This window comes from Thioalkalivibrio sp. ALMg13-2, assembly GCF_000381185.1.
GTDB classification, from domain to species: Bacteria; Pseudomonadota; Gammaproteobacteria; order Ectothiorhodospirales; family Ectothiorhodospiraceae; genus Thioalkalivibrio; species Thioalkalivibrio versutus.
Map to the genome: position 1 here is coordinate 56,601 of NZ_KB906102.1, position 55,527 is coordinate 112,127.

Consider the following 55,527-nt stretch of genomic DNA (forward strand, 5'->3'; position numbering starts at 1 on the left):
CGCAGCTGGCGGAATACATGGCTACGGTCTCCCAGGGCTTCCTGCCCGTTCCGGGAGACTCCTGCCTGTGGGTGGAAGTGTCCCCGGGGATGGCGGTGCACCGCCTGACCGACGTCGCACTCAAGGCGACCAACGTGCACCTCGCGCAGCAGGTGGTGGAGCGCGAATTCGGCTCCATGGTGATCCACCACCGCGACCAGAGCGATGTGCAGGAGGCCGGCCGCGTGCTGCTGGCACGCCTGGGCGCCAGCCAGGACGATCGCCAGCCCTGCCGCATCCCGTGGCAGGAGACCATCCGCGGGATGACCCCGGATCACACCGTGCTGATCAACCGCCAGAACCGTCGCGGCAACATGATCCTGCCGGAACAGAGCATGTTCATCCTCGAGGCGGAGCCGGCGGGGTACATCATCTATGCCGCGAACCAGGCCCTGAAGGCCGCCAACGTCTCGCTGATCGACGTGCGTGCGGTGGGGGCCTTTGGCCGACTGACCCTGGCCGGCAGAGAGGGCGATGTGGACGAGGCCGCGCGCGCGGCGATCCACGCGCTGCACAACCCCGCCGGGACCTGAGATGCATCGCGCCCAGCTGCTGGACCTGCTCGCCCGACACCAGACGACCTTCATCGAGGAGGCCGGCTACGTCCGCCGCGCCCTGGAGTTCGTCAGCGAGCACCCGGACTGCTTCCACTGCGATCTCCTGCCCGCGCATGTAACCGGTTCCGCCTGGGTGGTCAGCCCCGACCGTGAGCAGGCCCTGTTGCTGCTGCACGGCAAGCACCACCGCTGGTTCCAGCCCGGCGGGCATGCCGACGGCCAGGCCGACATCCTGCAGGTGGCGCTGCGCGAGACCCACGAAGAGACTGGCCTCGCCCCCGAGCAGATCCGCCTGGTGGAAGAGGATGTCTTCGATCTCGACATCCACACCATCCCGGCCAGCCCCTATTTCCCGATGCACGAGCACATCGACGTGCGCTTCCTGCTGGAAATCGACGACCGCCTGCCGGTGCCCGGCAGCGACGAGTCGAACGACATCCTCTGGGTGCCGCTGCAGCACGTCTCGCGCTACAACAACTGCCGTTCCCTCTGGCGCATGGTGGAAAAGACCCGCCGTCTACGCACGTTCCGGCATACGCACCCGCGCTGACCCAATCCCTCGAGGCTCTTCCGGGCGGCGTTCCTGCGGGCATGACGGGACGCTATAGTCGCGGTTGGTTCCCTTGATGGATGCCCGCGTGTCGATACGATTCCTGCCGCGCCTGTGCCTGCTGCTGTCTCTGCTTCTGCTGCTTCCGCCGGCGGGTGCGGGAGAGGTTGAACCGCGCACGTTGACAGTGACCGATCCCGCAGGCGTCGACCTGGGCGTCACCGTGTACCCGGCCACTGGTGATCGGCTCTACCTGTGGCTGCTTCCGCAGGCGGGCGAACACGCCAACCATGCGCGCTTCGGGCACGAGCTGGCGGCGATGGGCGTCGAGGTCTGGCAGGTCGATCTGCTGGATGCCCATTTCCTCCCGCGCACCAATGAGAGCATGCGCAGCCTGGATGGCGTCAGTGTGGCCGCATTGCTGCGCGCGGCGCACGCGCAGACCGGCAAGCAGGTGATGCTGGTCGCCTCGGGCCGCCCGGCGATCACCGCCCTGCGCGGCCTGCGTCAGTGGCAGGCGGACGGCCCCGAAGCGGCCTACGTACTCGGTGCGGCGCTGGCCTTCCCCAACCTGATGGTCGACACGCCGGTGGCGGGTGCCCCCGCCGAGTTCGTCGATGTGGTGCGCGCCACCAGTCTGCCGGTCTTCCTGCTACAGCCCGCACAGGGTGTCTATCGCTGGCACCTGGACGACATCCTGACCGACCTGCGCCGCGGCGGCAGTGCGGTGTTCGTGCAGACGGTCCCGGATGTGCGCGATTTCTATTACCTGCGCCGCACCGATCCCGAGCCGGAGGAACAGGCCGCGGCCGAGCGCCTGCCTGCACAACTGCTGCAGGCGGGCCGGCTCCTGGCCAGCGTCCCGCGCCCGCTGGCGGCCGCGCCGCTGCCGGAGGCCACCCGTGCGATCGAAGCCGGCCGCGGGCTGGTGGAGCGCGATCGTCCACGGCCGGTCGCGGACTTCACGCTGACCGATCACCTGGGTGACGAGCAGTCGCTGTCCGATTACGACGGCCAGGTGGTGCTGCTGAATTTCTGGGCCAGCTGGTGTCCGCCCTGCGTGCACGAGATCCCGTCGATGAACCGCATGGCCGAGACGCTGGGCGAGGGCTTCGCCATCGTATCGGTCAATTATCAGGAAAGCGCCGAGCACATCACGGCCTTCATGCAAGAGGTGCAGGTGGATTTCCCGGTCCTGATGGACTTCGACGGACGGGTGGCTGCCGATTGGCGCGTTTTTGCCTTCCCCAGTTCGTTCATTCTCGATCGTGACGGCCGCGTGCGCTATTCGGTCAACAGCGCCATCGAATGGGACGACCCCGACGTCATTGCCACCGTAGAGGCCCTGATGGCGGAGCCGAAGTAGCCGGTGGGCTGGCTGGCGGAGTCACCGTTGATTCGCCACCCATCCCGTCATTGCGAGCCCAGCAATCGGGCGGGGCTGTGCTCTGGTCTGGCCGATGGGTTCGCTGCGCTCGCAATGACGAGGTAGACGGCCTCCTGGGCTAGCCGTCGGTCTCGCCCTCGACCGTGGTCAGGCCGAAGGCGTGCCACATCTGCATGCCGCCGCGGTACCACTTGATGCGCTCGGCCGGGTAACCGAGGTTGGTCAGGGTGCGGATATTGGTGGGTGACTGGCCGCACCAGGGGCCGTTGCAGAACAGCACCAGGGTCTTTGCCCGGCTGAAGTCGTAGAAGTCGCCGTCGAAGATTGCGCCGAAGTCTTCGGTCAGCACGTTGCGCACGTCGTCCGGGTCCGCGCCGGAGGCAAAGTGCAGGCGGTCCCAGGGGATGTTGACGGCGCCGGGGATGGTGCCGCGGCGGTATTCGCGCGGGGTGCGCGAATCGATGATCACCAGGTCGTCGTGCTCCGTGGTCTGCTGGAGGTAGTCGATGAACTCCAGCTCGCCCAGGGTCTCGACGCCGGGTCCAAGGCTCATCGGCTGGATACAGAACGGCGGGCAGGGCCGCGCGATCTGTGCGTAGTCGAGGTCGATGGTCGCGAAGGTGTCCTGGTCGCGGGTCACCGTTACCAGTTCGTCGCCGTGGCGCACCTCGAACTCGGCCATGTCGGTGGTGATGGCGACCTCCGTTTCCGCGAATGCCGGAACGCTCAGGAACAGGACCGCCGCTGCCAGCAGGTACGATCGCACTTTTGGTGCGGTAAAGGGTGCTTTCATGGGGGAGGCTCCGCTATGTCTCTCATACCTCGAACGTAGACTCGAACTGCGGCGATTGCGCGAAATAACGCCTGCCCGCGTGGGCATTTCCTGACCCGGTAACGTCCTGCACAAGGGGGCGCGCGATCCATCTGGTGGGGGGTGACCGATGATGTACGGACGCCTTGATATTCGGGGGGGCGTGCAGGTCTGGTAGGGTGCGCGCTCGCTCGCGCGGGGCAGGTGCGCGCAGGATTTCGTCCAGAGGAAGGAAGGTGTTTGTGTTGCGAGGATTGCGTACGTTTTGGGTGGCCGGCATTGCGCTGGTAGCCACCGGGTGTTCCATCACCCAGTCGATCGAGCCACTGGATGCGGTGGATGTCAGCCTGGTCTGCGTGCTCGACAACCCCGAGATCCACATGGCGGGATTTCAGCCCGAGATGCGCGAACTGATCGAGCAGCGAGGTATCCGCACGGACGTCTATTCCGGTTCCCGCCCTGCACGGTGTTCGCATTACCTGGAACACACCGCGAACTGGAAATGGGATCTGGCAATGTACCTCTCGTACGCCGATCTTCGCGTTTATGACGCCCAGGGCCTGGCGGGGCAGGCCACCTACGATGCCCGCAGCGGTAGCGGGCGGATGGACAAGTTCGGGCCGACCCGAGAGAAGCTTGCGCCGCTAGTGGACGAACTGTTCGCGCAAGTGAATTCCGTGGAGTTGATCCGCGGAGGTGAACAGGCGGATCAGGGACGCGATGAAGACTCCGACGGCCGTTCGGTCGAGGCGCGCCTGGAAGAGCTGGATCGCTTGCACGACCGGGGGCTGATTACCGAAGCGGCCTACGAGGAGCGCCTGCGCGCCATCCTGGCGGATCTTTAGCACGCCCCGCGCGGCGCCGCGCCCTTTCCCGACCGCTACGCGTCTTCGTCCAGCAGGTCGCGGATCTGGTCGATCACGCCGGGTTCGGTCCATTCGATGGCGCCGAACAGGTAGTAGCGCAGGCGGCCCTTGCGGTCGACGACGTAGCTGGTGGGGTAGGCCATCGCGCGCCAGTCGTCGAGGGAGTCCTGTTCCGGATCGAGGAGGATGGTGAACTCGGTCTGCACCTCGTCGTCGATGAAGCGTTGGATGGTGTCCTCGTCCTCGCCCAGGTTCACCGCCAGGATGCGAAAGCCTTCGTCGCGCAGTTCGTCCTCCAGCAGTTGCATGGACGGCATCTCGTGCACGCAGGGTGGGCACCAGCTGGCCCAGAAATTGATCAGCACCACCTCGCCGCGATAGTCCTCCAGTCGATGGATATCCCCCGCCAGGTCGGGCCGCTCCAGCGGCGGGGCCGCCACGGGTTCATCCAGGGCGTTGAGCTGTGCGTCGGTGCCGCTTGGGGTGCGTACCGTCAGGCCCGTGTCCGGTCCGGCCACGGCGGGCGTGCGTTGATGAGGCAGCCGCGTCAGCAGGTCCATGGCGAAGATAATCTCGCGGTGGAAGGTTTCGCTGGCGAGTCGCTCGGCTTCTGTCGCATCGGGGCGGAAGAAGAAGCGGTCGCGGATCCCGGGAAGCAGGCGCGCCCCCACTGCACTGCCGCCCTCGGTCAGCCCGCTGCGAATCCGCCCGAGATGCTGGCGCTGGGGCGACTGGGCCGGTTGCAGGATGTACACCGGCAGGTTGGTCAGTCGGACGATGGGTTGTAGTTCGGCCTCATCGGTATCCACGCCGGTATGCAGAAAGGGGCTGGTCATCAGCAATCCGGCCAGGTAGTCCGCCTCGGGGTGGGTTTGTTGCCACTGGTACAGGCCGGTGAGCAGCCAGGGCAGGGCACGGTCGTGCCCGAAGGCATAGACCGGTCGTCCGGTATCGGTGTGGGTTGCCTCGATCAGGTCCGTCACCGTGGCGGTGGGCATGTCGTCGAAGCTGGATGCCGCCTCGGGCAGGAAGTGGCCGGTGAACGGATCGACCAGCCAGGTCTCGACCCCGGCCGCCTGCAGCGCCAGCGCCTGTTGTCGATGGCCGTCCTGCAGGCCGTGTTCGGAGGGAAACCACAAAAGCACGGCGTCGCCATCGGCGCGATAGCGTTCCACCGGGATCTCGGCCCCGCCGGCCTCGATCGAAGCGGCGGCGTCGACTGCGCCCGTCGGGCCGTTCGCCTCCTGCGCCGGTGCGGCGAACGGCATCATCAGCAGGGCCGCGAGGGCAAACAGGCGTACGAGACTGCGGTGTGTCATGGAAACCTTGGTGAAGGGGCTCGGGAATAGACGCGCGAGAGCTTGATATTGCTCCACGGATCTCCTGCGGGGTGTCAGGACTGTGTTCGCAGTCGGGGATTCCGGTCCCTACAACGCGGGCATGCCTGCAACCGGTATGGGTTCGGCGGGGGCGATCATGATGCGGTCACGTCCGCCGTCCTTCGCGGCGTACAGGGCCTGGTCGGCGCGTCCCAGCAGCGAGTCCATGGTGTCGCCGGGGTGGAAGCTGGCGATCCCGGCCGAGCAGGTCTGGCCGTTGGGCATCGCGGTGCGCAGGCGTTCCAGCACGCGGCGGGCCTGCTGCGCATCAATGTGCGGGAATACCACCACGAATTCCTCGCCGCCAAAACGTGCCAGCAGGTCCGTGGGCCGCAGGATGGGGCGCCAGGCATCGACCATTTCCTGCAGCAGGGCATCGCCGGCTGCATGGCCGTGGGAATCGTTGAAGCGCTTGAAGTGGTCAATATCCAGGAATGCGAGGTTGAGCGGGCCCTGGGTGCGTTCGGCGCGGGCGATCTCGCGGGTTAACTGTTCTTCCAGGTGGCGCCGATTGCCGGCCCCGGTCAGCGGGTCGGTACGCGAGAGGTTCTCCAGGCGCTTGGCCTGGTGCTGGGTCTCGCGCAGCAATCCAGCCATGCGGTACAACACCAGCAGGAACAGCAGGATGGATGCGATCGCCGCAACGCGAATGATCTCCATCTCGCTGCCCGCCGTGAACAGGATCACCATCGGCACCAGGACGGACGCGGCGCCGAGCACGAGCAGACGCCGGCCGGAGAGTTCGGCGTGCGAGGTGTGCGCGCGCGGTTCGATCTTCGCGGAAGGATGCCATGCGGCCGCCATGATCAGGGAATAGGCAATCAGCCAGAAGGCATCGGTGAGTCCGCCCGCGGTGTACCAGCCGGTGGAGTTGCCGTGGGCGTAGAGCAGGTCGGCCGTCAGATAGGCGAGCATCCCCAGGAGGAGGAAGCTGTGGGCCGTGATGCCGGTTCGTTGGAGGAACACCAGGCGCAGGACCAGGGGCAGCAGGACCAGGTCCGCGACCGGATAGCCCGTGGATACCAGCAGTTGCAGCCAGGTCAGGTCGGGGTCGTAGGTGTAGGGTGCGATCAGCAGGGCCCACCCGAGCACCGCGGCCGAAATGCCCACGATCAGGGCATCCACAAACGCGCCGTCGTCGCGTGCGGTCTGGCTTCCCAGTTGCCACAACGCGATGGCAAACAGCGGGTATACCGACAGGTAGAAGATATCTGCGGCCGAGGGAAAGGGTTCCAGGCCCTGCAGGTCCAGCCAGTACCAGATGCCGTGCCCGATCGCCGCCAGCTTCAGTGCAGTGGCGATCAGGCCCCAGGCGGTCGCGCCGAATGGCCTCGGCCGGCGCAGTACGGCGATGCCGACAGCGAGGGCAGCGCTTGCGGTGCCCAGCACGTAGAGACTGCTGGCCAGCAGGCCATAGGGCAGGGCCACATAGGTTGCGGTCAGCAGGAGGCCAATGCCCAGAAGGACCTGCCAGGTATCCGGCCGAACGGCCCGGGCGCCGCGATGGTTTCCCCCGTCAGCGCAGTGCGTGTCCTCGTGCTGGATGCTGGCCCATTTCCCCATGGACAATATGGTGACAGACCGATTGCGGGTTGTCCCGTTTCGGCATGCCTCTTGAGCCGCTCAGCCGGACGCCACGGGCTACAAATAGCCGGTGACGCCCGTGTGAGGTCAGGTTACAGGCCGATCAGTTCGGCGTGGACGCCGGTGGCGGTTACCGTGTCCAGCAGCTTGCGGCTGTCCACCCGTTCCGGATCGTATTCCACCACCATCAGGTGGGGGCGTTCGTCGTGACTGGAGGCGGCCATGACGCCGGGGAGTTCACGCAGGGTGTCCTGTATGCGCTCGCGGGCCGCGTGGTCGGTGTTTTCGTCGATGTGGATGGTGACATCCGCCATGTGATTGCTCATTGGGGGTTCCTTCGGCTGCTGGGCCGTGTGCCTTTACCCTGAATATAGACACTGTACGGGGTGGCTCAAGCGGAGGCCTGGCCGGCGGCGGAACAGGGGGCTATGGTGGAGGGATGGATGCAAAAAGGAGAATCACGATGCGAGCGATCTGGCTGGGACTGGTCCTTGCCGCGGCAGGTAGTACCGCGCAGGCCGAAGAACTGACGGGCGACACGCTGCTAGAGGCCGCCAACGCCGAGATCACCAACATCGACAAGGAGGGCCTGCAGGAGTGGATCGCCAGCGAGCCGGACCATGTCGTGATCGACGTGCGCACCCGCACCGAGATCGAGCACACCGGCGGGCAGATCCGGTCCAGCGAGACGCTCAATATCCCGCGTGGCTGGATCGAGTTCGAGGTGCCCGGCGAGATCCCGGACAAGGACACCCCGATCGTCGTCTATTGCGGCCAGAACCTGCGTAGCGTGGCCGCCGCGCAGACCCTGCAGCAGATGGGCTACACCAACGTGCAGAACTACCCCGGCGGCTTCTTCGAGTGGCAGGACGCGGGCCTGCCACTGTACGTGCTGGACAAGGCACGCGACTCGTTCCTTTATGACCGGCCGCAGGAGGTGACCGATGGCGTTTGGTCCGCGATCGGCGCGACCCAGCCCTCCACCTACGAGAACTCCGGCCACAACAACAACCTGTCGTTCATCATCACCGAGGGCGGTGTGGTGGTGATGAACGCCGGCGACAACTACCTGCTGGCGAAATCACTGCATGAGGAGATCCGGAAGCTCACCGACCAGCCAGTGAAATACGTGGTGCTGGAAAACGCCCAGGGCCATGCCATGCTCGGCATGACCTACTGGCAGGAGCAGGGCGCCACGGTGATCGCCCACAAGGATGCCTGGCGCGAGATCGAGGCCAACGGCCAGGCCAGCCTGGAGGGCGCGGCCAATCGTACCCGCGACAAGGCGTTCATGACCGAGCTGGGTACGCCGGATGTGACCTTCGCCACCCGCCTCGACCTGGACATGGGTGGCGAGACCATCCAGATCCGCTACCTCGGACCGGGCCATGCACCGGGCGATATCGCCATCTGGGCGCCCGCGCGCAAGGCGCTCATTACCGGCGACCTGGCCTTTCACCAGCGCATGCTACCGATCTTCGACTACACCGATACCGCCGGCTGGATCGAGACCTGGCACGAACTGGAGGCCCTGGATGCCGACTACATCATCCCGGGCCACGGCGAGCCGGTGAATGACTTCGACGTGCTGCGCCGCTACACCCACGACTACCTCGTGCATCTGCGCGAGGAGGTCCAGCGCATCCTCGACGAGGGCGGCACGCTGAACGATGCCTACAACATCGACCAGTCCGCCTACCGCCACCTGGACACCTACGGCGAGCTGCACCGCCAGAACGCCGGCCGCGTCTTCCGCACCATGGAGTTCGAGGACTTCTGAACCGGAATCCGGGTGCGGTGACCCGGTCATTGCGAGCGCAGCGAAGCAATCTTCATCCATAACCCGGGCCGCCCATCCGCGGCCCGCCCCCCTCCAGGGTATTGATCGGGCCTGTGCAGCGCATGGGCTCGATCGTTTTTCCGCGATGTCTCGTGGCCGGCGTATGGCGTTTCGCATATGTTCGCGCTAGATTAGAACGAACGTTCGGTTCGGTTGTGGTGATGACGGAAAACCCAAAGCAATCGGTGCGCGGTGCCGCACTGCGCAAGCTCGTGCTGGATACCGCCCTGGAGCGGTTCAGTCGCGATGGCTATTTCAATACCTCCATCCATGACATCCGTCGCCAGGCCGGGGTCTCCATTGGCTCGATCTATCACCACTTCGGCAACAAGGAGGCGCTGGCCAAGGCGCTGTACGACGACCTGCTGCAGCGCATGGACGCCGGCCTGGCCGAAGTGATGGGGCGCGAGAGTGACTGCCGTGCGCGCTGCGACGGAATCATCGCGTTCCTGTTCGAGGCCGTGATCGAGGCCCCCCAGGCCATGCGTTTCGTGCTGGAGGCGCGCCACCGCGAGTTTCTCCCGGACGAGCCGCCGGTGTGTTCTTCGCAACCGTTCCAGCGGATGCGCGAGTGCATCGAGCAGGGCATTCAGAGCGGCGACGTTCGCCCGATGGAGGTGCCCGTAGCCGCCACCGCCGCGTTCGGTGGCGCAATCCGCCTGCTGCATTTACACCTCGACGGGGCTCTGGAGAGACCCCTGCCGCACTACCTGTCCGAGACCCAGGAGGCCGCCTGGCGCGCCATCGTCATGCCCCCCCCCGGACAACCCGTACCCCGCTTCCACCCCTAAGGAGAGTCCCCTATGAAAATCGTCGCTTCCTTGTTCCTGCTGTTTGCCCTGTCCCTGTCTGCCTTGAGCGTCCAGGCCGATGCTCCCACCGATGCCCGGGCCCTGGAGGGTGTTGAGCAGGGTCGGGTGGTGTTCGACCTGAATAACAATGATCCGGAGATGCTGGCGCTGTACCTGATGGTGATTCGCGAGACCTTTGAAGACCTGACCGATCAAGGTGTCGAGCCGGACATGATTCTGGCGTTTCGCGGGCGGGCCGTGACCATGGTGTCCGAGGACCGAGAACGCTTCGATCTGACCGAGTTTGACCATCTCGACGCCATCGAAGAGCACGTGGCTGCGCTGAAGGAGAAGGGTGTTCACATGGAGTCCTGTGCCGTGGCCACCCGCCTGTTCGGGGTCGAACATGGCGAGCTGCTGCCCGGCATCGAACCGGTGCGCAACACCTTCGTCTCCCTGACCGGCTATCAGGCGCAGGGCTACGCGGTCATCCCCATCTACTGAGTCCGAGTGATTCAGGCTCCGAGTCCGGGGACGAGACACCCGGACCTAAACCACGAAAGGAGGAGTATCCATGCGAAACCGAATAGTGATCCTGCTGGTGGCCCTGCTGCTGCCGCTCGGGCTGGGCTCGACGGCGGCCGCCGAGGGCCTGGACAACCGCGAGGCGACCCAGGGCATCGAGACCATGCGAGCGGTCTACGACATGCGCAAGTCCGACCCGAACGTGATGCTCGCCTATTTGCGTGGCATCGCCACCAACCACGAGAACCTGATCAAGGAGGGTGTGGAGCCCGATCTGCGCATGGTCTTCATCGCCGAGGCCGTCAAGTTCATCACCACGGACCCCGAGCCGGAGATCGCCATCGACCACGGCGACACCCTGGAAGAGATCGCCAAGGCCGTCGAACGCCTCGATGCGCTGGGCGTGAAGATGGAGGTCTGCGCCGCCGCGACCCGTGCCTACGGGGTGGACAACGACAAGGTGCTGGACGCGATCCAGCCGGTCCGCAGTGGGTTCATCGCCGTCATGGGGTACCAGAACCAGGGCTACGCACTGGTCCCCGTCTACTAGGAAAACGCTGACCAGCGTCTTCCTGGGTTCCCGCCGACCCCACACGGGTCATGTCTTGTCGCCGCAGGGATGCGGCGATTTTTTTGTCCTGCAAAGGGGCGTTGACATGGCCGCCAATCTGCGTGGATTGATCATTGCCTTCCTGGTGGATGGCGTCTCTATCCGTATGGATCGGCGCCGTTCATTCGAACTCCGCCGTTTTCTATTACCATAAAACTCCAATGTTTGGCGTTGCCCCGCAGGGAAACCTTGCAGGCGGGGTAGGGTCCGACATCCGCGTGATGCCGAAAGGCACCCTGCGTAGAGATGATTTCGCCCCGTTGGCGGCCCCGGATGATCGACCGGGGACGGTGGCGGCCCCTTCGACGAGACGAGATCAATGCCATGACCAGCGGTCGAGATCTGCTTGATGGGCTGGCCCACCTGACGGGCATACGCAATGCCCAGCGCTTGGAATATAGTCTGCTCAAGACGCTGGACGACATCTACGAAAGTGCCCGTATATGGGCGATTCAGCTCGATGCAGAAGGCCAGCCCCGCAGCCTGCATACCTTTGATCGCAAGCACGATGCCGTGATGACGGTGCCGTTCGACCCCCAGGACCAGCCGGTCCCTGATGGGTTGCTGGAGCAGGCGTTGGCAACCGGTCAGCCGGTTGCCGAGGCCGATGTGTCCGGTCGTCGGGTCTCGGTCTTTCCGATGTCCGGGCTCAACGAGTTCAGTATCTGCCTGGTGTTTTCATTCGATGACGACGATGCTGACGAGTCCCTGGATGCCCGCCTGGTCAAGAGCTTCCTTTCGGTGTATCGCAACTTCGTCAAGCTGATTGATGACGCCCAGACCGATGAGCTGACCGGTCTGCTCAACCGCAAGACGTTCGACGACAACTTTCGCGATCTCGCGACCCTGGAACGTAGTGTCCACCGGCCGGGGCTGGCGGAGGATCGTCGCCGGGAGCCCGATCCGGAAGAAACGCAGATCTGGCTGGGTGTGATCGATGTCGACGACTTCAAGAAGATCAACGACGGTTTCGGTCACGTGTATGGCGACGAGGTACTGATTCTGCTCGCGCGGCTGCTGCAGAAGAGCTTTCGCGAAAACGACCTGATCTATCGTTTTGGTGGGGAGGAGTTCGTGGTGCTGGCCGAGATCGCCGGTGCCGACCGGGCTGCCGCCACCTTCGAACGGCTGCAGCACGCGGTTGCCGATTATGTAGTGCCGCGAGTCGGCCGGGTCACAACGAGCATCGGCGTGACCCAGTTGCGCCCGTACAAGACGGCCAGCGCCGTACTGGACGAGGCCGATCAGGCCTTGTATTACGCCAAGGCAAACGGCAAGAACCGGGTCTGTATGTACGACCGCCTGGTCGCCGAAGGCATGATTAAGCCCTCCAGGATTGACGTGGGCGAGATCGAACTGTTCTGACCACGCCGCTCGGTGCAGCCCTGCAACTAGGGGCTCGGGCGGCTTGGTCGGATGGAACGGCCGCTGGCGGTACCCCCGACCCGCGAGACCCCGGTAAATACGATTCAATGGTCTCCTGCGTACGGGGGTGCCCCAGGTTTCCCTAGCCGCGGGCGAGGCGGCGGTTGAGCGCGTAGACCGACAGCGGTGCGAAGACCAGCGCGATCGCCAGCGCCCAGGCGAGCGACCACAAGGCCGGTTCAAGGGCCGGACCCTCGGCGTTCATCAGGCCGCGGGCGGCATCTGCCAGCAGCGACACCGGGTTGGCCTGCACGAAGCCCTGCAGCCACACGGGCATCGTATCCACCGGCACGAAGGCCGAGCTGACGAAGGTGACCGGGAACAGCGCGGTAAAGCCGAACAGCTGCACGTGCTCCGGGTCGCGTGCGATGACGCCGACCAGCACCATCACCCAGGAAAAGGCCACGGCAAAGGTCAGCACCAGCGCCACCATCGCCAGTAGATGGGCCCATGAAGTCTCGAGGCGAAAGCCCAGCAGGAATCCGACGAACAGCAACAGGGCAATGCACAGCAGCTGCTTGACCACGTCCGCCAGGATGCGCCCGGCCAGCGGCGCCCAGCGCGGGATGGGCAGGGCGCGAAATCGGTCGAACACGCCGCGGGTCAGGTCGGTGTTCAGGCCGTGGCCCACGTACACGGTGACGAACAGCATGTTCATTACGATCACGCCTGGCAGCACGAACGCCAGGTAGTTCTCTGGCGAGCCGGCAATTGCCCCGCCGAATACGAACAGGAACAGCACCAGAAACAGGATCGGCTGGATGCTGTAGTCGCCCAGCTCCCAGGGGTTGCGCCGCACCTGCACCAGGCTGCGCCAGGCCAGCGCCAGGGTCTGATCGAGGGCCTTCATGGCGTGGCCTCCGCGTTGCCCGGCTCTTCGCGGCTGGCCCCGCTGCGCCCGGTCAGGGACAGGAACACATCATCCAGACTGGCGCCGCGCAGCCCCAGCTCCGCGACCTCGATGCCGGCGGCGTCCAGCTCTCGCAACAATGCGGGCAGCAGGGCCGGGTCCGACACCGGTACGCTGATCGTTTCGCCCTCCACACGGGGCGGGGTGCCCACCATCGCGGCGACCCGCTCGCCGGCTGCCGCGGCCTGTTCCGCGCGGGCCACCATCAGGAACAGCGAGCGTCCGCCGACCCGGGCCTTCAGTTGTGCGGCGGTGCCTTCGGCGATCACGCGTCCGTGGTCCAGTACTACGATGGCATCGGCCAGGGCGTCGGCTTCCTCCAGGTACTGGGTGGTCAGCAGCACGGTTGTGCCGTCGGTCTGCAGTTGGCGGACACGCTCCCACAGGTCGCGGCGGGCCCGCGGGTCGAGGCCAGTGGAGGGCTCGTCGAGGAACAGGATGCGCGGGCGCCCGACTAGGCTGGCGGCCAGATCCAGCCGGCGCCGCATCCCGCCGGAGTAGGTCTGGGCCGGGCGCTGGCCGGCCTCGCGCAGGTCGAAATCCTGCAACAATTCATCGGCGCGGGCCCTGGCGTCACGGCGTTTCAGGCCCAGCAGGCGGCCGATCAGGATCAGGTTCTCGCGTCCGGTCAGCTTCTCGTCCACCGAGGCGTACTGGCCGGTCAGGCCGATGATCTCGCGCACCCGAGCGCCGTCGCGAGCCACATCGAAGCCGCCTACACGGGCGACCCCGGCGGTGGGCGTCAGCAGGGTGGCGAGCATACGCACCACGGTTGTTTTGCCGGCGCCGTTTGGCCCCAGCAGGCCCAGTACGTGGCCGGCCGGCACCCGCAGATCCACGCCGTCCACGGCCCGCGTGCCGCCAAAGTCGCGCACCAGGCCCTCCACTTCGATGGCGTTGTTCAAACTCGTCTCCCTGTTCGTTGCCCTTGCTGAGACGCCGTCTGGCTGTACCGGTTCCTCAGCGTGTCCCCCAGTCACCTTGCCGCACCTTCAACAGGTCGCGGATCTCCGTCAACAGTTTCTCTTCGTTGCTGGGTGCCGCGGGTTCTTCCGGCTTGGCCTCTTCCTTGCGCTGCAGGCGGGCGATCCCCTTGATGGCGGCGAATACCACCACGGCGATAATCAGGAAGTCCACCACGCGCTTGATGAACAGTCCGTAATTGATCGTGACCGCCGCCACGCCGTTCTCCGCCTCGCGCAGCACGATCGCGAGTTCTCCAAAGTCGACCCCGCCGATCAGCAGGCCGATGGGTGGCATCACTACATCGGAAACCAGTGAGGACACGATCTGGCCGAACGCCAGCCCGATGATGACACCCACGGCCATGTCGACCACGTTGCCGCGCGCCACAAACTGCTTGAACTCGTTCACGATGCCCATGGCCCTTCACCAGTCGATGGATGCTGCTAGATCTATAGGCCAGCGCCGGCGCGGTTGCCATGGCAGGGCGAAGGGGGGAGACCGGAGTTTGCGCGGTGGGCACGTCAGTTTGAGTGCCGCGCCGTTGCGCTTGACGCGCGTGATTGTGCCGCGCGACGCTGTAAATAGATGCATGGTCTATAAAGGTTATAGCGGAGCGTCGTGGAGCCGATCCAGAAGAGGGGGCAATGAAACGAACAGAATCGCCATATCCTTCGGCCATTGGCCGTAACCCACTGGGTGGACATTTCGCGGCCGGGTTTGCCGTGGTCCTGTTGTGGTGTTTCGCCTCAGTGGCCCAGGCATCGACGGGCCCGGATTTCAGCGAACTGTTCGGCGACAGCGACTTCATCGAGATCATCGAGCGTGACGAGGGGCTCGAGACGCGGCCGACCGGGTATGTGCACCCGGATGCCGAGCCCGATCATGTGTTCCGCATTGATCTGGACGAGGGGCAGGTGCCGATCGGGCAGGGCGTGGTCTACGACGGCTTCCTGATCGACGGGAAACTGCCCGGGCCAACCTTGCGGGTGACCGAGGGCGACATCGTGCGCATGGAGATCACTAATAGCGGCGATGTGATGCATGGCGCCTCGATCCATGCCGCCTATACCCAGACCTCGAAGCACGTCGGGCACATCCTTCCCGGGCAGACCAAGTCGATCACCTTCCGCGCGACCACACCGGGGGTCTTTATGTATCACTGTGCCCCGGGTGGTCATGCGATCCCGATGCACGTGATGTTCGGGCAGTACGGCATGATCGTTGTCGAGCCGCGCGACGAACCCTACAAGCTGGAAGCCGACCTGGGGCAGGAGCCGGACCTGAAGCTCTATATGCTGCAGCACGAGCTGTATGCCAGTGGCAAGGAGGCGGTGGAAGGCGACGCCAGTTACACCGCGTTCAACGGCCAGCTGTTTCGCTACGTGGAGAACCCGATCCCCGTCCGTCCGGGGGACTATGTGCGCATGTACTTCCTGAATGTCGGCCCCAACCTCCTGTCCACCTTCCATATTGTGGGCATCCTCTGGGACTACGTGTACTGGCAGGGGCATCCCGAGGCACTGTGGCCCGGCGGGCAGACGATAACCGCGGGCCCCTCGGACTCCTGGGTGATCGAGTTCCGAATCCCCCCGGAGGAAGGCGTCTACACGATGCTGGATCATGGCGTCGGGGCCACCAGTCGGGGTGCCATCGGGCTGCTGGACGCCCGAGCGGACGCGGAGACCTCCTCCGAGATCCTGGCCGAAGGCCCCTCGCACGAGCCGGCAGAGCGTGCGGAGCGGATCGGTGAAGCCCGGCGTGTCCTCGCGCCGTTCGGCATTCCCGACGCCGACACCAACCCGGTACCCGCCCGGGCGGATCGTCCGGTCCGGTTCGGGGCGGATGTGGACGAGGTCGTGATCGAGATGAAGGGCAATTCCTTCTACCCGAAGGTGGTCGAGGTGGCGCCGGGCACCAAGATCACCTGGGTGAACGAGGATGTCTTCACTTATGGTCTTGGGGAGACCTCGGGTGCGCACAATGCCGTCGCCATGCGCGGCCCGCAATCGTTCGCTACGGCGATGCTGGGCCACGCCGAGAGCGACAGCGTCACGCTGACCGAGCCGGGCACGTATGACTACATCTGTGCCCCGCACCCGTACATGGAAGGCCGCATCATCGTGCGCGATCCTGGGTAGGTCAGCGCTGAGTCAGGCCATCCTGGCCCTCTCGGAGCACGGGGGCTGCAGCGTGCAGTAACAAAATGCCAGCCCATCAGTGTTTCCTGAACACTCGGCAGGTCGGCTGGACGCGGCCCGATCGCGATCGAGCCGCGTGTGACGGGTTGGTGGCGAGGATCAGGCTCCGTGGGCGCTGCGGGAGTCGTCCGGCGCCTGGTCGCGGTCCTGCATGCCGTAGTCGCGCACGACCTCGGCCACGCGCAGGCGGTAGTTGGCGAAGATGCCGCCGCGCCCGGCCGCTTGCACCTGGCGGTGCTCCTCCAGGTTGCGCCATTCCCGAACGGCGGCTTCATCCCGCCAGAAAGACAGTGACAGCACCTTGCCCGGCTGGCTCAGGCTTTCGAAACGCTCGATGGAGAGGAATCCGTCGACGTCCTTCAGGTGCTCGCGCAGACTCGCGGCCGCATCCAGGTAGTCCTGCTTGCGTTCCGCATGCGGTTCCACTTCGAAGATTACGGCGATCATGGCGGGCTTTGGTATGGGGATGAAGGGCCGATTAGACCACGCGAGCGTCGGTTCTGGGGAAGGCATTCAAGGGACGAGTGGCCAGTCCGATTCATCGAGGCACACCTGGGGCCGTCATCCCGGACGCCGCGCAGCGGCGATCCTGGATCTCCGGCGCTGGGGGAGTCGCTGACGTAGGAGATCCCGGCTCTGCGCTTCGCTCCGGCCGGGATGACGAGCGGGGGCAGCAGGCGGTTGGGTCGTGGCCCGTGATGATTGGGCGTCAGGCCGTCCTGGCCGCGCTTGCGTTGGAGATTTCGCGCCGGATCAGGTGGTCGACGTAGAGAAAGCCGAAGGGCACCACCCCAAGGAACAGGACCAGCAGCCATTTCCAGACTGGCCACCCGCTCAGGTGGCTGGCGATCAACGACGTCGCGCCATAGACGATGAACAGGATGCCGTGCACCCAGCCCACGTAGGTCACCGCCAGTGGCATATCCGCGTAGGTGCGTAGCGGCATGGCGACAAAGAGCAGGGTGACGAGGGAAATGCCCTCGACAATGCTGATCAGGCGGAAGAATTTCATAGGGCTGGCCCGGCGGCATGGGAATCGGCGCGGAGGGTAGCACACGGGGCCCGAACGCCTGATAACCTTCCGGTACGAGAAGCCTTTGCTCCGGTAACCAGGAACCCGCATGAGCACCAAGCCGCACTGGGAAGACGTCTACCAGACCTGCGCCACCGATGCCGTGGGGTGGTATCAGGCGGAGGCGCGGACGTCGCGAGCCCTGATTCGGGCGGTGGCGTCGGCCCCCGATGCCGCGATTGTCGATATCGGTGGCGGTGCCTCGGTCCTGGTGGACGAACTGCTGGCTGAAGGCTATCGCAACCTGACGGTGCTGGATCTGTCCGGGGCGGCGCTCGAGAAGGCGCGCGAGCGGGTCGGGGGACGCGCCGCAGCGGTCGCATGGCAGGAAGCGGACGTACTGGAACACGCATTCCCGGAGGCCGCGTTGGATGTCTGGCATGACCGCGCGGTGTTTCACTTCCTGACCGATCCGGATCAACGCGCCCAATACGCGAGGCAGATGCAGCATGCCCTTCGCCCGGGGGGGCATATCGTAATCGGGACCTTTGCGCTGGATGGCCCGGAAAAATGTTCCGGCCTGCCGGTGCAACGGCATTCCCCGGAGACCCTGCAGGGCGCGTTCGGCCCGGATTTCGCGCTGGTGAAGTCGCAGCGGGAGGTCCACGTGACCCCGGGCGAGACCGAGCAGTCGTTCAACTGGTGCGTGTTCCGCAAGAACGACTGATCCCGAGTGCTCCACGTTCAGCGGTGCCGACGCGGCGATCAGCGGCGTTTGACCTCCGCGGCATGGGCCTTGGCCCGGGAGCGGATCTCCTCGAAAAACAGTGCCTCCCAGCGGGTGTTGCGTTCGTCCCTCGACAGGGCGTTGTCCTGCGCCTCGCGCTTGAGGCGCTCATCCGCTCCCGTCTCCGCAGCGTCCAGGATCTGCTTGAAGCTCTCCTGTGCCGCGGCCGCCTTCGGGTCGATCCCTTGGCGTTGCAGGACATCGGCCAGCAGTGCCCCGCCTTTCTTCCACTTCGACCAAAGCCTCATAAGTGGCCCCCTGGGGTTCGTTTGGAACGGCCCGGTCCCATGCGTGACGGGCTCGGAGCCTGGGCTCCGCCAGACAACAAACAGTGTACCCGGGCCCGCCTGCGATGGAATCCGGCCGTCCAAACGGAAAAGGCCCTCCGAAGAGGGCCCCGTCAGCATCGAAAGCGGGCGATCAGTTCGAGAAGAAGCGCACGTTCGGATCGGCCATATAGGCACCGACTTCTTCCGGGTCGGCCGGGGTGATGCCGTCAAGCAGGTCGGCCTCGGTGTAGTCCGTGTTCGGCAGGAAGATGGCGCAGGTCTCAACGGTGGCGCCGTTGTTGAGCAGGTTCATCATCAGCTGCTGCGCGTTCCGGTCGGCCGGCTGCATGGTGGCGCCCTCAAAATCTTCGGTCGCCATCGTAGCGGCGGGGCCGCACAGCAGGACGCGGATCTCCTGACCCTGACGCATGCTCTGGTTGGCCAACACCATGGACATGAACTGGGTGTGGTCGTCGGCCGAGGTGACGCTGACGAACAGCTTGGAGGGCTCATCCGCCTGCGCAACTGTGCCGGCACCGGCGAGGGCGAGAAGGGCGGAAGCGGCTAGAGTCTTGATGGCTCGCATGGAAGCTCCTGATCGGTTCTTAAAGTGGAATGCCAGAATATAATCGTATGCTGATACTAAATGCAAAAGAATGCGTCTAGATCGCGTTTGCCGGGCCACCCCGCATGGGTCCACCTTCGTCGGGTGGAGGCATCGCGGGCAACTTAAATCTGGGAGTGCGTTCGGCGGCTGGAGTTCCTGGTGCCCTGTGACGAGCCCCCATTTTCCGCATCGCAAGCTCGGATCGCGCGGCTGCTCCTGACGGATCCGCTTCTTCGGGTACTTTCTTGCAAGGCGGTGGCGATCCGCCTGGCAAGTCGCAACCCTGGACCCGAAGCCGAGCTCACGGTGCCCTATAAGCGTGGGGGTCAGCCAATGCGGTAGGCGGAGGCCAGGTCGCGTACGCGCGAGGCGATGTCCGCGACCTCCTGGCTGGCGGTGGCCGTCTGGCGGGCCCCGTTGGCGGTATCGCCGGTGATGTCATTGATGGCGTAGATGTTCCGGTTGATCTCTTCGGCCACCGCGTTTTGTTCTTCCGCCGCGCTGGCGATCTGTGTGGTCATGTCGCTGATTCGGCCGACCGCCTGGACGATGGATTCCAGCGCCTCGCCGGCGCGTTCGGCGTCGTTGCTGGTGGCCTCGGCCATTTCGCGGCCGCGGCCCATCGCGGTGACGGCGTTGCGGGTACCCGCCTGCAGCGACTCGATCATCGCCTGGATATCCGCCGTGGAGTCCTGCGTGCGCGAGGCGAGGGTACGTACCTCGTCGGCGACCACGGCGAAGCCGCGTCCCTGTTCGCCGGCGCGGGCGGCCTCGATGGCCGCATTCAGGGCCAGGAGGTTGGTCTGCTCGGCAATGCCGCGAATGACGTCGAGCACCGAGCCAATCTGCTGCCCCTTCTCGTCCAGGTTGCGCACGGATTCCTCGATGGTCGCGACTTCGCCCGACAGACGTCCGATGTCGCTGACCACCGTGCGCACCACTTCGCCACCCGCGCGGGACTCCTGATCGGCTTCCTGGCTGGAGGACGCGGCATCGGAGGCGTTGCGCGCGACCTCCTGCACCGTCGCGGCCATCTCGTTCATCGCCGTCGAGACCTGTTCGGTCTGCGAGCGCTGTTGGTCGATGTTCCCGTTGGTCTGGGTACTGACGGCGGACAGCTGTTCCGCGGCAGAGGCCATCTGGTCCGTCAGGGTGCGCAACTCGCGGATCGAGTCCTGGAATTGGTCGAGCATACTGTTCAGGGCGCCTGCAGTGGCGCCGATCTCGTCGTCGGAGCGAACGTCGACCCGGCGCGAGAGGTCATGGTGCTCGGCGATCTCCGTGAGTGTCGCGCGCATCCGCGAGATCGGGAGTGCCACCGAGCGATACGTCCACACCCCGGTGACCACGACGATGATCAAGACCACCAGCATCAGCGCGCCGCTGCGCACCAGAACCTGGGTGTAGAACGCCGATACCCGCTCGGCCTCGGTCCCGGCAACATCGATCTGCAGGTCGACCAGCTGGGTAATCTGGTCGCTGATCGGATCGATGGTGTCGTACAGGGGACCGTTGAAGGCGTCGAGCTCGCCCTGGACATCGCCGGACATCCCGCCAAGAGCCCCCTCCAGACGGTCCAGGTGGGCGTTGGCTGCGCGGAACAACCCGCGGGCACCATCAGCCAGTTCCTGCTCACGGGGCGTCAGGGTCGTGGCCAGGTAGGCATCCCAGATCTCGGCGATCTCCTCTCGTGCCTCACGGACGTCGGCGAGTGCCTCTTCCGCCGTCATCCGTCCGGCGTCCGCCTTGTTGACCGCGTCGATGACCAGCACCGCATAGTTGTCGGCGATGGTCTTCAGCTGCTGCAGGGGCACGACGCGGTCGTGATAGATGTTCTGCACGCCCTCTTCGATGTTGGCTGTGCCGCGTGCGGCCAGGGCCGCCAACAGCAGGAGCGCGGCCACGGGTACCACGATGGTGATGACCAGCTTGGATCGAACAGAGAGCGAGCGGAAATTCATGGGCGGTCCTTGTGTGGCCAGTATTGTGAGCAGCCCGCAACCTCGGGCCTTGACCACTGTAAACGGCCTGGCCGGCCAAACCTTGAGGTGGATCACCCGTTGCGACGTCCGCTAGAGTCCGCTGCCAGCCGGTTCGAACGGGTGTCGGGCCTGCGCGGTTGGCGGCGTACTTGCCGGGGGTTCACCGGCGTTTTCTGCGGGGCCGACTGACGAAGCAAAAGGCAAGGTTTGAACCCGAAGGTCGCGAAGGTCTCGCGTTCTACTTCATCTCGCGGACGGTCCGGACGACAGGGTCTCGCGGATGCGCCGCACGTCGCGCACATACTCCAGCATGGCCGTCATGGCATCGGCGAACAGGTAGGCCGCGAACAGGACCAAACCGCCCGCGAACAACCCGGCGAGGGGCCAGAGGATCGCCGTCAGGATGGCCAGTCCCCAGCTCGCCGGTTCCACCAGCTCGGCTTCAAGGCCGAACGCGGCCACCGCGGTGCCCGCAAAGGGCTCCACCGCTGTCAGGGAGATGACCGACAACGCCAGCGCGAGCAGCACGAAGGCAATCGCCAGCAGCTCGCCGACCAGCCGTGTGCAGACGACAACGCAGGTGATGGCGGGATAGTCCCGCGTCTCCAGCGCGCCCAGTGCGCGGGCCCTTCGCCACAGGAGCACGACCCAGGCCAGCACTGCAACGGCAAAGAGGGCCTGCAGCAACACCAGGGATGCGACCGGCCAGGGCACCTGCGGCGTTTCCTGTGCCAGCGCCCAGAGCGTCACCGATGTCAGTAGCCCGCCCAGGCCCGTCAGGACCGCGATACCGCGCAGCCCCCATCCCGCCAGCCGCTGCAGGGGGAGTGCGCCCTCGGTCCCGCCGGTTGTCTCGTCGTTCACGGCCGTCTCCCTGTCGTTCGCATACGGCCACACGATAGTGCCCGAAAACCGGCCCCGTCAGGTCGCGGGAGAGCGCCTGGGTCAGTCCTTCTTGCCGAGCAGGTCGGCGAAGCCGTGGTTGACGTCCCGGTGGCCTGCCTCGTCGGCGCGTACCGCGCGGATGACGTCGGACAGGCGGGCATCTTCCGGAAGGTTCCAGTACTGGATCGCGCGTGCCGGCGCGGCGACGTTATCGAGCCCGCCGGACTCCACTTCCTCCAGGTACTCGGTGTAGCTGACGACCGCTTCCTCTTCGAAGTAGCCTACGATCCGGTGCGCCGTACGCGACGAGAGGATGTAGATCATAAAGAACAACGTGTAGAAGAAGCCCTGCGCCAGGATGATCAGGAAGCGCTCCAGCCAGTTGGGCGAGGTGATCTCGATGAAGGTGAGCAGGTGCATGCGCTCGTTCTCGGCCTCGTCCATCAGCGTGCGGATCCATCCGTGGTCATCCTCCATGCGCCGCAGCGAGCGCAGGTGCTGCAGCGTGGCGCCCACCATGCCGGGGACGCCCGCAACCGTCTCCAGGACCACGGCGCGGTGTCCGTAGCGCCGGGCAAAGAAGGTGTCGGCGAAGAATCGCATCAGCGAGGTAAAGCCCCGTGCGACGCGGTCGGAGAAATCACGGGGTTCGTGGTGGCGGCTCAGGTCGATATCGTGGTCGTTCGGCATGCTGCCCCTAACGCTGATCAGTGCGCCGTTTCAGGCGGCAGGTATCCATGGAGCATAGAACCCGCCGTCTGAAATGTCGTGGGGCCGCTTCACAGAGCGTGAAACCTCAGGCATGACAGAAGCCCGGACCGGGTTTCTGATGTCCAATGTCGAGGTTGTGGATCGGGCGGTGCAATCGGGGGAACCGGGAGCCGAGAAGGCGGCCTCAGAGAGAGGCGAACATCAAAGGAGAGCGCATGGCGAACGAAACGAGCAAGCCGCAGCTGGAGATCAGCGTGAACGCGGCGCGCGAACTGGTCGATATCGGCCTGGCCGTGTTGCTGGATATCCGTCAGCCCTTCGAACTGGAGCTGGAAGGCGCGGTAGAAGGTGCCGTCCCTGTGCCCCTGTTCCGCCTGAAGCAGTTGCTGGGTCGCGAGCTGTCCGAGGAGGAACAGGAACTGCTGGATGCGGACGAGCCGGACGAGCGGGATTTCCAGCACTTCATCTCCCTGATCAACCGCCACCACGTCACCCAGGACCAGATCCTGCTGTGCCTGTGCAACAGCGGCCGCCGCAGCCTGCGTGCCGCAGAGCTCCTGCGGGACCTCGGGTATGCACGCTGCCTTTCCGTCCGGGAAGGTTTCCGCGGCTGGACCAGCAAGGGAGACACATGATCCATTGGCATGTTCGCCAGTGTTGATCGCGGATATGGGCTATCTAAGGAGGTGAGTAGGGGCGATTTCGCCTCAATGGTCACCGTTTCGGGCCCTGACCCGGGGCCGTCCCCGTCATGACCGTCAATGGGCGCCGGCCGGGTGATTCTACGGAGGGGCGCTGCCATGCTGCGACTGCCGGCCGTTCCGTTTGCCCACCAATCCTGGTGCTGCCGACTGCACATCGTCGCGCTTGTCGGGTTGGCTCTGCTTGTCGGAAGTCCTCTACTGGCGCATGCGGATGGCGCCGAAGACTGGCTGGCCGCCATTGCCGAATCACCGCTGGGCGAGCCGATTGCCGTTACCTCCACTGTGCAGGGCGGCGTCGTCGAGGGGGCGGTGCACGCCCGGCTGCCGTATTCGTTTGCGTTGGTGGCCAGTGAGCTGGAAGCGCTTTCGGCGTGGTGCGAAATCACCGTCCTGCACATCAACATCAAGAGCTGCGTCTACCGCGAGGGGGCGGACGCCTTGCTGCACCTGTACGTGGGCCGTGCGCGTTACGAGCAGGCGGAGTATGCAGAGCGTGTGGAGCTCGTCAGGCGGTCGGCCCAGATGGGTGAGGACTGGCTGCTGATCGAGCTGGAGGGCGATCGTGGGCCCTACGGAACCCGGGATTACTCCATCGTCGTCCACGTCGTTCCGCACGACACGGGGACCCTCGTCAACCTCGAGTATTCGTTGCGCTTCGGGGTGATTGCCCGGCTGGCCGCGCTCGTCTACCTCGCCACCGGGGGGCGCGAGCGGGTGGGTTTCACCGTGGTCGGTTACGAAAACGGCGAGCCACAATACATCGGCGGCCTGGAAGGCATGATCGAGCGCACCGTCATGCGTTTCTATCTTGCACTGCAGGCCTGGCTCGACGTCCGCGACCGGCCGGCTCAGGAGCTCCTTTTGGCCCGCCTGGAACGCTGGTTCGACCTGACCGACGAATACCCGCGCCAGCTACGCGAGCTGGACCGCGAGACCTACCTCGAGCAGAAGCAACGCGAGTACGCGAACCAGCAGAGGCTGCAGGATGCCCCACCGCCCCGCCGGCGCATCCTGCCCCTGGATTGACGGGCTATCCGAATCTCCCTGACCTTGCAGCTCGACCAGGAGGCGGGTGTCGTGTTCTTCCGTCGTCGGCCGCACGGGGGTGTGGGTCAGGGGTGCTCCGGTGCGTCGGCGTAATGCTGGCGGGGGCGGTCGAGTTCGAGCAGCTCCAGGCGGTGGTTGCCGGTCGGATGGGGCCCCGAGGGGCCCTGGACGAGGAGGGCGAGGCCGTCGTCGATGCCGTGCTCGGTGAGCCACTGGCGCGCGAAGTCGTTCCAGTCGGCGCGGTCCTCGGCGACATCCACGGGGTGGACACCGTAGGAAAACTGCAGGCCCTGGGCGGTGGCCGGGTTCGGGGTGAAGGCGGCGATCCAGCAGGGCAGGCGCAGTCGCGCGATGCGCCGGGCGGTGGCGCCACTGGCCGTAGGCGCCAGGGTGACCCGTGGCAGGCGCCGCTGCGCGGTGTGCAGTACGCTGCGCGCGATGAGGTCGACGGCTCGGTCAAGACCTGCCTCGTCAGGGTCGTCCGGGCCGTCGGCGCCGATGCCGCCGTCGCGTTCCGGTTCGATGGAGCGGGCAATGGCCGCCAGCATCGCCACGGCCTCCACCGGGTAAAGCCCCATCGCCGACTCGGCGGAAAGCATCACGCAGTCGGTGCCGCCGAGGATGGCGTTGGCGACGTCGGTGGCCTCGGCGCGGGTAGGGCGGCGCGAGGCGACCATGGACTCCAGCATCTGGGTGGCGGTGATCACCGGGCGGTTGTGCTGGTTGGCGCGTCGGGTGATGCGCCGCTGGGCGAGGGCAATGCGCGCGATCGGAATCTCCACTCCGAGATCCCCGCGTGCCACCATGATGCCGTCGGCGGCTTCGAGGATGCTGTCGAGCTGCTCCAGCGCGGCGGCGCGCTCGATCTTGGCGATGATGAAGGGGGCGTAGTCCAGTGCTTCTGCCGCCTTGCGCACCGCAAGGATGTCGTCGCCGTCGACTACGAAGCTCTGGCTGACCGCATCCACGCCGTGTTCCGCTGCAAACCGCAGCCATTGGTGGTCTTCCGTGGTGAAGGCGCGGATGCCGAGATCGATGCCCGGCAGATTCAGGCCCTTGCGCGAGCGCAGTTCGCCGCCGGTATGCACGCGGCAGATCACTTCGCTGCGCTCGACCGTCACCACCTCCAGCTCGATGAAGCCATCGTTCAGGAACAGGGCATCGCCCGGCTGCACCGCCTCCGGCAGGCCCGCGAACGACACGCTGACCCGCGAGGCATCGCCAATGCAGTCCTCGGTAGTCAGGGTGATGGTCTGGTCGGGGTGCAGTTCGATCGGCTCTTCCGCCAGTTCGCCGATACGCATCTTCGGACCGGGAAGGTCACCGAGGATCGCGACGCGGGTGCTGTTCGCCTGCGCGGCGTCGCGGATGCGACCGATCAACTCGGCATGGTAGGCGGCATCGCCGTGCGAGAAATTCAGCCGAGCTACATCGAGCCCGGCCAGCATCATGCGCCGCAGCGTCTCTGGTGCATCGGACGCGGGCCCAATGGTGGCAACGATCTTGGTCTTCTGCGTGGGAAACGGCATGGGCGGGTTATTCATCCGGGCGGTGTCTTAGGAGGGTAGACCGTACCGCGGATACCTGTCGCCGTGCCCGTGGCGTGTCCATGTGCGGCCGCTGGAATCGGTAGACGGCCTTCGTAGACGACCCTCAGTGCGATGCGTCCGCTTTAATCGTGGCGTAACCCTGTCGGAGCAGTGATAGCGGCCCGTTGAGTCGAACGTTCGGACCATCGGAACAACATGGGTGTCCTCTTATTCCTGGTCCTGGAGCAAGAAGGATGAGGGAGATAACAGCACAACCCATCGAGCGGTTTCCGTTTATTCGTTCATGTCTTCGCGCTTTGAGCGCTCCTCCTGACGTCGCTTGCGAATGGTGCTGGACTTTATGAATGGCAGGAGTTTCAGCAGCCCCGTAACAAGGCGTGAACGATAGTACTCGACGCGTACGATGAAGCGGACAGCCCAGTGTTCCTTACCCAACTTTTCCTTGGCTTCTGTTATCGCGGCACTGCTGCCGGCATTGCGGACGCTGGCCAGACGGAACAGTTCAATCTGTCGGAGCAGGGCCGTGTGTCGCAGCAGCGGCAGGGGGCGGAGAAGTCGGATCAGGCGAGTGGATTTGAGTATCTCGTGAAGCAGTGGAAACGAGAAGATGATAATCAACACCGATAGCCAGTTTTCTTTGGTCGTCTTCCAGCGGTCATGCGAGATGGCCATGTAAAAAGCATACTCGACCACGAACACTGCCCAGATCAGCCAATCGGCGACCGTGATCAGGGGGTGTTCCACGTCTAACCAGTAAGTGATCGTCAGCGGTGCGGTCAGTATGGCGGCAATGATGACGGCAGCGGTCAGGTAATTGCTGAGCGATTCTTCAAGCGCCGATTCAAGCTTCAGTCGCACCGGCCCCCTCCCGCTACCCTGAGTGGCCGCCTTCCAGCGCACGAATGGCAATGGATAACGTCACGCCAGGGATTCGTGCCTTTGCATGGCGCGTTCGTCATCAACACAGACTGTTCGCCACCATAGGCCGAGGTCAGGCTGGCGTCGGTACGGTGCCAAACAGAACGGTTTTGCGGCTCTTTGCGGCGGAAAATCCGGCCTTTTCCAGCAGGGCGAGCGCCGCGACTGATGCCAGGAGCCCGTACCGCTGGGGTCGGTGAAGGCCGGCTGCAAGAAGATGGGGATCTCTTCTTCCGGCTGAGGGGGTACCACTAGCTCCGCCATGATCGGAAGGAGGGGCAACAGGCAAGGTCGACCCCATGCCATGCGCGCACCCAATAGCGTGACGCACTTGACAGAGACCGGCGCCGTAACGTGGAGCCCTTCTGATTCGGTTTCTCTACAATACCCGGCATCACACCCTTCCGGATCAACCCATGCAGCTGGAACAACGCGCCCGTTCCTTCGCCATTGCCGCGCATGCGCGCGTCGAGCACGTCTGCCGGTATACCGGCGAGCCCTATATCGTGCATCCGGCGCGGGTTGTGGAACTGCTGCGTTCGGTGCAGCACACCGAGTGCATGCGGGCGGCCGTCTGGCTGCAGGACACCATTCGGGATACCGGGGTCAAACCCGAGACCCTGGAGCGGCTGTTTGGTGCGGAGGTCGCAGAAATGGTGGTGATGATCAGCGACGTGAGTCATCCGGAGGACGGCAACCGTGCCCAGCGCAAGGCGATCGACCGGGCGCATCTGGCGCGGGCGACGGCCCAGGCCAAGACCGTGAAACTGGCCCAGCTGATCGATCTGGCCTGTACCGTATTCATGCATGATCGTGCCTTCACCCCGGTGTTTGTTCGCGAGAAGGCGGCCTGGCTGGAGGTGCTGGAGGGCGGCGACCCGTTGCTCTGGCGCCAGTTGCGGGATCTGACACCGGCCATGCACCCGGAAATGGCGGACAAGGACGCCGACTGGCGTCGAAACTGCCCCTTCGCACGGCGCTCTCCCCTGCGCCGGTACGATGTCGCAGTGGGGCGTGGTATTCGGGAAGGATCCAGCAACCAGGACACGGCTGCGGCCGGGTGAAGCGACAGTCCGAACCGCGCAGGAACAGGAACCGGTCCCCATTATCGCGGCCGGCGGCGGATTGTTTCTAGCGCGAGTCTTACACCGTCCCCAGCAGCGTTGGCCTCACTCGCCGGGGACACTCGCGGTGCTCGTGCCGAACGGGTGATGGACTAACTAACTGGAGGCTCGGCCTTGCGCGCCTCGGGAAGTAAGGGGTCAGACCTGGTCTTTTTCTCTGCCTTCACCACAGGGGCAAAAGGCAAGGTGTGACCCCATGCCATAGCGGGAGATGCCGCATTGCCGTCTGTCTGCGAGCAAGTTGGCCATTTTCGTCCCTAAATTGTCCGTTTAAGGCCATCTGTGGGCCTGGAAACCGCTATAACCGAAAGTATTTACGGCTCTTGTCGTGGTCCGACCCCGTCGCGCTTGTCAGCCCTTTTCCGGATCGGCTTCATCCGGGTGTTGCGGTGTCCGCTCGTCGGCGCGAAGTATGTTGACCACCATGAACCGCAGCCGGCTCCGCAGGAGGGAGACCTCGGCGGTCCCGTTCCGTTGGAGCCCCAGCAAACGTGCGCCAAGCGGCGACAGGATGGATATCTTCGCCTGTTCGGGTCTCGCGTCTTCCGGCTCGCAGAGTTCGACGACAAACGTCTCCTCGGTTTGCAGATCCAGTAGTTGTACCCGGGAGCCTACTCTGGCGATGGGCTCCCCGCGGGTTGCTGCCGCTTGGCTTCCATCGTCGAGCTTCTCGAGAAGGCAGGCGAGTTCCATCGGGGTGCCGATAGCCCCGCAGTAGTCCTTCCGGATCCATTGATGGGTTCGGGTATCGGCGGCTGGCCGAAGGTAATACGGGTTGTTGCGCGCCACGGTCGCATCTCCTGATCAGAAACAAGAAGAAGGGAGTTGGCCGGGCGCACGAACGAGGAAACGGCGCCCGGCCTAAGCGAGAGTTCTCATGGCGTTTGGGACTCCAGACCGAGTATTGCGGGGGTTGTCGTTACGAAAGCCGGATGCTAGACAGCTCCCTCGACAAAGGCAAATCCGCACGAATAGTGGCAGTTATCGTGTGCGTATAAGAGTCCGGCGTTCCCGGCTCAACAGGATGGTGCCTGTCCCTTTCATTCTCGTTACAACCGTGCCGTGGCCTCGCATCGCCAGGCGCAAGATGCGGGATCGGCGCGTGCGTGCTCGCCTATCGAGTGATGGGCGGACCGAAGGGCTCGGTCTTGCGCGTCTCGGCCTCCGCGCGTTGCTCCGGGGTGAGTTGCTGGTGGATGTAGTCGCGCGCCTCGGCCGCCGGCTTGTGGCCCTGATCGGCGGCGCGCGCGAACCAGACCCAGGCGGCGACATAGTCGACCTCCACACCATGGCCGTCGGCCAGCACGATGCCCAGGTTGTACTGCGCCGGGGCCAGGCCCTGCCGGGCAGAGGCTTCATACCAGCGCGCCGCCGCCGACTGGTCCCGGGGTACCCCCAGGCCCCGATCCAGCAGGACCCCAAGGTTGGCCTGGGCTTGGGGGTGGCCCGCTTCGGCCGCCGCCCGGTACCAGTGAGCAGCAGCTTCCATGTCTTCCTTTGTGCCCTTGCCATCGCGGCAGAGATTCCCCAGTTTCGCCGCGGCGTCGGGGTCCCCGGCCTCGGCCGCCTGCTGATACCAGCGGACAGCGGCGGTCAGGTCCGCGTCCACTCCATCGCCCTGTTCCAGGGCGAGGGCGAGATTGAAGGCCGCGTCGCGGTGTCCTGCGTTGGCCGCCTGGGCGTAATACCCGACGGCGGCCGTTCGATCCCGCTCGCAGCCGCTGCCCTGCTGGTGGGCGACCCCGAGGCTGTTCAGGGCATCGAGGTCGCCGCGTTCCGCGGAGCGTTTCCACCACTGGACGGCCTCGGTGGCGGCGGCGTCGCCGCCCTGGTTGAGCAGCAGAACCGCCAGATTGTTCTGTGCCGCGACGTGTCCTGACTCGGCCGCGCGGCGATACCAATGCCGGGCCATCTCGGTATCCGCCGGCTCTGCCTTCTCGGCCATCACGCCCAGGTTGAAGCTGGCATCGCTCAGTCCTTGTTCCGCAGCCTGAGTCCAGTATTCGCGTGCACGCGCCGGGTCCGCCTCCAGCCCCAGTCCCTCCGCGTAGAGGATTCCCATGCCGAGCTGCGCCCAGGCCGAGCCACGATCGGCGCGGGCCTCCCAGATGTCCCGGGCGGCCCGGTAGTCGCCCCGTTCGAAGGCGAAAAAACCGTCGCGGTCGGCGCCGCCCGGACTGTCGGGGGGCACGGGGTTGGCAGATGAGGTGGGCGTGTCCATGGCTGATGCGCTCGGTGGCAGGTGACAGCCCGAGGATACAGGCCCGGATGCCTACCGCAAGACACAGCACGGAACATCGTCGGGGTTACACGGCTTGCCCCCCATTCGCCCGGCCGAGCCAGCCGGTCATGGCCCGTCTCCAGCCCGGACCTTGGCTCTTGAGGAAGCTTTACAGGCCACGATCCGGCAGCGACCGCTCGATGCTCAGTACCTTGTCGAGGTCCGCACGGGCAACGCGTGGCTGGCCCCGCTAGCCTCTACAACCTTTTTAGGGCGGCCAAATCCACAGGATCAGCGGCACGGCAGTCACGATGACGATCAGCGACAGTGGCAGGCCCATGCGCCAGTAGTCGCGGAATTCGTAGCCACCGGGGGCCATGACCAGGGTGTTCGACTGGTGCCCGATCGGCGTCAGGAAGGCGCAGGACGCACCCACGGCGACCGCCATCAGAAACGGATCCGGGGCCGCCTCCATCGACCGGGCCAGCGCGATCCCCACTGGCGCCGCCAGCACTGCCGCGGCGGCGTTGTTGACCACGTTCGACAGCAGCATGACCACGGCCATCAGCAGCGCGAGCATCCATGCGGGCGAGGCGGCCGCGCCCAGTGCGAACAGCCCGTCCGCGATCAACTGCGATCCGCCGGTTGTTTCCAGTGCCTGTCCCACCGGCAACAAGGCCGCCAGCAGCACAATCACCGGCCATTCGATCCCGCGGTACACCTCGCTCGGACCGATCAGTCCCACCAGCACCATGGCCACAGCTGCCCCGACCAGCGCCGGTGCTGCCGGGACCCAGCCCAGGGCCACCAGTCCCAGGGCCAGGGCAAACAGGCTGGTGGCCAGGATGACCTTGCGCGGGCGGGCAATGCGCAGCCCGCGAGAGGCCAACGGCAGACAGCCGAGCTCGCCCAGCGCATCGGGTAACTCCTCTTCGCTCCCCTGTACCAGCAGGATGTCACCGGCCCGGAAGCGCACCTGATCCAGCCGCTCGCGCAGCCGGACCCCCTGACGTGCAACCGCGAGTACGTTCAGTGCGTAGCGCTGGCGTAGTTCCAGGGCGCTGGCAGTGGCACCGACCAGGCGCGAAGTGGGTGTGACGATGGCCTCCTCCAGTGCCAGTTCGCCCATGGGGCTATCGCGGCCCTCTCCGCGGCCCTTTTGCGCGTCTTGTTCCTGTGCCTCTTCGAGCCTTGCCTCCAGCTCCATTCCCGTCACGTCCAGTAACGTCTTCAGGCTGTCGGGGTCCGCCTCGACCAGCAGGATGTCGCCCGCGCGCAGTACTTCATAGATGGCCGGCATCGGCTCCCGGCGTTCTCCGCGCACCAGACCGACCACCACCACCTCGGCGTCCCCCTGCAATTCGCGCATCAGCTCGAAGACGGTGTGCCCCACATAGCGATTCTCCTCGGTAATCCGCACCTCGGTCAGGTAGGCGCTGATCTCGAACAGCTCGCCAGTCGCGTCCGGGCGCTTCCGTTGGGGTGTCAGGCGCCAGCCGATCAAGGCGATGAAAATCACGCCGACCGCGGTGACGCCCAATCCCACCGGCATGAAGTCGAACATCGCGAACGGCGCGCCCGTAATCTCCGCGCGGTACCCTGCGATGATGATGTTCGGTGGCGTGCCGATCATCGTCAGCATCCCGCCAAGCAATGACCCGAACGCCAGTGGCATCAACAGGAAAGAGGGTGACCGGCCGCTCTGGCGCGCCATCCACACGGCCACTGGCATCAACAGGGCCAGTGCGCCCACGTTGTTCATGAACCCCGAGGCCAGGGCGACAATCACGGTCAGCGCGGTCACCTGCACCCAGGGGCGTTCCCCCACCCGGGTGAGTTGCCGCGCCACTGCGTCCACCACGCCCGCATTCAGCAGCCCTCGGCTCAGTACCAGGACGGCCGCGACCGTAATCACCGCCGGATGACCGAATCCGGAGAACATCTCGCCGAACGGGACCAGCCCCAAGAACGCCGCAGTCAGCAGCGCTGCAATGGCGACGATGTCGTAACGCCAGCGGTTCCACACGAACAACGCCAGGGTTGCCGTCAACACCCCAAAGATCATCCACTGCTCGGTCGTCACACCCGGATCCCTGGCTTCCGTCTGCAATCAATGTAAGGCCTTCACCCCCCGATTGCATCGCTCATGGCGGTCGGCGTGCGTCTGGTCCGTCGTGGTCTCCAGTCGCCGACACCGCTCGGTTACCCGGGGCGCAGCACATCCGGAGAGAGTCAATCCAGGAAGGCTGCCGACTTGACCAGGGCGTGGACGCGGATGCCGGGTTTCAGGCCGAGGCGTTCGGTGGAGAGGCGGGTGAGTTCGGCCATCAGGGTCTGGCCGTCGTCCTGGCGGCAGGTAGCCAGGACGCGGGCGGGGCCGTGGTGGCCGGGGGCTTCGTCCAGGGCCTCGATGGTGACGGGGATGATGTTGAGGATGGAGACGTCCTGGGGTGGAGTCAGGGCGATGGAGACGTCGCGGGCGTCGATGCGCAGGCGGGCCTCGCTACCGGCGCCGTTGCTGGAGCCGGGGGTGCTCGGAACGCGATAGCGCGCGTCCGGGGGGCCGAAGGGGTGCAGGCCGTGTTCGTCGGGCGGGCCGAGTTTGCCTTGGAGGACGGAGACGGCGCCTTCGTCGCGGAACAGGGGGGAATCGGTGCGGGCGAGGGCCTCGCGCAGGGGTTCCAGGCGTTCGAGTTGGCCGTCGTGCATGAAGGCGACGCGGTGGGCCAGGCGTTCGACCTCGTCCGGGGCGTGGGTCACCAATAGCGTGGGGATGCTGGTCCTGTCGGACAGGCGCGCGAGGAAGGGCATGATCTCGCGCTTGGTCTGGGTGTCCAGCGCATTCAACGGTTCGTCGAGCAGCAGCAGGTCGGGGCTGATGAGCAAGGCGCGGCCCAGCGCCACGCGCTGGCGCTGGCCTCCGGAGAGGTGGTCGGCGCGGCGCTCCAGCAACTCGGTGATGCCGAGCAGGTCGGCGACCTCGTCCAGGTGCAGGCGGCGCAGGGGCTCTGGGATGCGTTTGTAGCCGTAGAGCAGGTTGCCGCGCACGGAGAGGTGCGGGAGGAGGGTGGACTCCTGGAACACCAGTCCGACGCGGCGGCGGTGCAGCGGGACGAAGGTCTTACCGGATTGCCAGATGGTGTCGCCGAAGTGCACCTCGGCGCCGGGCGGGTGTTCCAGCCCGGCGATGATGCGCAGCAGCGTGGTCTTGCCGCAGCCGGAGCGGCCGAACAGGGCGGTGACGCCCTCCAGCAGGATCGCCGTGTCCACGTCCAGCGTGAAGCCGGGGCGTTCCAGCCGGGCCTGGATGCGCAGTGTTTCGCTCGTGGGCTGGCTCACAGGCGCACCGTGTCGAAGCGGCGGTTGATGGCGTAGACCACGAACAGCACGACGAAGGCGAAGATCAACAGGCCCAGCGACAGGCGGTGCGCGGAGGCGAAGTCCATCGCCTCGGCGTGGTCGTAGATCAGGATGGACAGCACCTGGGTCTCGCCGGGGATGGCGCCGCCGAGCATCAGGATCACGCCGAACTCGCCGAGGGTGTGGGCGAAGGCGAGCGTGGCGGCGACGATGAAGCCGCCGCGCGACATCGGCAGGATCACGGTGAAGAAGCGGTCCATGCGCCCGGCGCCCAGCGAGCCGGCGATCTCGGTGGGCCGGCGGCCGAGGTTGGCGAAGGCCTGCTGCAGGGGCTGCACGGCGAATGGCAGGGAGTAGATCACTGAGGCGATCAGGATGCCCTGGAAGGTGAACGCCAGGTGGTTCAGGCCCAGGTTCTCCAGCGTGCTGCCGACCGGGCCGGCCGGGCCCAGCAGGACCAGCAGATAGAAGCCGAGCACGGTGGGCGGCAGGACCAGCGGTAGGGCGACCAGTGCCTGGACCGTGGTGCGCAGGCCGCCGGGGGCGCGGCCGTTGGCCAGCCACCAGGCGATGGGGGTGGCGATCACCAGCAGGATCAGCGTGGTGTAGATCGCCAGCTTGAGGGTGACCTCGATCGCCATCCAGTCCGTGGGGCTCAGCTCGAACATGGCCGGTTACGGGGTTGCCGTGGCCGTGTCGGCGGGCGCGTCTTCGGGGAGTGCTTCGCCGGGCATCACGAAGCCGTAGCGGCGCATGATGTCGCGTGCGGTATCGCCGTTCATGTACTCCGAGAAGCGGTGCGCCGTGTCGTTGTGTTCGCCGCGCCGGGTGATGATGAAGCCCTGGGTGAGGGGTTCGTGCAGGGCGTCGTCGATCAGGTGGTAGTTGTGCTCGGCGAGGTCCGGGAACTCGGCCAGCGACAGGGCGATGATGCCGATCTCGGCGCCGCCCGCCTGGATCATGCGCGCGGTCTGGGCGATGTTGTCACCGTTGACGATCTTGGACTGCAGGTCGTCCCAGACGCCCACGGACTTGAGCGCCTCCATCGCGCGCACGCCGTAGGGGGCGTGGGTGGGGGAGGCGATGGCGACGCGGCGGATGTCGTCGCGTAGCAGGTCTTCCAGGGTCATTTCCGAGGCATCCATGCGGTTGCTCCACAGCACGATGCGGCCGATGGCGTAGACCTCCGGCTCGGTCACCGCATGGCCCTCGGCGCGCAGCTTCTGTGGGTAGGCGATATCGGCGGAGAAAAACACGTCGTAGGGGGCGCCGTTCATGATCTGCGTGGTCATGCGGCCGGAGGAGCCGTAGGTGACGCGTACCGCGTCGTCCGGGTGCGCCTCGCGGTAGGCGTCCAGGATCTCGTCCAGGGCGAAGCGCAGGTCGGAGGCGGCCGCGATGGTCAGCGGGCCGTTGGCGGTGGTCAGGCCGGGTAGCAGGAGCAGCAGGGTCAGGAGGAGGGCGCGCAGGTGCATGGTGTGGGTCTTCCCTGTGGCTGGGTCTTGTTGGGCTCGGGTGGTTCTGTTGGGAGACTGCTTCGTCGCGCTGCTCCTCGCAGTGACGCGGCGCTTGCCTGGGTGGATAGGCGTTTCGTTATATTTCAGTTTGCATATCGGTTGGCGCAATGATGCGGGGCCGGGGGAGACCCGTCAAGACTGGGGTCGGGTTTACGGCTTGGGGTCGTCGGCGAGGAAGTCGGCGAAGGCGTGCAGCTCGTCGCGCAGGGCCTCGCAGGCTTGGCGTTCCATGTCGCGGTAGCGCGCCAGTACGGTCTCGCCGAAGGCGGTGACCTGGGCCCCGCCGCCGCCGGAGCCGCCCTTGGCGGTGGCCACCATGGGCTCGCGGAAGCTCTGGTTCATGGTCTCCACCAGGTCCCACGCGCGGCGGTACGACATGCCGACGCTGCGCGCGGCGGCGGAGATCGAGCCCTTGTCGCGGATGGCCTCCAGCAGCATGGCCTTGCCCGGGCCCATGGCCGTGACCTCGCCCAGCAGCACGCGCAGGCGCGGGGCCTGGGGGTGGTCCTTTGGAGTGCCGGAGTGGTGGGTGCTCATGCGTTGTGGGGCCTGGGGTTTGCCGGTGATGGTGCCGGGGAGGGGTTGTGAGTGCGAATGATAACCCCCGCCCCCGTCATTGCGAGGAGTGCAACGACGAAGCACAAAAGCAGCGAAGCTGCGTTGAACGGCCAAAGGCCGGCCCGAAGGGCGAGCGCAGCGAGTAATCTCCCAACGCTGGCACTGCGCGAGCGATCAGGTTCCGGTGGTTTTGGACACAGATTGCTTCGTCGCGTTGCTCCTCGCAATGACGGGGGGGAGGGACGGGAAAAGGCCGGGGCTTGGGGCCCCGGCCGGGGGGTCAGGCCTTGCCCTGGAGCTGCGGGATGACGGCCTCGTTTTCCAGGGTGGAGGTGTCGGAGGTGATCTCCTCGCCCTTGGCGATGGAGCGCAGCAGGCGGCGCATGATCTTGCCGGAGCGGGTCTTGGGCAGGCCGTCGGCAAAGCGGATGTCGTCCGGCTTGGCGATCGGACCGATCTGGTCGGCGACCCAGTTGCGCAGTTCCTTGACCATCTCGTCGGCCTCCTCGCCCGTCAGGCGATCGCCCTGCAGGATCACGAAGGCGACGATGGCCTCGCCCTTCACGTCATGCGGGCGGCCGACCACGGCGGCCTCGGCGACCGCCTTGTGCGCGACCAGAGCGGATTCGACCTCCATGGTGCCCATGCGGTGGCCGGAGACGTTCAGCACGTCGTCGATGCGCCCCATGATCCAGAAGTTGCCTTCGGAGTCGCGGCGCGCGGAGTCGCCGGCCAGGTAGTACTTGCCGCCGAACTTCGGCCAGTAGGTGTCCTTGTAGCGCTGGTCGTCGCCCCAGACGGTGCGCAGCATATGCGGCCAGGGCTTCTTGATGACCAGGTAGCCGCCCTCGTCGGCGCCCAGGCTCTTGCCGTCCTCGTCCACCACGTCGGCCGCAATGCCGGGAAGGGCCTGGGTGCAGGAGCCGGGGACCAGCGTGGTCGCGCCCGGGATCGGGGCGATCATGTTGGCGCCGGTCTCGGTCTGCCACCAGGTATCGACGATCGGGCAGCGCTCTTCGCCGACGGTGGTGTAGTACCACATCCAGGCCTCGGGGTTGATCGGTTCGCCGACCGTGCCCAGAAGGCGCAGCTTGGACAGGTCGTACTGCTTGGGCAGGTCCGGTCCGGCCTTCATCAGCGCGCGGATGGCGGTGGGGGCGGTGTAGAACACGGTCACGCCGTGGTCCTGGCACATCTTCCACCAGCGCCCGGCGTCGGGCACGGTCGGGGTACCCTCGTAGACCACCTGGGTGGCACCCACGGCCAGCGGGCCATAGGCGACATAGGTGTGGCCGGTGATCCAGCCGACATCCGCGGTGCACCAGTAGACGTCGTCGCCCTGCAGGTCGAACACCCACTCGTTGGTGACGATCGCGCCCAGCAGGTAACCGGCACTGGAGTGCTGGATGCCCTTGGGCTTGCCGGTGGAGCCGGAGGTGTAGAGCAGAAACAGCGGGTGTTCGGCCTCCACCCATTCCGGCTCGCAGTCGACGGCCTCGCCGTCCACGGCGTCTTCCCACCAGACGTCGCGGTCGGCGTGCATGGTCACGTCGTTGCCGGCCCGCTTGCAGACGACCACTTTCTCGACGTCGCCCGGGTTGGAGTCCAGCGCCTTGTCGACGTTGGCCTTGAGCCCCACGACCTTGCCGCCGCGCTCGCCGCCGTCGGCGGTGATCACGACCTTGGAGCCGGAGTCCACCACGCGGTCACGCAGGGCGTCCGCGGAGAAGCCGCCGAACACCACCGAGTGGATCGCGCCGATGCGGGCGCAGGCCTGCAGGGCGATCACGGCCTCGGCGTTCATCGGCATGTAGATGATGACGCGGTCGCCCTTCACTACGCCCATGCCCTTGAGGGCGTTGGCGAGCTTGCCGACCTCGTTGTAGAGGTCACGGTAGGTGAGGTGGCGGGTGTCGCCGTTCTCCGCCTCGAAGACGATCGCGGTCTTGTTGCCGCGGACTTCGAGGTGGCGGTCGATGCAGTTGTAGGAGACGTTCATGCGCCCGTCGGCGAACCACTGGTAATGCGGCGCCTTGGACTCGTCGAGACCCTGGGTGAACTCGGTCTGCCAGTCGATCTTCTCGCGCGCGAGATCGCACCAGAAGCCCTCGTAGTCGGCCTCGGCCTTCTGGTGCAGGGCCTCGAGATCGGCCGGCTTCAGGCGGGCGTTTTCGGTGAACTCCGCCGACGGCGCAAAGTGGCGCGTCTCGGTGAGGGTGGACTCGATGTTGTCACTCATCAGGGCCTCCAGATCGGTTTTTGGTATGGGGTATGGGAGTGGCCAACCGCCAGCCCCTTTGGTGGGTGCGAGGATAGCATGCGAACCGGGCGCTGGCCGCGCTTACCAGAGCCACGCGGGGCGGAACAGCACGCGCCCCAGTGGCAGTTTTCCGTCCGGCGATTGCCGGCTCAGCAGCGCGGCGAACAGTTCGCCCGCGGCGATGGCGTCGAACAACGCGTCGTGCGCGCGATAGGCCGGCAGGTTGTAGCGCGCGCGCAGGGTATGCAGGCGCAGCCCGTGGGCCGGGATCGGCTGGCCGGCGCGGCGCAGGGCCGTCTCCGCCAGGCGCAGCGTGTCCACGATGGCCAGCGGGGCGCTTACGCCATACAGGCGCTGGCAGGCCTGCTCAAGGAAGCCGATCTCCAGGGCCGCGTGGTGCGCTACCATGACGCGCCCGGCGAGCGCGTGGAACAGGGCGTTCAGGGCCTCGTCCAGCGGTACCCCGCTGGCGGCGCGCTGATCGGTGATGCGGTGGATGACGGCGCTGGCCTCCGGCACGGGCCCTTCGGCGCGCACCAGGCGCTGGTCCGCGGTGGCGAGGTCGATGCGCGGGCCCTCCATCGCCACCCAGCCCATGCTCAGGATGCGGTCGTGTTCCGGGTCCAGGCCGGTGGTTTCCAGATCGACTGCAAGAAAGCGGCTGGCGGCCACCGGCTGGCCGGCGGGCGGCATGGGGGCCTCGAGGAGCTCGCGCAGCGGGCCCGGCGGGGCGCGGCGCGCAGCCCGACGCCGGGCGCGGCAGAAGCGCCAGTGGCCAGGCGGGCGGAGCCATGCGGCAGCGTGCAGAGGGCAGACCATCAGAGGGCCGTCTTGCGGGCGTCGTTCACCAGGCGGAAGGCGGTCTTCAGGTGACTGCGCTCCAGGGTGGACAGTCCGGCCGGGTCCAGCGCGTTGTCCGGGGGCTGGCCGTTGCGGATCTGGCGAGCCTGATGACGGGCGCGCAGGTTAGCGATGTACAGCCAGGCATCGGCCAGGTTGTCGGCCGTGCTCTCGTTGATAACCCCCGCCCGGGCCGCGGCGCTCAGGCGTTCCACCGTGCTGCGTGCCGCGCTGCCGGCGTGCAGGGCAAAGACCCGCGCCATGGCGACGATCGGCAGCAGCCCACGCATTTTCAGGTCGAGGGTGTCGGCGTGTGCGCCGCTGTCTTCCAGCACGAACTGGCGGAAGAAGCCGAGCGGCGGGGGCAGGTTGCGCGCCTGGTCGGCCAGGGTGCTCAGCAGGGCCTCGTGGCGCGCACCAATCTCCAATGCCTGTTGGCGCAATGGTTCGAACAGTTCGGCCGCACCGTGGATCACGCGCATGTCGAGGTAGTGGGTGGCCAGCATCGCATCGCGTGGGGCCGGGTGGTGCAGCACGCGTTCCATCTCGCGCGCCCAGGCAGCCGCGGGTCGGCGCCAGTCGGGATGGGTGGGATCGACATCGCCGGGGCAGGCGCGGATGCCGCAGGCGTCGAGGCCGGCGGTTACCCCGCGGGCAAGCTCCGCGAACCAGACGTCGACGTCCGGCGAGGCGTCATCGGCAATGATGAGAGCGGTGTCCTGGTCAGTGAACACGGTCTGCTCGTGGCGGCCCTGGCTGCCGCTCGCAAGCCAGGCAAAGGCGCAGGGGGCCGGGCCGCGGTCGCGTTCGTCCAGCTCGATCAGGCGCTGGGTGAGTGTGTCGATCACCGTGGTAACAGTCTGGGTGAGTTGGGCGGCGTCGGCGCCGGCCTCCACCAGTTGCACCTGCAACTGGGGCAGGGCCTGCATTACGCCCTGCAGGCCGGCAAGGTCGTCGGCACGGCGCAGGTCGCGCACCAGGTAGATGGCGCTGGTGCCCTGGTGGCGGATCAGGTCGGTGCTGGAGAGGATGCCGGCCAGGGTCCCGTCGGCCTCGTGGACGACCGGGAGGTGGTGGATGTCGTGGCGCGCCATGCGCAGCAGGGCCTCGAAGGCGGGGGTGCCGCGCTCAACCGTGGTCAGCGGGCTGGCCATGGATTCGGCAACGGGCTGGCCGGGGTCCACGCCGTTGGCGACCGCACGGCGCAGGTCGGTGTCGGTGAGGATGCCGTAGGGTTCGCCCGGGCGCTCGGGCGTGTGCAGCAGCAGCGCGGAAATGTCGCCGCGGTCCATCAGGCGCGCGGCCTCGCGCAGGCTGAGCGTGCTGACCGCCAGTATCGGGTCGCAGGTCATCAGGGCGCGCACTGGCGTGGTTAGCAGGCTGCGGTCCCCGTGCCCGCCCTGTGCTGTGCGGTCGGTGGCCAGTGGGCGCGGGGCGTCGGCGTCGAGGAACTGGGCGATGGCGTCGTCGCGCGCGGCCAGCTCAAGGGCGCGATCCAGCGGCAGGTGGTAGACCAGGGCGTCCTCGGTGACCGGGCCCAGCGGGTGCGCCGGGGTGTTGGGGATGTGCACCAGATCGCCCTCGCCCAGGCGGTCGTGCAGGGTGTCCTGCGCATCGCGGATCTCCAGCGTGCCGGTGCGCACGATCCACAGGCCGGGTTCGGCGTCCGGGGGAAAGCTGGTGCCCTCACGCAGGTAGCGCAGAGTGAGCTGGCGCAGAAAGGCATCCCGGCTGGCCTTTGGCAGGGGGGCCAGATCGGGGCAGTGGTCGAGAAACTCGCGGATCTCTTCGAGTTCGCCGTTCATGCGTGGGTCCGTGTGGGGTGGGGCAACCGGCAATCGACCGGGGTGGGGTCGATTGCCGGTTGGCCCGCAGACACTGTGCCAGATAAAAGGGGCCGACCCGGTGCACCCGAGCCGACCCCGTCTTTTCTCCTGTCGAATGACCATCCAGTCATGGTGGCAGGGGTCCCGCCATGTTGGTCATGGCGGGACCGTCCATCAGCCTTCGGTACGCGGTACGCGCACGCTTTCCACCAGATCCTGGATGTCCTTCGGCGGCTCCTTGGTCAGCTTCATCACGATGTAGGCGGTGACGAAGTTGAAGACCGCGCCGATGGCGCCGAAGCCGGTCGGGTTCACGCCCAGCAGCCAGCCGTCCGGGTTGTCCGGGAGCATGGCGGTGCCGGAGAAGAAGAACCAGCCCTTGTACGTGAAGATGTACAGAAGGGTGGTCAGCAGCCCCACCAGCATGCCGGCGATCGCGCCTTCCTTGTTCATCTTCTTCATGAAGATGCCCATCATCAGGGTCGGGAACAGCGAGGCCGCGGCGAGACCGAAGGCCAGTGCCACCACCTCGGCCGCGAAGCCGGGTGGATTCAGCCCCAGATAACCGGCGAACAGGATGGCGACACCCATGGCGATACGTCCGGCCATGAGCTCTCTCTTCTCGCTGATCCTTGGCATGAACACGCCCTTCAGCAAGTCATGCGAGATGGCCGACGCAATGGCCAGCAGCAGTCCCGCTGCGGTCGACAGTGCGGCGGCAATACCGCCCGCTGCGACCAGTGCGATGACCCAGCCCGGAAGCCCGGCGATCTCGGGGTTGGCCAGCACCATGATGTCGCGGTCGAGGGTGACGATCTCGGAACCTTCCCAGCCGTATTCCTCTTCGGCGAAAGCCGCGAACTCTTCGTTGCCGTCGTTGTAGTACTGGATCACGCCGTCGTCGTTCTTGTCCTCGAAGGCGAGCAGGCCGGTCTGTTCCCAGCGCTCCATCCACGCCGGCCGGTCCGCATGGGCCAGATGCCCCTCTTCGGTGCCGATCTCGCCCGGGTGGACGGTGTTCACCAGGTTCCAGATGGCCATCGCGCCGACTGCCGGGGCGGTGGTGTAGAGGATGCCGATGAACACCAGCGCCCAGCCGGCGGACTTGCGGGCATCACGCACGCGCGGAACGGTGAAGAAGCGGATGATCACGTGCGGCAGGCCCGCGGTACCGATCATCAGCGCCAGCGTCAGCAGGAACATGTTGAGCATGCTCATGCCGCCCACTTCGGTGTAGGCGTGGAAGCCCAGATCGACCATGGTCTGGTCCAGCGCCTCCAGCAGGTAGGTATCCGTCCCCTGCAGGGTGGAGCCCAGTCCCAGCTGCGGGACCGGATTGCCGGTCAGGGTGATGGCAATGAAGATCGCCGGCACCGTGTAGGCAAAGATCATGATCACGTACTGCGCGATCTGGGTGTAGGTGATGCCTTTCATCCCGCCGAGCACGGCGTAGATGAACACCACGGTCATGCCGGCGATCAGGCCGGTGGCCAGTGGCACTTCCAGGATGTTGGAGAAGGCGATCCCGACCCCGCGCATCTGCCCGATCACGTAGGTCACGGACATCACGATCAGGGAGATTACCGCGATAATGCGCGCGGTCTTCGAGTAGAAGCGGTCACCGATGAATTCCGGCACCGTGAACTTCCCGAACTTGCGCAGGTACGGGGCCAGCAGCAGTGCCATCAGCACGTAGCCGCCGGTCCAGCCCATCAGGTACGCACCCCCGGTGAAGCCGAGGAACGCGATCAGGCCGGCCATGGAGATGAACGACGCGGCGGACATCCAGTCCGCGGCCGTGGCCATGCCGTTGGCGATCGGGTTAATGCCGCGCCCGGCGACGTAGAACTCGCTGGTCGAACCGGCGCGCGCCCAGATGGCAATGCCGATGTACAGGGCGAAGGTCGCCCCGACCACGAGCAGGCTTAGAGTCTGTTGATCCATGACAGGCTTACTCCTCGTGGACGTTGAACTTGCGATCCAGGACGTTCATGCGCCAGGCATAAACAAAGATCAGGATGATGAAGGTGTAGATCGAGCCCTGTTGCGCGAACCAGAAGCCCAGCGGATAGCCCCCCAGCTGGATCGCGTTCAGCGGCTGGGAGACCAGAATGCCCAGCACGAACGACACCAGGAACCAGATTGCCAGGCAGATACCCAGCAGACGCAGATGCGCCCGCCAGTAGGCCTGCCGGCTCAGGTCTTCTTGTGACATGACGATGCTCCTCTCGTAAGGTTTTGTTGTTTGCCGTGTTCCATCACAGCTGGTATTGCACCTCAAGCTGTCCCTGCAGCTTGCGGGCCTGCCGGAAACTCTCCTTGAGCACCCGTCCCTCCAGGGCACCCAGCTCTTCCGGCCGGATTCGGTTGTCGTCGTCGCGTCCCTCGCGCAGCGCCTTTTGCTGGGCGCGCAGGCGCAGCATCTGCAGGTAGCGCAGTGCGGCGTGGTAGTCCTGGGCATCGGCGGCGCGCATTACGTCGGCTGCAACGGCCTGGTCCAGACGTTCGTGGGTGCGTGTGGCCGGCAACTCGGCCGCCAGCGCGATCACCCGTGCGCCGTCGACGAAGGGCGTGAGCCCCTGTTTCTTGATATCGATCCCGTTGGACCCGCTCTTGATCTCGCCGAACAGACCCAGCGGTGGGCGGAACATCTGCTGGTTGGCGGCCATCTGGCGGCGGAAGCGGCTGTTGAAGGCGGTCTTCTGCAGCAGGCGGGTGCGCAGCGCCTCGACGGGTCCGGCATCGCCGTCCACGGCGCGCAGATCGAAGAAGATGCTGCTCTTGAGCAGGTGCTCCGGCGTGCCCTGCTCGATCCAGCGGGTGAAACGCTGATCCCACTCCGGGCCGCTCAGGCAGCACTCCGGGTTGCCGGCCATGATGTTGCCGGGGCACAGCATGAACCCGCACTCGGCCAGCGCCTGGTTCACGTCCTTCGCGTACGGCAGCAGGCGCTCGCGGACCGCGTCCGCGTCGCTGGCCGCGGCGTCGAACAGGATGCCGTTGTCCTGGTCCGTGACCAGGGCCTGCTCCTCGCGCGCCTGGGAGCCGAACGCCAGCCAAGTGAAGTCGATGCCCTCGATGGCCTCGTGCTGCGGCCGTAACAGGGCCAGCACCCGGCGGGTGGCGTGTTCGTTGAGACGCGTGATCAGGCGCAGGACCTGATCGGCCTCCGCGCCCTGGCCGGCCACGGCCTCGATCAGGCGTGGCACCTGGCGCAGGCGCTCGGCGACGGCGGTGACAGAGTCGGCGCGGCGGATCGCGCGCACCAGACCGTCCAGGGTCAGCGGCTGACTGGTCAGCAGGTCGCGCTCGCCCAGCACGCCGACCAGGCGGCCGTCGCGCACCACACACAGGTGGGTCATCCCGTGCTCGGTCATCGCCTCAATACCCTCGAAGCCCGGGGTGCTCTCCTCCAGCGCCACCGGGTCGGGGGTCATCACGGCCGCGACCGGGGTGTCGAGGTCGACATCCGCCAGCGCCACGCGCGAGAGCAGGTCATGCAGGGTGAAGATGCCCACCGGCCGCTGGTTGTCGTCGACCGCGACGATGGAGCCGACCCGTTCGTCGCGCATGGTGGTCAGGACCTCGCGCAGCCGGGTGTCCGGGCGGCAGGTAACCGGGCTGCGCGCCAGGCGCAGGACCAGCGGCGTGTTGAGTTGTCCGGCGCCACCGTCGCGGGCGGACAGGGTGTCCAGGCCCTGCTGCAGGCGGTCCAGCAGGTTGGCCAGGCGGCGCGTGCAGAAGTCGTTAAAGACCCGCGAACGGGCGCGCAGGCGGTCGAAGTCCTCCAGGCTCAGTTCCAGGCAGACGGTGTCCTCGGCTGCGCGATGCACGGTATGTACCGCGCGGCGGCCGAGGAGGGCGCCGATCGGGAAGCATTCGCCGGGGATCAGCTCCCAGGCCTTGCCGGAGAGCTGTTCGTCCTCGCTGGGGGTCTCGCCGCGGATGCGGCCCTGGCGGATGATGTGGAAACGCTGGGCCGGACCGGCCTCGGGGTCGGTGATGCGCGCGCCACGCGCGTAGAAGCGGCTCTCCAGGCGGGGCAGCAGGAACTCCAGCGCATCCGTCTCGAGCTGGTCGAACGGGGCGTGGGCGCCGAGGAACTCCCGGGTGCTGTCGAGCGCGTCGGACATGGCGGTAGCGGCATCCCCAAAGTGATGGTGTTCACGTCTCGGGGGTCTACTGCAAGTTGCACGCCAATTCTTTGGCCCCCGCGAATCAGCAGGTTGTGGCCAAGCGGTCTGTTCCGTGCGTTACGTTGCGTAACGTGCGTGTTTCTTCTCGTTACACCGGCCCGCGGCGTAACGGGGGCGAATGCCGACCTGTTCGCATTCGCCCCGGTCGTCAGCAAGCCTTCGTTACACCGGGGGGCGCCTCCCGGTGACGAAGAACACCACCGCCAGGATCAGGCCCACGACAAACAGGATCCAGGCGATTTGCGTGGCGGCCCCGGCAATCCCGCTCAGCCCCAGCGCGCCCGCGACGATCGCAACGATCAGAAATAGCAATGCCCATCCCAGCATGATGTCACTCCTTGCAAATCTATTGAATGATCAAGTGTAGGCCGGATTTCGTGTTCTGGGTCTATGCTTTGATTGTGCTTGGCGAACTCGTTCTCAGTTCTGGAATGCAATTCGAGACTGGATCGCCTGGGGAGGGACAAACTGAGCGTGCTGATCGACGCGTTTTAACCCCTTCAGGATAACGTCCGGGTGGTGGCAAGAGTGGCGATTCAATTCGCATGTTCGATAGGTAGTGCATTGGGGTTTTGCGGGCCGAGTGCCGAGTGTCCGAGACAATCCATGGAGAAACGCGAGATGACTGGCGCAATGCGAAAAACCCACAGGACCCGTAAGGGTGGGATCGGTTTCGCGGGCTTTCCGCTGTACCGGATGGCCCTGTTGCTGGTGGCTGCAGGGCTGCTGGCCGCGTGTTCCGACCCGGGTCCGGCGGAGGAGGCCGGCGAGGCGGTCGACGAGACCGTCGAAGATGTGGAGAACGACCTGCGTGGCTGGGTTGAGGACCTGCGCGAGGACGAGCCGCAAGACGGCGGACGCAGTCCCCAGGGGTATGACGACGCGTTCGACGAGGAGGGTCCGGCGCGCGACATGGATTGATCAAGTGCGCCATGTGCCTGAGCCGTTTCGGCAAGGCATTCGTTCAATCGGACACCGCGATCAGGAAACAAAAGGCTGGTGGGTGGGTTGCCATGAGCGGATGGCGGCTCGCCCATCAGCCTTTTTCGGTTCCGCGGGTGCGCGCGGGTTCCAAGTGATCGAACATGAACCACGCATGTTTCTTTTCTGATCCCGGGTGTTTCGGGAGAATCGCGGGCGTCTTCAGGGTAGTCAGTAAATTTTACATTCTGATTCGTTCCGAATAAGAACGCCGTGCCTTCGATAGCGTCTCCCAAGGGCGACGCGTTCACTGCATCGGTCGGCTAGCGATCCTGGTCACACGGGCCTGAACAAGCGGGCACAGAGGGCCCGCGAGGAAAGCTGGTGAAGCCGCCCCGGTGGAGTTCCCCGGGGCGGTTTTTGCGTGGTGCGGGCGCGGCGCCCCTCAGGCGGCCTTGGCGATGCCTTCCTGGCGGCCCGGGCGGCCTTCCTTCAGGGTGACCAGTTCCTCGGCGCTGGTCGGGTGCAGCGGGATTGTCAGGTCCAGATCGCGCTTGGTCGCGCCCATGCGCACGGCCACCGCGAAACCCTGCAGCATCTCGTCGACATTGGCGCCGATCATGTGGATGCCCACCACCTTTTCGTCGTCCCCGACGCAGACCAGCTTCATCGCCACCGGCGGCACCTCGCCCTCGGCGAAGGCGCGGTTCAGGCCGCCGAACTGCGTCTCGTAGATACGCACCTTGTCTCCGTGCTTCTCCACTGCCTGCGGCTCGGTGAGGCCGACCATGCCCGCGGTCGGGTGCGTAAAGGTGACCGTGGGGATCTGGTCGTAGTCCACCGGCACGGGATTCGTCTCCGGGGCATACCAGTGCGCGGCCAGGCGGCGACCGGCGGCGATGGCCACGGGGGTCAGCGGCCCCTTGCCGATGATATCGCCCAGGGCGTAGATGCCCTCGACGTTGGTCGCCTGCCACTCGTCTACCGGGATGGTGCCGCCGCGGGCGATCTCGACGCCGACCTCTTCCAGACCCATGTCCTGGGTGGCCGGCTTGCGGCCGACGGCCCACAGCACCTTCTCGTACGGGCCCAGTTCCTTGCCGCCTTCCAGTTTGACGGTGACCGCGCCGGGCTTGCCGCCCAGACCCGCGGCCTTCATGCCCAGATGGCGGCCGATGCCCTGGTGCTCCATGTGCTGGTCCAGCGTCTGCGAGATCATCGGGTCGGCGATCTCCAGCACGCGGTCCTCCATGGCGACCACGTCGGTCTTCACACCCATGGAGCGCAGCATGCCGGCCATTTCCAGTCCGATGTAGCCTCCGCCGATTACGGCGATGGATTCCGGCAGCTCGGTCCACTCGAAGAAGTCGTCGGAGGTGGCACCCAGCTCGGCGCCCTCGAGCGGCGGTACCAGCGGGGCGCCACCCATGGCCAACACGATGCGCTCGGCGGTGTACTCGGTGCCGCTCTCGCTGACCACCTTGTTCGTGTCGGCCAGGCGGGCCCGTTCCGGGATGTGGGTCACGCCCAGCTTCTCCACGTGCCCGGACCAGAAGTTGTTCAGGTCCTTCAGCATTGCCTGGCGTTTGTTCGCCAGGTCGGCATAGCGGATGCCCTTGATCTCGACGTCCACACCGAACTCGCCGGCCTCACGGGCGTGCGACAGGTGCTCCGCGGCGTACCAGGTGAGCTTTTTCGGGACGCAGCCCTCGTTCACGCAGGTGCCGCCCAGGGGCTTGGGATCGAACACGGCGACGCGGGCGCCGTGCGGGGCGGCACGTTCCGCAACGGCCAGGCCGCCGCTGCCGCCGCCGATCACGATGATGTCGTAGTGTTCCATGTCGGTTCCTCGAAGGATTCGGTCAACGTTGGGTTTAGTCGAAGTTTCGCATAACGACCGCCGTCGTTACGGTCGTCAGGGTTTGCCATCCGTGTCCGGACGTCCGGATTCGACGTCCGGACACGGATGGCCACCTGTGGGAGCAGATGGCCATCCGGGGCGGGCCATGGACCCGCCCCGGGTGGTGGTGACGAGTTACGCCGCCTTTTTCTCGCGGGAGATCCACTCCTGCAGATCTTCCGCGCCGCCGATGCGGTGCCCGCCGACGAACACCTGCGGCACGGTCATCGCACCGGTAGCCGCCCGCAGGCTGCGCAGGCTGGCGTCGCGACCCAGCACGATCTCCTCGTAGTCGAGACCGGCGTTCTCCAGCATCTCCTTGGCGCTGGCGCAGTACGGGCAGCCCGGCTTGGTGAAGACCACGACGTCTTCGGGGCAGGCTGCGTCCGGGGCGACGTGGGCGAGCATCGTGTCGGCGTCGGAGACGACGAAGGGGTCGCCCGGCTCGTCCGGCTCGATGAACTGCTTCTCGATCACGCCGTCGCGCACCAGCATGGAGTAGCGCCAGGAGCGGTGACCAAAGCCAAGGTCGCTCTTGTCGACCAGCATGCCCATCTGTTCGGTGAATTCGCCGTTACCGTCGGCGATGAAAGTCACCCGGTCGGCCTGCTGATCGGCCTGCCAGGCTTCCATCACGAAGCCGTCATTGACCGAGATGCAGACGATCTCGTCGATGCCGTGCTGCTTGAGAACCGGTGCCAGCTCGTTGTAACGCGGCACGTGGGCGGACGAGCAGGTCGGGGTGAATGCGCCCGGCAGGGCGAACACGACCACGTTGCGACCCTTGAACAGGTCTTCGCTGCGGACGTCATTCCAGTCGTTGTCCTTGCGGCAGCGGAAGGTGACTTCCGGGACGCGCTGACCTTCGCGATTTTCGAGTTCCATGTTTCGTACTCCTGTTTGGGTGTTAATTGCAGTAGACCAGAAAGAAAATTTGGGTTCGGTCGAGGCGATGCCCGACTGCGAGACTCAAGATAAGGGCTGGCCTCTCATTGATCCAGTTTTCGTTCTCTATACGGTTGTTAGTTTCGGGCTATCGTCAGTTCCGGCCCTTGGTGGCGTCTCAAGGTTGACGCGTCCGCCGGAAATGCGGAAGCTTGCCGCCCGGATTCGGAAAGCCCGAATCGCGGTCCGCGTTATGGTGGTCCGTATCAGTCCCCTCGCGACGACAGGTTGTGAACCCCGCCAGGCCCGGAAGGGAGCAACGGTAGCAGCTGCGTCGGGCGCCGGGGTGTGGCGGGTGCGGGCCACCACCCTTTTCCTTGCGGCCCAGATTCCTGCGGTGATTGCCCCGCACCCGGGCACGCAACAGACTCCACTGACGGGGGAGGCATGAGTCACCAGGTTCTGGCCCGCAAGTGGCGCCCCTCGCGCTTCGAGGACCTGGTCGGGCAGCCGCATGTGGTGCGCGCCCTGGCCAATGCCCTGAGCGGCGAACGCCTGCACCACGCCTACCTGTTTGCCGGTACCCGCGGGGTGGGCAAGACCTCCATTGCCCGGATTCTTGCGCGCTGTCTCAATTGCGAGACCGGCGTTACGGCCACGCCCTGCGGCGAGTGCCGTTCCTGCGTGGAGATCGCCGAGGGTCGTCACCTCGACTTGATCGAAGTGGATGCCGCCTCGCGCACCCGGGTGGACGATACCCGCGAGCTGCTGGACAACGTCTCCTATGCCCCGACCACCGGGCGCTTCAAGGTGTACCTGATCGACGAGGTACACATGCTCTCCGAGAAGAGCTTCAACGCCCTGTTGAAGACCCTGGAGGAGCCGCCGGAACACGTGAAGTTCCTGCTGGCGACGACCGATCCGCAGAAGCTGCCGGTCACCGTGCTGTCGCGCTGCCTGCAGTTCAACCTGAAACCGATGCCGCCGGCGATGATCGCCGAGCACCTGACCCGGATCCTGGCCGCCGAAGGCGTCGAGGCGGAGCCGGGTGCCCTGCTGCGTCTGGGCGAGGCGGCCGAGGGCTCGATGCGCGATGCCCTGAGTCTGACCGACCAGGCGATTGCCTATGGCGGCGACCGCCTGAGCGAATCGGACGCCTGCGACATGCTTGGATTGCTCCCGCGCACGCGACTGGCCGCGCTGCTGGATGCGGTGTTTGCCGGGGACGGCCCGGCCCTGCTGGCGGGGCTGGCGGAGCTGGAGACGCTGGGACCCGACTGGTCGCGCCTGCTGGACGAGCTCGCCGCGCTGGTGCACCAAGTGGCGGTGCAGCAGGTGGCCGGTGCCACACCGGCGGCGGGCGAGGAGGCGCTGGTCTGGGCACACGAGGCCGCCGGCCGGGTCGACCCGGAAACGATTCAGCTGACCTATCAGATCCTGATTCACGGGGTGCGTGATCTGCCCTACGCGCCGGACGCGCGCATGGGCGTGGAGATGACCCTGCTGCGCCTGCTGGCCTTTCGCCCGGAGCCAGCCCCGGGGTCTGGGGAGGGCGAGGGCCAGGCCGAACGCCGGCCGGCCACGGTGCGCGGGGAAGTGTCTGCGCCGCGCGCCGCGCCCTCCCGTAATGCGGCACCCGCGGTGCAACCCGCTGCAGTCGAACCGGCCGTGCCGACATCGGCCGCGCAGGCGGCCTCGCGCAGCGGTGAAAACTCGCCGCCGCCCCGCGAGCGGGTGAGCGAGCCGCCACCTCCGCGGGAGGCACCCACACCGCCGGTGCACGCCGATGCGCCCACGCACCGCGAGTCGTCGCCGCGACAGGCCACGCCGGCGGCATCTTCGACGGCGGAACCGGTGGCACCTGCCGTGGCCGCAGACGGGATGTTCGACTGGCACCGTTTTGCCGAGGGTCTGCCCATGGGGACGGTGCGCGAACTCGCCCTGCACGCGGAGCTGCGCAAGCATGATCAGGAGTGCGTGGTGATTGCGGTGGCTCCGGGTACGTTGTGTACCGACCGGGCCAGGACCCGCCTGAAGGAAGCGCTGGAGAAGACGCTGGGGCACTCCCTGCGCCTGGAGATTGTCAACCAGTCCGAACCGTCGGAGACGACACCCGCGGCGCGGCTTGCGGCGGCCTCGGCGGAGCGTCAGGCTAGCGCCGAGACGACCATGCGCGAGGACCCGGTGGTCCAGGCCCTGGGCCAGGAATTTGGCGCCGAACTGGGCGCGGTGCGCATTCGCGAAACCAACGAAGACAACTCCGCGGGCGACGCGTCGTCGGCCCCGCGCTAACCCGTCGAATACGGACAAACCCGCCTTTGTGCGGGGCAGGAGATCGAACCGATGATGAAAGGTGGCATGGGTGGCCTGATGAAGCAGGCCCAGAAGATGCAGGAAGACATGCAGAAGGTGCAGGCCGAGCTGGCCGAGATGGAGATCGAGGGCCAGGCCGGCGGCGGGCTGGTCAGCGTGGTGTTGACCGGCAAGTACGCCGCGCGCCGCGTGAAGATCGACCCCAGCCTGTTCGACGATGATCGCGACATGCTCGAAGACCTGGTGGCCGCCGCGATCAACGATGCGGTGCAGAAGGTCGAGTCCACCACGCAGGAGCGCATGGGCAGCCTGACCGAGGGCATGGGCCTGCCGGCCGGCATGAAGCTGCCGTTCTGAACCGGCGGAGCGGGCGCGCCTGATGGAAGCGGAACTGGACGAGCTGGTCCAGGCGCTGCGCTGCCTCCCCGGGGTCGGGGCGAAGTCTGCGCGGCGCATGGCGCTGCACTTGCTGGAGCGCGACCGTGAGGGCGCGCGGCGCCTGTCGCGGGCGGTGGACGAGGCCGTGGCGCGCATCGGGCATTGTTCGGTGTGCCGCACGCTGACCTCGGCCGAGACCTGTTCGCGCTGTGCGGACCCGGAGCGCGATTCGCGGGTCGTTTGCGTAGTAGAGAGCCCCGGGGACGTGCTGGCGATCGAGTCGGCCACGGATTTCGGCGGTCGCTTTCACGTTTTGCTGGGCCGGTTGTCGCCGCTGGACGGGATTGGCCCGGAGGAGCTGGGGCTCGACCGATTGGAGGCCCGCTTGCAGGCGGAGGGTGTGGAGGAGCTGATCCTGGCGACGAACACGTCGGTAGAGGGCGAGGTGACCGCGCATTACCTCGCGGAGATGGCCGCACGTCACGGGATTCGTACCACGCGTATCGCCCAGGGTATCCCCAGCGGCGGCGAGCTGGAGTACATCGATGCCGGCACCCTGGCGCATGCACTTTCGGGTCGGCGCGAATATTGATGCGTGGTAATATTTGGATACAGGAGTAGCGGCATGACGGATTGCGTGTTCTGCAAGATCGTGGCGGGCGAGATCCCGGCCCGGGTGGTGTTCGAGGACGACGCGGTGCTGGCCTTCGAGGATCTGAACCCGCAGGCGCCCGAGCATGTGCTGGTGATCCCGAAAACGCACATTGCCACGCTGAACGATTTGAGCGCTGCGGAGGCCCCGGTGATCGGGCAGATGGCCCGGGCCGCGGCGGAGATCGCACGCGATCGCGGATTTGCGGAGAACGGTTATCGAACCGTGATGAATTGCAACGACCACGGTGGGCAAACGGTCTACCATATACACATGCATGTCCTCGCTGGGCGTGCACTGAGCTGGCCCCCCGGCTAGCGACCAGGAACGACAACACGGATTGCTGGTGTGACGCGACAAGGATCGAACGGTGCAGCCCTGAAGCGGCCGCAGGCACAATGCCTGCGGCCGCTTCGTGCGCGCGCGTGGCGCTCGGGCTGGTTCGTGGTTTCGCTGGTGGTTGCGGGGCTCGCACTGGGCACGGGCGCTGCCAGCGCCGCCGACCGTTACTCGCTGGTTGCGCCACCCCAGACCCAGGGGATCGGTGGGGCGGGGGTGACGTTGCGCGACGAGCCGGAAACGGGTCGCGACACCGAATCGCGCTACCGCCTGTCGGTGCGCAGTACCGGCGATGCCTCGGCCCTGGACGAGGCCGACAATGCCTTTGGCGGGACACGCCTGTTCGAGGCGGTGGGTGGCTATCACCAGGAACTGGGTGGGGGCTTCGGCTACGGCCTGAATCTTGGGGTGGGCATGGAGACGCGTCCGGACTGGAACGAACTCGGGCCGTCCGGTGAGTCCACCGCGTACTTCACCGATTTCAGCTTCGGGCCGACCTTCGCCTCCGGGCGTTTCGACAGCCAGTTTCGGGTGGGCGTGCGCCAGCCGCTGTCCAGCGAGGATCGGGATCTGGGCTTCGGCTACGGTGATCGCAGTCGCGAGACGGGCCGCACCGCCGGTTACCTGAGCCTGGATGGCCGCCTGCGTCTGCAGAACCAGTCCGAGCTGTCCCTGAGCCTGTACTACGACGACTATTCGCTGAACTCCGCGGATAACTGGCTGGCTGATCGCCTCGAGTTTGAAGGCGTGAGCCGCGAGCCGGCCTCCTCGGTCATCGGCGTCGAGCTGGGCCTGACCTTCTGATCCCGGCCCCTCGCCGCGACACCTGCCACACGTTCCGCCGCAACTCTCACTGCACGCCACCGTGCGGCCTCCCCGAACTCGTCTGGCGCAACCACGACGTACACGAAGGCACGAAGAAGGGCCGGAAAAGCGATTCACAGGGCATTGGGAGGTTGGGAGAAATCCCGGCTGGAATTCGCTGACTCGCACGGATCGTCCCGGGGCGCCACCGAACACGCGCATTTCCAATGCCTTTCTTCGTCCAGGCTTCCCCTTCCCGTTAATCGCTTGGTAACCCTGGGTGTTCTTCGTGCGCTTCGTCGAGGAAAAGTTACCCGCGCGCGCGGTTCTGGGCGGGGATCTCGGCGGCGAGGGCGTGCCAGGCCTGCAGGCGTGCGGCGGGGAGTTCGCCGGCCTCGATCGCGGCCAGTACCGCACAACCGGGCTCGCTCTGGTGGCGGCAGTCACGGAAGCGGCATTGATCACCGCGCTCAGCGATGTCCGGGAAGCCGCGCTCCAGGGTGTCCAGGGACGGGATTTCGGGCGTGAAATCGCGCACGCCGGGCGAGTCAATCCAGGCGCCGCCGTTGGCCAGTGGAAACCACTGGGCTGTGACCGTGGTGTGGCGTCCCTCGCCGGAGGCGGCCAGGTCGCCAGTGGTTGGCGCGATCGCGTCGACGATCCCGTACTGCTCGAGCAGCGCGGCGACCAGCGAGGACTTTCCGACACCGGACTGCCCGACCAGGATGTTGGTCTGGCCGGCCGCAGCCGCCGCCAGGTCGTCCAGTCCGAACCCGCTTTTGGCGCTGACGAATAGCGGATCCAGGTCCAGCTGGCGGTAGGCGTCCAGCCATTCGGGCCGGGCCGCGGGCCCCTCGTCCTGCTTGTTGATCAGCAGGCGGGGGCGGGCGGGCAGGTTGAGGATTGCCACCAGAAAGCGGTCGATCAGGTTGCGCGAGGGTGCCGGTTCCGGCGCGATCACAATCCACACGCAGTCGATATTGGCCGCGATGACCTTGCGCCGGCCGAAGCCGTCGCGGCGCACGAGCACGTTGTTGCGATCCAGCTGGCGGGCCACCTCGTCGCCGGTGGCATCCAGCTCGACCAGGTCGCCGCAGGCGAGGTCGCGGAAGCGGCGGTGCAGGCGTAACCGACGCGGGGCCGCGTCGGGCCCCGCGATGTCGGCCATCTGGTTGTGGCGGGCGAAGACCCGGGCGATCTGCGTCAAGCTCGTACTCGGCCGTGGCGGGAAGGGTTAGTCGAACAGGGCATCGACGCGCGCGGCACAGATAAAGTCATTCTCGCTCAGCCCGCCGATGGCATGGGTCGAGAACTCCACCGCACAGCGGTTGAAGCCGACCGCCATGTCGGGGTGATGATCCTCGCCATGCGCGATCCAGGCGACGGCGTTCACGAACGCCATGGTCTCGTGGAAGTTCTTGAACTTGAAGCTGCGCTGGATACTCTTGCCGGTTTCGTCGATACCCCAGGCATCGTGCAGCTGTCCCAGGGCGCGCTGGGCATCGTCCCGTGGCATCGGGTTGGTAAAGCCTTCGCAGGACTGGCAGTGCTTGGTCTTCAGATCAGTCATCGAACTGGTAGTACTCCGCGTTGAGGTAGGCGACCACGGCATTGACCTCGTCGTCGAACCAGTTGGTGCCGAGATTCACGTTGCAGTTGTTAACCTGGGCCACCAGTTCGTCGTGCGAGCCGACCATGCGGTTTGATCGCGTGTAGAGGTCGGAGCCATCGCCTCCGACCATGTCGGCGTGACAGCTGATGCAGTTGTCGCTGTGCAGCTCCTGTCCCATGCGGATGTCATCCGCCAGCGCGATGTTCGCGCCGCCAAGGCTCAGGGCCAGCGCGGCAGTGCCGGCGGCAATACGTGCGTTGGTATGTCGCATTGTTCCCTCCTGATCACGGGGGTTGGAGTCCGGGGCCACAGGCCCCGCAACCATGATGATAGACTCCTGCGGCATATGAAAGGGCCGTGGTCGTCACACGACGGCCTCCCCGCGAAGGAGTACGCGACATGGCCGTGAATGCCGAAAACCTGATCTGGATCGATCTCGAGATGACCGGTCTGGAGCCGCAAACCGACCGGATCCTGGAGGTGGCGACCATCGTCACCGACAAGGACCTTAACATCCTGGCCGAAGGGCCAGTCATTGCCCTGTACCAGCCGGCCGAGGTGCTGGAGGGGATGGACGAATGGAACCAGCGCACCCATGGAACATCGGGGCTGATCGAACGGGTGCGCAACAGCTCGTCGGACACCCGCGATGCGGAGCAGGCGACCCTGGAGTTCCTGGCGCAGTATGTGCCGAAGGGGGCCTCGCCGATGTGTGGCAATTCCATCTGCCAGGACCGGCGCTTCATGGCGCGCCTGATGCCGGAGTTGGAGCAGTACTTCCACTACCGCAATCTGGATGTCTCCACCTTGAAGGAGCTGGCGCGGCGCTGGGCGCCGGACGTGATCGCGCAGTTGCGCAAGAACGCGTCGCACCAGGCCATGCAGGATATCCGCGATTCCATCGACGAACT

General features: G+C 66.1%; 56 protein-coding genes and 1 other RNA gene (2 of these 57 running past the window's edge). 22 read left to right on the forward strand and 35 right to left on the reverse strand.

Annotated elements, in window-relative coordinates:
- The 3 genes from F618_RS0102925 to F618_RS0102935 all read left to right on the forward strand — a co-directional run.
- Positions 1-572, forward strand: the 3' portion of a protein-coding gene (locus F618_RS0102925) for a BMC domain-containing protein (protein WP_018167879.1). 43 nt of this gene lie to the left of the window's left edge; only the last 572 of its 615 coding nucleotides appear in the window; its start codon lies off the left edge, out of view; its stop codon occupies positions 570-572.
- Position 573: 1 nt separating this feature from the next.
- Entirely contained in the window at positions 574-1,146 is a 573-nt protein-coding gene (locus tag F618_RS0102930; protein ID WP_019562687.1) for an NUDIX hydrolase, read from the forward strand.
- Positions 1,147-1,222: 76 nt separating this feature from the next.
- Positions 1,223-2,512, forward strand: coding sequence for a TlpA disulfide reductase family protein (locus F618_RS0102935; RefSeq protein ID WP_019567711.1), 1,290 nt, complete (start codon positions 1,223-1,225; stop codon positions 2,510-2,512).
- Between the two features lie 139 nt (positions 2,513-2,651).
- Here F618_RS0102935 and F618_RS0102940 read toward each other — a convergent pair whose 3' ends face one another.
- On the reverse strand, positions 2,652-3,326 hold the full coding sequence (locus F618_RS0102940; protein ID WP_038071101.1) for a rhodanese-like domain-containing protein: 675 nt from the start codon (positions 3,324-3,326) through the stop codon (positions 2,652-2,654).
- Positions 3,327-3,586: 260 nt separating this feature from the next.
- On the opposite strand from F618_RS0102940, the gene F618_RS0102945 reads away from it, so the two are divergent.
- Positions 3,587-4,189: an Sbal_3080 family lipoprotein gene (locus F618_RS0102945; protein ID WP_231362659.1), complete on the forward strand. Its 603-nt coding sequence runs from the start codon at positions 3,587-3,589 to the stop codon at positions 4,187-4,189.
- A gap of 35 nt (positions 4,190-4,224) precedes the next feature.
- Here F618_RS0102945 and F618_RS0102950 read toward each other — a convergent pair whose 3' ends face one another.
- The 3 genes from F618_RS0102950 to F618_RS0102960 form a co-directional block, all read right to left on the reverse strand.
- A complete protein-coding gene (locus tag F618_RS0102950; protein ID WP_019567714.1) occupies positions 4,225-5,529 on the reverse strand; it encodes a TlpA disulfide reductase family protein in 1,305 nt (434 codons plus the stop codon).
- A 108-nt stretch (positions 5,530-5,637) separates the two neighbouring features.
- Complete coding sequence (locus F618_RS0102955; protein WP_019567715.1) at positions 5,638-7,152, reverse strand: GGDEF domain-containing protein; 1,515 nt, start codon at positions 7,150-7,152, stop codon at positions 5,638-5,640.
- A gap of 113 nt (positions 7,153-7,265) precedes the next feature.
- Positions 7,266-7,499 carry a hypothetical protein gene (locus F618_RS0102960; protein WP_018146192.1) on the reverse strand — a complete coding sequence of 78 codons (234 nt, stop codon included), beginning with the start codon at positions 7,497-7,499 and terminating at the stop codon, positions 7,266-7,268.
- 137 nt (positions 7,500-7,636) lie between these two features.
- On the opposite strand from F618_RS0102960, the gene F618_RS0102965 reads away from it, so the two are divergent.
- From F618_RS0102965 to F618_RS0102985, 5 genes are all read left to right on the forward strand, one after another.
- On the forward strand, positions 7,637-8,953 hold the full coding sequence (locus F618_RS0102965; protein WP_019567716.1) for a rhodanese-like domain-containing protein: 1,317 nt from the start codon (positions 7,637-7,639) through the stop codon (positions 8,951-8,953).
- Between the two features lie 221 nt (positions 8,954-9,174).
- Positions 9,175-9,804, forward strand: coding sequence for a TetR/AcrR family transcriptional regulator (locus F618_RS0102970; protein WP_019567717.1), 630 nt, complete (start codon positions 9,175-9,177; stop codon positions 9,802-9,804).
- A gap of 12 nt (positions 9,805-9,816) precedes the next feature.
- Positions 9,817-10,308, forward strand: a complete 492-nt coding sequence (locus tag F618_RS0102975) for a DsrE family protein (protein ID WP_019562695.1) — start codon at positions 9,817-9,819, stop codon at positions 10,306-10,308.
- A gap of 70 nt (positions 10,309-10,378) precedes the next feature.
- Entirely contained in the window at positions 10,379-10,879 is a 501-nt protein-coding gene (locus F618_RS0102980) for a DsrE family protein (protein WP_026330441.1), read from the forward strand.
- A gap of 384 nt (positions 10,880-11,263) precedes the next feature.
- Entirely contained in the window at positions 11,264-12,304 is a 1,041-nt protein-coding gene (locus F618_RS0102985) for a GGDEF domain-containing protein (RefSeq protein WP_019562697.1), read from the forward strand.
- Positions 12,305-12,446: 142 nt separating this feature from the next.
- On the opposite strand, the gene F618_RS0102990 is transcribed toward F618_RS0102985, so the two are convergent.
- The 3 genes from F618_RS0102990 to mscL are packed head-to-tail and all read right to left on the reverse strand — an operon-like array spanning position 12,447 to position 14,657.
- The gene (locus F618_RS0102990) at positions 12,447-13,214 is read right to left on the reverse strand and encodes an ABC transporter permease (protein WP_019562698.1); all 768 of its coding nucleotides are present in this window, start codon (positions 13,212-13,214) and stop codon (positions 12,447-12,449) included.
- Positions 13,211-14,179: a daunorubicin resistance protein DrrA family ABC transporter ATP-binding protein gene (locus F618_RS0102995; protein WP_019562699.1), complete on the reverse strand. Its 969-nt coding sequence runs from the start codon at positions 14,177-14,179 to the stop codon at positions 13,211-13,213. Before F618_RS0102995 ends, F618_RS0102990 begins: the two co-directional genes overlap by 4 nt.
- Before the next feature lie 55 nt (positions 14,180-14,234).
- Positions 14,235-14,657, reverse strand: coding sequence for a large-conductance mechanosensitive channel protein MscL (gene mscL, locus F618_RS0103000; RefSeq protein WP_018937926.1), 423 nt, complete (start codon positions 14,655-14,657; stop codon positions 14,235-14,237).
- A gap of 227 nt (positions 14,658-14,884) precedes the next feature.
- Between mscL and F618_RS0103005 the strand changes: the two genes are divergently transcribed.
- The gene (locus tag F618_RS0103005) at positions 14,885-16,378 is read left to right on the forward strand and encodes a plastocyanin/azurin family copper-binding protein (RefSeq protein ID WP_026331126.1); all 1,494 of its coding nucleotides are present in this window, start codon (positions 14,885-14,887) and stop codon (positions 16,376-16,378) included.
- 159 nt (positions 16,379-16,537) lie between these two features.
- On the opposite strand, the gene F618_RS0103010 is transcribed toward F618_RS0103005, so the two are convergent.
- Positions 16,538-16,885 carry an antibiotic biosynthesis monooxygenase gene (locus F618_RS0103010; protein ID WP_019562701.1) on the reverse strand — a complete coding sequence of 116 codons (348 nt, stop codon included), beginning with the start codon at positions 16,883-16,885 and terminating at the stop codon, positions 16,538-16,540.
- Positions 16,886-17,147: 262 nt separating this feature from the next.
- The gene (locus tag F618_RS0103015) at positions 17,148-17,450 is read right to left on the reverse strand and encodes a DUF3817 domain-containing protein (RefSeq protein WP_019567719.1); all 303 of its coding nucleotides are present in this window, start codon (positions 17,448-17,450) and stop codon (positions 17,148-17,150) included.
- A gap of 109 nt (positions 17,451-17,559) precedes the next feature.
- On the opposite strand from F618_RS0103015, the gene F618_RS0103020 reads away from it, so the two are divergent.
- Positions 17,560-18,177, forward strand: a complete 618-nt coding sequence (locus F618_RS0103020) for a class I SAM-dependent methyltransferase (RefSeq protein ID WP_019567720.1) — start codon at positions 17,560-17,562, stop codon at positions 18,175-18,177.
- A gap of 38 nt (positions 18,178-18,215) precedes the next feature.
- Here the strand turns inward: F618_RS0103020 and F618_RS0103025 are convergent, their stop codons facing one another.
- The 5 genes from F618_RS0103025 to F618_RS0103045 all read right to left on the reverse strand — a co-directional run bounded on the left by F618_RS0103025 (position 18,216) and on the right by F618_RS0103045 (position 22,670).
- Positions 18,216-18,485, reverse strand: coding sequence for a hypothetical protein (locus tag F618_RS0103025; protein WP_019567721.1), 270 nt, complete (start codon positions 18,483-18,485; stop codon positions 18,216-18,218).
- 172 nt (positions 18,486-18,657) lie between these two features.
- Positions 18,658-19,092, reverse strand: coding sequence for a DsrE family protein (locus tag F618_RS0103030; RefSeq protein ID WP_018176434.1), 435 nt, complete (start codon positions 19,090-19,092; stop codon positions 18,658-18,660).
- Between the two features lie 347 nt (positions 19,093-19,439).
- Entirely contained in the window at positions 19,440-21,074 is a 1,635-nt protein-coding gene (locus F618_RS0103035; RefSeq protein WP_018951270.1) for a methyl-accepting chemotaxis protein, read from the reverse strand.
- A gap of 264 nt (positions 21,075-21,338) precedes the next feature.
- The gene (locus tag F618_RS0103040; protein WP_019567722.1) at positions 21,339-21,959 is read right to left on the reverse strand and encodes a hypothetical protein; all 621 of its coding nucleotides are present in this window, start codon (positions 21,957-21,959) and stop codon (positions 21,339-21,341) included.
- Between the two features lie 81 nt (positions 21,960-22,040).
- Positions 22,041-22,670, reverse strand: a complete 630-nt coding sequence (locus F618_RS0103045) for an alternative oxidase (RefSeq protein WP_019567723.1) — start codon at positions 22,668-22,670, stop codon at positions 22,041-22,043.
- Between the two features lie 236 nt (positions 22,671-22,906).
- On the opposite strand from F618_RS0103045, the gene F618_RS0103050 reads away from it, so the two are divergent.
- Entirely contained in the window at positions 22,907-23,326 is a 420-nt protein-coding gene (locus F618_RS0103050; protein WP_018146175.1) for a rhodanese-like domain-containing protein, read from the forward strand.
- A 165-nt stretch (positions 23,327-23,491) separates the two neighbouring features.
- A complete protein-coding gene (locus F618_RS0103055; protein ID WP_018951267.1) occupies positions 23,492-24,421 on the forward strand; it encodes a hypothetical protein in 930 nt (309 codons plus the stop codon).
- An 86-nt stretch (positions 24,422-24,507) separates the two neighbouring features.
- Here F618_RS0103055 and pyk read toward each other — a convergent pair whose 3' ends face one another.
- Together pyk and F618_RS0103065 are read right to left on the reverse strand one after the other, a co-directional pair.
- Positions 24,508-25,971 carry a pyruvate kinase gene (gene pyk, locus F618_RS0103060; protein ID WP_019567724.1) on the reverse strand — a complete coding sequence of 488 codons (1,464 nt, stop codon included), beginning with the start codon at positions 25,969-25,971 and terminating at the stop codon, positions 24,508-24,510.
- Between the two features lie 294 nt (positions 25,972-26,265).
- Positions 26,266-26,850 carry an ion transporter gene (locus F618_RS0103065; RefSeq protein WP_019567725.1) on the reverse strand — a complete coding sequence of 195 codons (585 nt, stop codon included), beginning with the start codon at positions 26,848-26,850 and terminating at the stop codon, positions 26,266-26,268.
- 476 nt (positions 26,851-27,326) lie between these two features.
- On the opposite strand from F618_RS0103065, the gene F618_RS0103070 reads away from it, so the two are divergent.
- Positions 27,327-27,974, forward strand: coding sequence for an HD domain-containing protein (locus tag F618_RS0103070; RefSeq protein WP_019567726.1), 648 nt, complete (start codon positions 27,327-27,329; stop codon positions 27,972-27,974).
- 411 nt (positions 27,975-28,385) lie between these two features.
- On the opposite strand, the gene F618_RS0103075 is transcribed toward F618_RS0103070, so the two are convergent.
- The 14 genes from F618_RS0103075 to F618_RS15310 all read right to left on the reverse strand — a co-directional run bounded on the left by F618_RS0103075 (position 28,386) and on the right by F618_RS15310 (position 45,139).
- Complete coding sequence (locus F618_RS0103075) at positions 28,386-28,823, reverse strand: GreA/GreB family elongation factor (protein ID WP_019562710.1); 438 nt, start codon at positions 28,821-28,823, stop codon at positions 28,386-28,388.
- A gap of 325 nt (positions 28,824-29,148) precedes the next feature.
- The gene (locus tag F618_RS0103080) at positions 29,149-30,255 is read right to left on the reverse strand and encodes an SEL1-like repeat protein (protein WP_019567727.1); all 1,107 of its coding nucleotides are present in this window, start codon (positions 30,253-30,255) and stop codon (positions 29,149-29,151) included.
- A 268-nt stretch (positions 30,256-30,523) separates the two neighbouring features.
- The gene (locus F618_RS0103085; protein WP_019567728.1) at positions 30,524-32,320 is read right to left on the reverse strand and encodes an SLC13 family permease; all 1,797 of its coding nucleotides are present in this window, start codon (positions 32,318-32,320) and stop codon (positions 30,524-30,526) included.
- A gap of 167 nt (positions 32,321-32,487) precedes the next feature.
- Complete coding sequence (modC, locus tag F618_RS0103090; RefSeq protein WP_019567729.1) at positions 32,488-33,594, reverse strand: molybdenum ABC transporter ATP-binding protein; 1,107 nt, start codon at positions 33,592-33,594, stop codon at positions 32,488-32,490.
- Positions 33,591-34,283, reverse strand: a complete 693-nt coding sequence (modB, locus tag F618_RS0103095; protein ID WP_018951149.1) for a molybdate ABC transporter permease subunit — start codon at positions 34,281-34,283, stop codon at positions 33,591-33,593. Before modB ends, modC begins: the two co-directional genes overlap by 4 nt.
- Before the next feature lie 6 nt (positions 34,284-34,289).
- Positions 34,290-35,090, reverse strand: coding sequence for a molybdate ABC transporter substrate-binding protein (modA, locus tag F618_RS0103100; protein ID WP_019567730.1), 801 nt, complete (start codon positions 35,088-35,090; stop codon positions 34,290-34,292).
- Positions 35,091-35,282: 192 nt separating this feature from the next.
- On the reverse strand, positions 35,283-35,669 hold the full coding sequence (locus F618_RS0103105; protein WP_018176418.1) for a winged helix-turn-helix domain-containing protein: 387 nt from the start codon (positions 35,667-35,669) through the stop codon (positions 35,283-35,285).
- Positions 35,670-35,970: 301 nt separating this feature from the next.
- Positions 35,971-37,929, reverse strand: a complete 1,959-nt coding sequence (gene acs, locus F618_RS0103110) for an acetate--CoA ligase (RefSeq protein WP_019567731.1) — start codon at positions 37,927-37,929, stop codon at positions 35,971-35,973.
- Positions 37,930-38,031: 102 nt separating this feature from the next.
- Positions 38,032-38,643, reverse strand: coding sequence for a 3'-5' exonuclease (locus F618_RS0103115; RefSeq protein WP_018176416.1), 612 nt, complete (start codon positions 38,641-38,643; stop codon positions 38,032-38,034).
- Between the two features lie 125 nt (positions 38,644-38,768).
- Positions 38,769-40,595 carry a putative nucleotidyltransferase substrate binding domain-containing protein gene (locus F618_RS0103120; RefSeq protein ID WP_019567732.1) on the reverse strand — a complete coding sequence of 609 codons (1,827 nt, stop codon included), beginning with the start codon at positions 40,593-40,595 and terminating at the stop codon, positions 38,769-38,771.
- Positions 40,596-40,790: 195 nt separating this feature from the next.
- Positions 40,791-42,560 carry a sodium:solute symporter family protein gene (locus tag F618_RS0103125; RefSeq protein ID WP_018169356.1) on the reverse strand — a complete coding sequence of 590 codons (1,770 nt, stop codon included), beginning with the start codon at positions 42,558-42,560 and terminating at the stop codon, positions 40,791-40,793.
- A 7-nt stretch (positions 42,561-42,567) separates the two neighbouring features.
- Complete coding sequence (locus F618_RS0103130; protein ID WP_018948713.1) at positions 42,568-42,831, reverse strand: DUF4212 domain-containing protein; 264 nt, start codon at positions 42,829-42,831, stop codon at positions 42,568-42,570.
- Positions 42,832-42,874: 43 nt separating this feature from the next.
- Positions 42,875-44,749: a DUF294 nucleotidyltransferase-like domain-containing protein gene (locus F618_RS0103135; protein WP_019567733.1), complete on the reverse strand. Its 1,875-nt coding sequence runs from the start codon at positions 44,747-44,749 to the stop codon at positions 42,875-42,877.
- Between the two features lie 225 nt (positions 44,750-44,974).
- Positions 44,975-45,139, reverse strand: coding sequence for a DUF1328 domain-containing protein (locus tag F618_RS15310; RefSeq protein WP_018146152.1), 165 nt, complete (start codon positions 45,137-45,139; stop codon positions 44,975-44,977).
- 306 nt (positions 45,140-45,445) lie between these two features.
- Here F618_RS15310 and F618_RS0103145 point away from each other — a divergent pair, with 306 nt between their 5' ends.
- Complete coding sequence (locus tag F618_RS0103145) at positions 45,446-45,733, forward strand: hypothetical protein (RefSeq protein ID WP_019567734.1); 288 nt, start codon at positions 45,446-45,448, stop codon at positions 45,731-45,733.
- 445 nt (positions 45,734-46,178) lie between these two features.
- Here the strand turns inward: F618_RS0103145 and gorA are convergent, their stop codons facing one another.
- A complete protein-coding gene (gene gorA, locus F618_RS0103150; protein WP_019567735.1) occupies positions 46,179-47,573 on the reverse strand; it encodes a glutathione-disulfide reductase in 1,395 nt (464 codons plus the stop codon).
- Between the two features lie 195 nt (positions 47,574-47,768).
- On the reverse strand, positions 47,769-48,518 hold the full coding sequence (locus tag F618_RS0103155) for a glutathione peroxidase (protein ID WP_018169361.1): 750 nt from the start codon (positions 48,516-48,518) through the stop codon (positions 47,769-47,771).
- A gap of 264 nt (positions 48,519-48,782) precedes the next feature.
- On the opposite strand from F618_RS0103155, the gene ffs reads away from it, so the two are divergent.
- The 6 genes from ffs to F618_RS0103180 all read left to right on the forward strand — a co-directional run bounded on the left by ffs (position 48,783) and on the right by F618_RS0103180 (position 53,004).
- Positions 48,783-48,879, forward strand: an RNA gene (gene ffs, locus F618_RS15315) — signal recognition particle sRNA small type.
- Between the two features lie 86 nt (positions 48,880-48,965).
- Positions 48,966-50,810 carry a DNA polymerase III subunit gamma/tau gene (dnaX, locus tag F618_RS0103160; RefSeq protein WP_019567736.1) on the forward strand — a complete coding sequence of 615 codons (1,845 nt, stop codon included), beginning with the start codon at positions 48,966-48,968 and terminating at the stop codon, positions 50,808-50,810.
- Between the two features lie 51 nt (positions 50,811-50,861).
- Complete coding sequence (locus F618_RS0103165; RefSeq protein WP_018146146.1) at positions 50,862-51,188, forward strand: YbaB/EbfC family nucleoid-associated protein; 327 nt, start codon at positions 50,862-50,864, stop codon at positions 51,186-51,188.
- Between the two features lie 22 nt (positions 51,189-51,210).
- On the forward strand, positions 51,211-51,801 hold the full coding sequence (gene recR / locus F618_RS0103170; protein ID WP_018146145.1) for a recombination mediator RecR: 591 nt from the start codon (positions 51,211-51,213) through the stop codon (positions 51,799-51,801).
- 33 nt (positions 51,802-51,834) lie between these two features.
- Positions 51,835-52,179 carry a histidine triad nucleotide-binding protein gene (locus F618_RS0103175; RefSeq protein ID WP_018169363.1) on the forward strand — a complete coding sequence of 115 codons (345 nt, stop codon included), beginning with the start codon at positions 51,835-51,837 and terminating at the stop codon, positions 52,177-52,179.
- Positions 52,180-52,209: 30 nt separating this feature from the next.
- Positions 52,210-53,004, forward strand: coding sequence for a hypothetical protein (locus F618_RS0103180; protein ID WP_019562727.1), 795 nt, complete (start codon positions 52,210-52,212; stop codon positions 53,002-53,004).
- A 310-nt stretch (positions 53,005-53,314) separates the two neighbouring features.
- Here the strand turns inward: F618_RS0103180 and rsgA are convergent, their stop codons facing one another.
- Genes rsgA through F618_RS0103195 form a run of 3 tightly spaced genes read right to left on the reverse strand, consistent with a single transcriptional unit; the run spans position 53,315 to position 54,887 of the window.
- Positions 53,315-54,211: a ribosome small subunit-dependent GTPase A gene (rsgA, locus tag F618_RS0103185; RefSeq protein WP_018938440.1), complete on the reverse strand. Its 897-nt coding sequence runs from the start codon at positions 54,209-54,211 to the stop codon at positions 53,315-53,317.
- A gap of 27 nt (positions 54,212-54,238) precedes the next feature.
- Positions 54,239-54,574: a 4a-hydroxytetrahydrobiopterin dehydratase gene (locus F618_RS0103190; RefSeq protein ID WP_018169366.1), complete on the reverse strand. Its 336-nt coding sequence runs from the start codon at positions 54,572-54,574 to the stop codon at positions 54,239-54,241.
- On the reverse strand, positions 54,567-54,887 hold the full coding sequence (locus F618_RS0103195) for a cytochrome c (RefSeq protein ID WP_018169367.1): 321 nt from the start codon (positions 54,885-54,887) through the stop codon (positions 54,567-54,569). The genes F618_RS0103190 and F618_RS0103195 overlap by 8 nt, the downstream gene beginning before the upstream one ends.
- A gap of 128 nt (positions 54,888-55,015) precedes the next feature.
- Here F618_RS0103195 and orn point away from each other — a divergent pair, with 128 nt between their 5' ends.
- A protein-coding gene (orn, locus tag F618_RS0103200) for an oligoribonuclease (protein WP_018169368.1) crosses the window boundary here: on the forward strand, positions 55,016-55,527 show its 5' portion. The gene runs 52 nt beyond the window's last position; the window shows 512 of its 564 coding nt (coding positions 1-512); it begins with the start codon at positions 55,016-55,018; its stop codon lies beyond the right edge, outside the window.

Excerpts from the sequence above, each read along its gene's own strand:
- modA (WP_019567730.1), bottom strand. The coding sequence starts at position 35,090 with ATGCACCTGCGCGCCCTCCTCCTGACCCTGCTGCTCCTGCTACCCGGC.
- F618_RS0102970 (WP_019567717.1), top strand. The coding sequence starts at position 9,175 with ATGACGGAAAACCCAAAGCAATCGGTGCGCGGTGCCGCACTGCGCAAG.
- gorA (WP_019567735.1), bottom strand. The coding sequence starts at position 47,573 with ATGGAACACTACGACATCATCGTGATCGGCGGCGGCAGCGGCGGCCTG.
- recR (WP_018146145.1), top strand. The coding sequence starts at position 51,211 with ATGGAAGCGGAACTGGACGAGCTGGTCCAGGCGCTGCGCTGCCTCCCC.
- F618_RS0102960 (WP_018146192.1), bottom strand. The coding sequence starts at position 7,499 with ATGAGCAATCACATGGCGGATGTCACCATCCACATCGACGAAAACACC.
- F618_RS0103195 (WP_018169367.1), bottom strand. The coding sequence starts at position 54,887 with ATGCGACATACCAACGCACGTATTGCCGCCGGCACTGCCGCGCTGGCC.
- F618_RS0103035 (WP_018951270.1), bottom strand. The coding sequence starts at position 21,074 with ATGAATTTCCGCTCGCTCTCTGTTCGATCCAAGCTGGTCATCACCATC.
- F618_RS0102985 (WP_019562697.1), top strand. The coding sequence starts at position 11,264 with ATGACCAGCGGTCGAGATCTGCTTGATGGGCTGGCCCACCTGACGGGC.
- F618_RS0103190 (WP_018169366.1), bottom strand. The coding sequence starts at position 54,574 with ATGACTGATCTGAAGACCAAGCACTGCCAGTCCTGCGAAGGCTTTACC.
- F618_RS0103050 (WP_018146175.1), top strand. The coding sequence starts at position 22,907 with ATGGCGAACGAAACGAGCAAGCCGCAGCTGGAGATCAGCGTGAACGCG.
- F618_RS0103115 (WP_018176416.1), bottom strand. The coding sequence starts at position 38,643 with ATGCCGCCCGCCGGCCAGCCGGTGGCCGCCAGCCGCTTTCTTGCAGTC.
- F618_RS0102950 (WP_019567714.1), bottom strand. The coding sequence starts at position 5,529 with ATGACACACCGCAGTCTCGTACGCCTGTTTGCCCTCGCGGCCCTGCTG.
- F618_RS0103010 (WP_019562701.1), bottom strand. The coding sequence starts at position 16,885 with ATGATCGCCGTAATCTTCGAAGTGGAACCGCATGCGGAACGCAAGCAG.
- F618_RS0102940 (WP_038071101.1), bottom strand. The coding sequence starts at position 3,326 with ATGAAAGCACCCTTTACCGCACCAAAAGTGCGATCGTACCTGCTGGCA.
- F618_RS0103025 (WP_019567721.1), bottom strand. The coding sequence starts at position 18,485 with ATGAGGCTTTGGTCGAAGTGGAAGAAAGGCGGGGCACTGCTGGCCGAT.
- modB (WP_018951149.1), bottom strand. The coding sequence starts at position 34,283 with ATGTTCGAGCTGAGCCCCACGGACTGGATGGCGATCGAGGTCACCCTC.
- F618_RS0103080 (WP_019567727.1), bottom strand. The coding sequence starts at position 30,255 with ATGGACACGCCCACCTCATCTGCCAACCCCGTGCCCCCCGACAGTCCG.
- F618_RS0103015 (WP_019567719.1), bottom strand. The coding sequence starts at position 17,450 with ATGAAATTCTTCCGCCTGATCAGCATTGTCGAGGGCATTTCCCTCGTC.
- F618_RS0103005 (WP_026331126.1), top strand. The coding sequence starts at position 14,885 with ATGAAACGAACAGAATCGCCATATCCTTCGGCCATTGGCCGTAACCCA.
- F618_RS0102935 (WP_019567711.1), top strand. The coding sequence starts at position 1,223 with ATGGATGCCCGCGTGTCGATACGATTCCTGCCGCGCCTGTGCCTGCTG.
- F618_RS0103085 (WP_019567728.1), bottom strand. The coding sequence starts at position 32,320 with ATGATCTTTGGGGTGTTGACGGCAACCCTGGCGTTGTTCGTGTGGAAC.
- F618_RS0103175 (WP_018169363.1), top strand. The coding sequence starts at position 51,835 with ATGACGGATTGCGTGTTCTGCAAGATCGTGGCGGGCGAGATCCCGGCC.
- F618_RS0103130 (WP_018948713.1), bottom strand. The coding sequence starts at position 42,831 with ATGTCACAAGAAGACCTGAGCCGGCAGGCCTACTGGCGGGCGCATCTG.
- pyk (WP_019567724.1), bottom strand. The coding sequence starts at position 25,971 with ATGCCGTTTCCCACGCAGAAGACCAAGATCGTTGCCACCATTGGGCCC.
- F618_RS0103020 (WP_019567720.1), top strand. The coding sequence starts at position 17,560 with ATGAGCACCAAGCCGCACTGGGAAGACGTCTACCAGACCTGCGCCACC.
- F618_RS0103055 (WP_018951267.1), top strand. The coding sequence starts at position 23,492 with ATGCTGCGACTGCCGGCCGTTCCGTTTGCCCACCAATCCTGGTGCTGC.
- acs (WP_019567731.1), bottom strand. The coding sequence starts at position 37,929 with ATGAGTGACAACATCGAGTCCACCCTCACCGAGACGCGCCACTTTGCG.
- F618_RS0102975 (WP_019562695.1), top strand. The coding sequence starts at position 9,817 with ATGAAAATCGTCGCTTCCTTGTTCCTGCTGTTTGCCCTGTCCCTGTCT.
- F618_RS0103120 (WP_019567732.1), bottom strand. The coding sequence starts at position 40,595 with ATGAACGGCGAACTCGAAGAGATCCGCGAGTTTCTCGACCACTGCCCC.
- F618_RS0102955 (WP_019567715.1), bottom strand. The coding sequence starts at position 7,152 with ATGGGGAAATGGGCCAGCATCCAGCACGAGGACACGCACTGCGCTGAC.
- F618_RS0103145 (WP_019567734.1), top strand. The coding sequence starts at position 45,446 with ATGCGAAAAACCCACAGGACCCGTAAGGGTGGGATCGGTTTCGCGGGC.
- F618_RS0103135 (WP_019567733.1), bottom strand. The coding sequence starts at position 44,749 with ATGTCCGACGCGCTCGACAGCACCCGGGAGTTCCTCGGCGCCCACGCC.
- F618_RS0103030 (WP_018176434.1), bottom strand. The coding sequence starts at position 19,092 with ATGCGAGCCATCAAGACTCTAGCCGCTTCCGCCCTTCTCGCCCTCGCC.
- F618_RS0103165 (WP_018146146.1), top strand. The coding sequence starts at position 50,862 with ATGATGAAAGGTGGCATGGGTGGCCTGATGAAGCAGGCCCAGAAGATG.
- F618_RS0103045 (WP_019567723.1), bottom strand. The coding sequence starts at position 22,670 with ATGCCGAACGACCACGATATCGACCTGAGCCGCCACCACGAACCCCGT.
- F618_RS0103125 (WP_018169356.1), bottom strand. The coding sequence starts at position 42,560 with ATGGATCAACAGACTCTAAGCCTGCTCGTGGTCGGGGCGACCTTCGCC.
- dnaX (WP_019567736.1), top strand. The coding sequence starts at position 48,966 with ATGAGTCACCAGGTTCTGGCCCGCAAGTGGCGCCCCTCGCGCTTCGAG.
- F618_RS0102965 (WP_019567716.1), top strand. The coding sequence starts at position 7,637 with ATGCGAGCGATCTGGCTGGGACTGGTCCTTGCCGCGGCAGGTAGTACC.
- F618_RS0103155 (WP_018169361.1), bottom strand. The coding sequence starts at position 48,518 with ATGGAACTCGAAAATCGCGAAGGTCAGCGCGTCCCGGAAGTCACCTTC.
- F618_RS0103070 (WP_019567726.1), top strand. The coding sequence starts at position 27,327 with ATGCAGCTGGAACAACGCGCCCGTTCCTTCGCCATTGCCGCGCATGCG.
- mscL (WP_018937926.1), bottom strand. The coding sequence starts at position 14,657 with ATGGGCATCGTGAACGAGTTCAAGCAGTTTGTGGCGCGCGGCAACGTG.
- F618_RS15310 (WP_018146152.1), bottom strand. The coding sequence starts at position 45,139 with ATGCTGGGATGGGCATTGCTATTTCTGATCGTTGCGATCGTCGCGGGC.
- F618_RS0102930 (WP_019562687.1), top strand. The coding sequence starts at position 574 with ATGCATCGCGCCCAGCTGCTGGACCTGCTCGCCCGACACCAGACGACC.
- F618_RS0103105 (WP_018176418.1), bottom strand. The coding sequence starts at position 35,669 with ATGAGCACCCACCACTCCGGCACTCCAAAGGACCACCCCCAGGCCCCG.
- F618_RS0102990 (WP_019562698.1), bottom strand. The coding sequence starts at position 13,214 with ATGAAGGCCCTCGATCAGACCCTGGCGCTGGCCTGGCGCAGCCTGGTG.
- F618_RS0102980 (WP_026330441.1), top strand. The coding sequence starts at position 10,379 with ATGCGAAACCGAATAGTGATCCTGCTGGTGGCCCTGCTGCTGCCGCTC.